Genomic DNA, 56105 nt, shown 5'->3' with positions numbered 1-56105 from the left:
AACCCACGCGCCTCGCGCTTGAACAGGGCATAGCCGAGGTGTTCTTCGAGGGCTGCAATCTGGCGGCTGACAGCGCCCTGGGTGATGTGCAACTGCTGCCCGGCGCGGGTGAAGTTGCAGTGCTGGGCGGTGACCAGAAACGTGTGCAGGGCAGGCAGGGGCGGGAGGCGTTTCATTGCAGTAAGCCATGATCACAGGACATGGCTAGTATGTGTTTTTTTACATTGTGGCGATAGCCGTGGCTTGGGTCCAATAAGGGCATACCCCAACACGATTCATGGTGACCCCTGATGGCAACCTGCGGCGAAGTACTGGTCAAACTCCTTGAAGGCTATGGCGTCGATCATGTCTTCGGCATCCCCGGTGTACATACCGTGGAGCTCTATCGTGGCCTGGCGGGCTCTTCCATTCGCCACATCACCCCGCGTCATGAGCAAGGTGCCGGGTTCATGGCTGACGGCTATGCGCGTACCCGCGGCAAACCCGGGGTGTGCTTCATTATCACCGGCCCGGGCATGACCAATATCACCACTGCCATGGGCCAGGCCTATGCCGACTCGATCCCGATGCTGGTGATTTCCAGCGTGCAGTCCCGTGATCAGCTGGGCGGTGGCCGTGGCAAGCTGCACGAACTGCCCAACCAAGCCGCGCTGGTATCGGGTGTGGCGGCGTTTTCCCACACCTTGATGAGTGCAGCCGACTTGCCGCAGGTGCTGGCCAGGGCATTTGCCGTGTTCGACAGTGCCCGGCCACGCCCGGTGCATATCGAAATCCCGCTCGATGTGCTGGTTGAACCGGCCGACTTCCTGCTGCCGGGCCGCCCTGTACGGGGCAGTCGGGCAGGGGCTGCACCGCAGGCCGTGGCGCAGATGGCTGAGCGACTGGCCAGTGCACGTCGGCCGCTGATTCTGGCCGGTGGCGGGGCGTTGGCTGCGGGCGCTGCGCTGGCACGCCTGGCCGAACACCTTCAGGCCCCGGTAGCGCTGACCATCAATGCCAAAGGCTTGCTGCCTGCCAGCCACCCATTGCAGATCGGCTCGACCCAGTCGTTACCCGCCACACGGGCGCTGGTGGCCGAGGCCGACGTGGTGCTGGCGATCGGTACCGAACTGGCTGAAACCGATTATGACGTGACCTTCAAGGGAGGCTTCGAGATCCCGGGCAGGCTGCTGCGCATTGACATCGACCCGGACCAGACCGTGCGCAATTATCTGCCGGAGCTGGCGCTGGTAGCCGATGCCGAGCTGGCAGCCGAAGCGCTGCTCGGTGCCCTGCAAGCCCAGCCGCAGCCAGTGCACGAAAGCACTTGGGGCGTGGCCCGCGTGGCCGACCTGCGCAAGGTCCTGGCGGCAGACTGGGACCAGCCCACCCTGAGCCAGACGCGTTTGCTGAGCGCCATACTGGAGCGCCTGCCTGATGCGATTCTGGTGGGCGACTCGACCCAACCTGTGTACACCGGCAACCTGACACTCGACATGGAGCAGCCACGCCGCTGGTTCAACGCCTCGACCGGTTACGGCACCTTGGGTTACGCGTTGCCAGCAGCCATGGGCGCCTGGTTGGGCAGTGCCGAGCAGGCCGTCGAACGCGCTCCGGCGGTGTGCCTGATTGGTGATGGTGGTTTGCAGTTCACCCTGCCGGAACTGGCCAGTGCAGTGGAGGCACAGGTACCGCTGATCGTGCTGCTGTGGAATAACCAGGGGTACGAGGAAATCAAGAAATACATGGTCAATCGGGCGATCGAGCCGGTCGGGGTGGATATCCATACCCCGGATTTCATCGGCGTGGCGCGAGCATTGGGCGCGGCAGCAGAGAACGTGGCCGATATCGCCCAATTGCAGGCGGCGCTCGGGCAAGCGGTGGAGCGCAAGGGGCCGACCTTGATTCAGGTGGACCAGAATCAGTGGCAGGCCGCGGTGTTGGGTTGAAGCATTGCGATTGCCTGTATCGGCCTCTCGTGCCTGCAGGCAGCGCGCAATTTTCGCATCTGTGCAAAAACCTGCAGGTGCGGGTTTACCCGCGAAAGCGCCGGGGCAGGCGAGTGTCGAGCTTCAGACCGCAGTAGCCCGCAACCGAGCCACATCGCGAATTGGCGGCGCGCCGTAAAGCCGGCTGTATTCACGGCTGAATTGCGACGGGCTTTCATAACCCACCCGATAAGCCGCCACCGCCGCTTCCAGCCCGTCGTTCAACATCAGCCGCCGCGCCTCTTGCAGGCGCAGTTGCTTCTGGTACTGAAGCGGGCTCATCGAGGTCACGGCCTTGAAGCGGTGGTGCAAGGTCGAGGTGCTGAGGTTGACCTCACGGGCCAGGTCCTCGATACGCAGCGGCTGTTGGAAGTTGTTGTTGAGCCAGGAGATGGCCTGGCAAACCCGGTGGGTCTGGCTGTTGGCCAAGGCAATTTCATACAGCCGGTAACCCTGCGGCCCACGCAGCAGGCGGTAGAGAATCTCGCGGCGGAACAGCGGCGCCAGCATTGCGATGTCGCGCGGGGTGTCCAGCAGCCGCAGCAACCGCAGCAGGGCATCGAGTAACGCAGCATCAGTCCTTTCCACATACAAACCACGGCCGGAAGGTCGATTAGGTACCAGCATCGGTCCGCTCTCGGCGATCAGCTGGCTGATCTCGGCCGGGTCCAGGTCCATGCGCAGGCCCAGGCTTGGGTTCTCGGGGCTGGCATCCAGCCTCACGGCACTGAGTGGCAAGGTCACCGAAACGACCATGTAATGCAGTGGGTCGTAGGCGTACTGCTCGTCACCCAGGAACAGGCTTTTGCTGCCTTGGGCAAGGATGCACAGGGCAGGCTGCGCCAGGGTGGGTACAGAACGCACATTTTCGGTGTAACGCACCAGGTACAGGTCATCGATGGCCGATGCTGGGCCATAGGGCTCGCCCGCGTGGCGGTTGATCAGCTCGGCCAGCTCCAGGCGCTGCAGTTCCAGGGTCGGTTCGGTGGACGTGGCGGTGGTCATGATGGCTTTCCTCTGCTGACCGACGCAGCATAGGTTTGGGCAAAGACGGGCGCTAGTCGAAAGCTGCATGTCGATTGCCTGATCCTGCCGTGCTGCAGGATCAGGCAATTGACATGCAGTAATGGCCTAACGCGCCGCGCGGGTGAGCGCCTAACCTTGGCAGCCTGGCTTTTCCGTCCGCCTGCTTCAAGGAGATTGTGCAATGACCCTTAAACAACCGGTCACCCACCTTGCTTTCATCCGTGCCAGCAGCGGGCGCTCGGCAGAGCTGGGCGCGCGCCTGCGTGACCTGCTCGAGCCCTCGCTGCGTACACCGGGATGCCTGAGTTTCACCGTGCAGCGTTCTCAGGCTGATGCTGACCTGTGGTTGCTCAGCGGAAGCTGGCAGGACCAGCAGGCGATGAGTGGTTACTTTGCTTCTCCGACACTGGAGGTGTTCGGTGAGCTGGTGCAGGCTCAGGTGGTCAGCAGCCTGGACTTGCATACCTTCGACTGAGCGTGGATGAGGTAAAGTGACGCCCTTGTTCAATCACGCGGACAGCAACATGGCACGTAGGGAATTCACTCATTTCGAAGCGGTATCGGCGATGGTGCCGGTGGATGGTGGCGGCTACCACGCGGCCATCGCAGTCAAAGCCTTGGGCATGGGCGGTGCGCCGCGTTTTCACAAGGTTCTCGACGGGCAGGTGTTCAAGGGCGCTGTGGCCGCCGACGAAGCGGCCACCGCCGAGCTGCAACGCCTGCAGGGCGTCAGCGAAGAAGGTGAGCTGGTCTGGTGATCAGGCCGGCGGCCGGGCCATCTTGAACAGGTTGCCCAGCTCGAAATAATCCGCCGGGCCACCCCCACGCAGGATCGGCTCGGCGGCAGCGGTATCGTAGATGCCGTTGTTCAACAGGTGCTCGGCAATGTGCACCGCCACCACTTCCCCAAGGATCAGCCAGCTGGGCACCTCTTGCTGGTCGGCGCGCTTGAGCTGGACGATCTGGCTGACCTTGCACTCGAAGGCTACCGGCGTTTCACCCACGCGCGGCACCTTGACGATGCTAGACGGTGCGGCAGTGAGGCCGCTCAATTCGAATTCGTTCACTTCGGCAGCAACCGGTGCGCAGCTCAGGTTCATTTGCTCGGCCAGTGGGCGGGTGGCCAGGTTCCAGACGAACTCACCGGTCTGCTCGATGTTGTTCAGGCTGTCTTTGCGCCCGACGCTGCAGAAACCGATGATCGGCGGGATGTAGTTGAACGCATTGAAGAAGCTGTAAGGCGCCAGATTCAGGCGGCCTTCGCGGTCCTGAGAGGAGATCCAGCCGATAGGGCGGGGACCGACGATGGCATTGAACGGGTCGTGCGGCAGGCCGTGGCCTTTGGCGGGTTCGTAGTAATACATCTGTGCTGGGCTTGTTGGCCCTACCTCCTGGTGGACAAGGTGCCTAGTGTGCCAAGCCTGAGCTCGTGTGCAAATGATCAAGCCCGGCCGAAGCCGGGCTGGGTGCTCGCAATCAGGTATCAGCTGATGCGGTGCGCGTTGGTGCGGTCGAAGCCGTCTTCAGCGAAGCGTTGGCCGCCGGTGCGGTCGAAGCCGTCTTCAGCGAAGCGTTGGCCACCGGTGCGGTCGAAGCCGTCTTCGGCGAAGCGCTGGCCACCGGTGCGGTCGAAGCCGTCTTCGGCGAAGCGCTGGCCACCGGTGCGGTCGAAGCCGTCTTCGGCGAAGCGTTGGCCGCCGGTGCGGTCGAAGCCGTCTTCAGCGTAGCTGGCTGACTGGGTTTGAACCGCGGCAAAGGTGTGAGCGTCGGTCCGGTCGAAGCCATCTTCGGCGAAGGCGCCAGCGGCGAAAACCGAGAGGGCCAAGGTGAGGATCAGTTTGTTTTTCATGGTCGTTGCTCCAGGGGTTTGTGAGTTGTTTGTTTCTATGGGTTTAATCCTACGCCGAATAATTTGATTAAAAAGCGCAAAAAACAGTGCTTAATAATCTATTTATTCGATGTGTTTGTGCGCGTATGCCGTGCTTCAGGCCGCAAGCCTGGCTTGGGAGCGTTCGCGCGGGCGCCAACGTTCTGCCAGCCATTGCAGCTTGAAAAGGTGGAATTAATAGGGCGTTAAGAAGGAAAGGTCTGAATGAAAAAGGGCGCTCCATGCAATGGAGCGCCCCTTTTAGTACTGCCAGGCCAGCGTTATTCAGTGGTGATTCGCGAGTGCTGCTTGGTGTCTTTCATGGTCGCGTAAACCAGCAGCGAGCAGGCGATACAGGCGGTGACATACCAGTAAAAGCCGCTCTCCATCCCAGCGCTTTTGAACCACAGGGCCACGTATTCGGCGGTGCCACCGAAGATCGACACGGTCAGGGCATACGGCAGGCCCACGCCCAGGGCGCGAATCTCGGTAGGGAACAGCTCGGCTTTGACCACGGCGTTGATCGAGGTATAGCCGCTTACGATGATCAGTGCGGCCATGATCAGGAAGAACGCACCCCACCAGGTCTGGATGGTGTGCAGGGTGCTGAGGATGGGAACGGTGAACAGGGTGCCGAGCACACCGAAGGCGATCAGGATCGGACGGCGACCGATCTTGTCGGACAGACCACCGATCACCGGCTGCAGGCACATGAACAGGAACAGCGTGGCGGCCGAGATGGTGGTCGAGTCACTGATGCTCATGCCCACGGTGTTGACCAGGTATTTCTGCATGTAGGTGGTGTAGGTGTAGAAGGCCAGGGTGCCGCCCATGGTCAGACCGACGACGGTCATCAGCTCCTTGGGGTGACGCAGCAGGGTGCGCATCAGGCTTTCCTTGGCCTTTTCCTTCTTGGTGAACGAGGCGGTTTCTTCCATGCCGCGACGCAGGTACAGGGCCACCACGGCGCACAGCGCACCGATCACGAACGGCACGCGCCAGCCCCAGGCGTACAACTGCTCGGTGGTCAGGGTCTGTTGCAGGACGATCAGGACCGCCAGGGCGATGAGCTGGCCAGAGATCAGGGTCACGTACTGGAAGCTGGAGAAGAAACCACGGCGCTCCTTGCTGGCCATCTCGCTGAGGTAGGTGGCCGAGGTGCCGTATTCACCACCCACCGACAGGCCCTGCAGCAGGCGCGCGATGACCAGCAGGACAGGTGCGGCGACGCCGATGGTTTCATAACCTGGGGTCAGGGCGATGACCAGCGAGCCTGCGCACATGAGCAGTACCGACGCCATCAGCGCGGCCTTGCGGCCCTTGCGGTCGGCGTACAGGCCCATCAGCCAGCCACCGATCGGGCGCATGAGGAAGCCCACGGCGAAGATCGCAGCGGTATTGAGCAGTTGTGCGGTGGAGTCGCCGGCGGGGAAGAAGGCCTTGGCGAAGTACAGCGAGAATGCGGCGTAGACGTACCAGTCGTACCATTCGACCATGTTGCCGATGGACCCGCTGAAGATCGACTTCAGGCGGCTGGCGGTGGTTTTTTCTGCGGCAGGCGCGGTGGCCGCCCCGGCGGGCAGGGAGGTGGCGTTATCCATCAGGGATACCTTCTCGTTGTTTTTGTGGAGCGCGCCGTGGCGCAGCTTGCCAAGGCAATTGCAGAAGGTGTGCCAAATGGGAGCGGGCTGATTCATTTCAGGGCATCCAATACCCCAAAACCGGCACAGTAGTGGGGCTTGCGCTGCCCTTTGCGGGAGCGGGCTTGCCTGCGAAGGGCTGCAAAGCAGCCCGGAATCTCAAGGTGATAAGCGGTTTTTTGCCGACCAGGTGCAGGTCATAAGCGGATTTCCGCTCATTCCTGCCCAACAAAATCCTCGCGCACCAGCCCATGCCGTTGCATCTTCTCGTTAAGGGTGCGCCGCGGCAGTTGCAATGCCTCCATCACCGACTTGATCTCGCCCCCATGCTGACGCAAGGCCGCGCGCAGGCATTGCGCCTCGAATGCTTCCATCTGCTCGCCCAGCGACTGCCCGGCAGGTGCCACCTCGATGTTTGGCGAACCCAGCCCCAGCGCATGCCGCTCCGCCGCATTGGCCAGCTCACGCACGTTGCCAGGCCAGTCATGTGACAGCAGCTGCGCCAGCTGTGCAGCCGATAGCGGCGGGGCGGTGCGACCCAGCTTTTCACCTGCAGCACGGGCAAAGTGTTCGAACAGCAGCGGTATGTCCTCCCGCCGCTCGCGCAGCGGTGCCAGGCGCAATTCGGCCACGTTCAGGCGGTAGGCCAGGTCTTCGCGGAAGCGCCCGGCACGCGCCTCCTCGAGCAGGTCGGGCTTGGTCGCAGCAATGATGCGCAGGTCCACGCTGATGCTCTGGTTGGCCCCCAGGCGCTCCAGCTTCTGCTCCTGTATCACCCGCAACAGCTTGGCCTGTTGGGCCAGTGGCATGCTCTCGATTTCGTCGAGGAACACGGTGCCACCGTTGGCATATTCCAGCTTGCCGATCCGTTTACCCTGGGCGCCCGTGAAGGCGCCGCTCTCATGGCCGAACAGTTCGGCCTCGAACAACGACTCGGGGATGGCTGCGCAGTTAAGGGCTACAAAGGGCTTGGCGGCACGGGGGCCAAAGTCGTGCAGGCAGCGGGCCACCCGCTCCTTGCCACTGCCGGTTTCACCGCGAATCAGCACGTTCACCGGCAGGCCGGCCAGGTCCAGCACTTGCCGGCGCAGCTGTTGCAGGCCCTGGGACATGCCCAGAAGCGTGACTTCCAGGCGTGACTTGAGGTCGGCCTGCTCGTGGAGCCGGCGGTTCTCAAGCACCAGCTGGCGCTTTTCCAGGGCGCGGCGCAGGCTGCCCAGCAAGTCTTGCGGCGTAAAGGGTTTTTCCAGGAAGTCATAGGCCCCCATGCGCATGGCTTCTACCGCCATCGGTACATCACCGTGACCGGTCAGCAGAATCACGGGCAGGTCGGGGTCGTTCGCCTGCAGGCGTTCGAGCAATTGCAGGCCATCCATGCCCGGCATGCGCACATCGCTGATGATCACCCCAGGGAAGTGCTGCGGCAGGTGTGCCAGGCACGCTTCGGCGTGAGCGAACAACTGCACGCTGAAGCCAGACAGACTCAGCCATTGCTCGACAGCAGTGCGGATACTGGCTTCATCATCGACGACGATCACCGAATTCAACATACAGGCTCCAGGTCACGGGGCAGGGTAAGGCTCAGGCGCGCGCCGCCAGGCAGGTTTTCGGCCCGCAGCTGGCCGCCGGCCTCGTGGACGATGCCGTAGGAAATGGCCAGGCCCAGCCCTAGCCCTTCCCCCACCGGTTTGGTGGTGAAGAACGGGTCGAAGACCTTGGCCAGGTCGGCTTCGGCAATGCCACCACCCGAGTCGAGCACACTCAGGCGCCATAGCTCCCCGTCGGGTTCGATGCGGATCTCCAGGCGTTTGTAACGCTTGTCGAGCATGGCGTCGAGTGCATTGTGCAGGAGGTTTATCAGCACCTGCTCCAGGCGAATGGCATCGCCGCGTACCCAGGCCGGGCGTGCCAGGTACAGCGCCACTTCCACGTCTTCGTTGCGAAGGCGCGCCTCCAGCAGGTGCAAGGCCTGGTCGACCACGGTTGCCAGGTCAAGGCGTTCGCGCAGGCCCATCGGGCTGTTGCGGGCAAAGGTTTTCAGGTGGCTGGTAAGTGCTGCCATGCGCGTGAGCATCTGTTCCAGTGGCTCCAGCGCTTGCCGCGCTTCGTCATGGCGACCATGGTCAAGCAGTAGGCGCAGGGTTTCCAGCTGCATACGCTGGGTGGTCAGCGGTTGGTTGATTTCGTGGGCCATGGCTGCCGACATCTGCCCGAGAGCGGCGAGCTTGGCTGATTGCACCAGGCCCTCCTGGGCAGTGCGCAGCTCACGGGTGCGTTCCTCGACCTGGCGTTCGAGTTCTTGCCGGCTGCGCTGGCGCAGGCGTGCCAGGCGCAGGCGTTGGCTGACGAAAAGGGCGGCGAACACCAGGCTCAGCCAGACGGCGGCGGCGCCAAGCGCGGCATTACGACCGTCGGCAGCGACCTGCGGTTTGCGCAGCAGGTGCAAGGTCCAGTTTTCGCCTTCCAGCGGCAGGCTTTCCCACAGGTACTCGGTACTACCCTCGGGGCCTTGCACGCGGCTAAGGGTGCTGTAGGGGGCAAACCGCGTCAGCACCTGATGGTGTAGCGGCACCAGCGGTTGCTTGTCGTACTGACGGGTTTCGGCCAGCTCGGCACGGTCGGCGCCACTGAGCGGCTGAAGTTCGCGGTAGCGCCAGCCATCCTGGTTTGCGATGAAAGTGATGCCGCGGGCGTCGCTGACCAACAGGATATCGTTGCCCTGTCGCCATTCGCGTTCCAGCTCGGGGAACTCCAGCTTGACCACCATGGCGCCAAGGAATCGGCCATGCTCGTCGTTCACCGCGCTGGCGAGGAAGTAGCCCGGCACGCCACTGGTCACGCCCACGGCATAGAAGCGGCCACTGCCCTGGTTGCGGGTTTGCTTGAAGTAGGGTCGGAAGCCGTAGTTGGAGCCGACGTAGCTGCTGGGCAGCCGCCAGTTGCTGGCGGCAATGGCCAGCCCGGTGCGGTCGAGCAGCTCGAGGGTGGAGGAATTGGCGGCGCCATTGATGCGTTCGAGCTTGAGGTTCAGGGCGTTCTGAACCTTTTCGTCGACCGGGCCGCGCAAGGCTGCGATCAGCTCCGGGTCCAGCGCCAGCACGGCGGGGAGGGCACGGTAGCGATCGATCAGGGTGTGCAGTGCGTTGGCGTACAGGCCCAGTTGCTGGCTGGCACGCTTGGCGTCGTCTTCCATGGCCTGGCGTTTGGCCTGGTGCATGGCCCAGCCGGCGCTGAGTGCGGTACCCAGCACGATCAGCAGGGTGATCAGCCCCAGACGCAGGGCGCGAACGGAAAAGGGCATCGGGGGGCGGATCCGGTGGTGGGATAACGGGGCCGGCCTCTTCGCGGGTTTACCCGAGAAGAGGCCGGAACAGGCGGCCTTTTTCAGTCAAAGCAATTCAAAACTCTGCTGCTGCACCGCCTGGGAATCCAGCCCTACCTGGACATTGAACTCCCCTGGTTCGGCAACCCGCTGCAACTGGCCATTGTAGAACTTCAGGTCGTCCTCGCTGATGCGGAAGGTCAACGTGCGGGTTTCACCCGGTTCAAGCATCAGCTTCTGGAAGTTTTTCAGCTCCTTCACTGGGCGGCTCATCGACGCCGACACATCCTGCAGGTACAGCTGCACCACCGTCTCGCCTGCAACCTTGCCGGTGTTCTTGACCGTTACCTTGGCTTCCAGCGTATCGCCGCGCTTGAGATCCTTGCTCGACAGGTTCAGGCCCGACAGCTCGAAGCTGCTGTAGCTCAAGCCATAGCCGAACGGGTAAAGCGGCCCGTTGGGTTCTTCGAAGTATTGCGAGGTGTAGTTGCCCGGCTTACCCGGCGTGAACGGCCGGCCGATGCGGGTGTGGTTGTAGTACATCGGGATCTGCCCCACCGACCGTGGGAAGGTAATGGCCAGCTTGCCGGAGGGGTTGTAGTCGCCAAACAGCACGTCGGCGATGGCATTGCCGCCTTCGGTGCCGGCGAACCAGGTTTCGAGGATGGCGTCGGCCTGCTCGCGCTCCCAGCTGATCGACAGCGGCCTGCCGTTCATCAACACCAGCACCAGCGGTTTGCCGGTGGCCTTGAGCGCCTTGATCAGCTCGCGCTGGCTGGCAGGGATCTCCAGGGTGGTGCGGCTCGACGACTCGTGGGACATGCCACGGGACTCGCCGACCACTGCGACCACGACGTCGGATTGCTTCGCCGCCTTGACTGCTTCATCGATCAGCACGGCAGGCGGGCGTGGGTCGTCGACGATTTCCGGGGCATCGAAGTTGAGGAAGTTCAGGTAATCGAAGATCGCCTTGTCGCCCGTGACGTTGGAGCCTTTGGCGTAGACCAGCTTGGCCTTGCCCTCCACGGCGCGGCGCAAGCCTTCGCGCACGGTCACCGAGTGAACGGGCTTACCGTCGGCGGCCCAACTGCCCATCATGTCGATCGGGGCATCGGCCAGCGGGCCGACCAAGGCAATGGTGCCGGTCTTTTTCAGCGGCAGGGTCTGGTTGCGGTTTTCCAGCAGCACCAGGCTGCGGCGTGCCACGTCACGCGCAGCTTCGCGGTGCAGGCGGTCGTTGCCGTAGTAGTCCTTCAGGTCGGTTTCGGCCTTGCCGATGCGCACGTACGGGTCCTTGAACAGGCCCATGTCGTACTTGGCACCCAGCACTTCACGCACCGCCTGGTCCAGCTCGCGCTGGGTCACCTCGCCGGACTTCAGCAGGCCCGGCAGCTCTTCGCCGTACAGGGTATCGTTCATGCTCATGTCGATGCCGGCCTTGATCGCCAGCTTGGCGGCTTCACGGCCATCACGAGCGACGCCGTGGCGAATCAGCTCCTGGATGGCACCGTGGTCGCTGATGGTCACGCCCTTGAAGCCCCACTCCTTGCGCAGCAGGTCGTTCATCAGCCAGGTGTTGGAGGTGGCCGGTACGCCGTTGATCGAGTTCAGCGCCACCATCACGCCACCGGCACCCGCATCGAGCGCGGCGCGATAGGGTGGCAGGTAGTCGTTGTACATTTTCGGCAGGCTCATATCGACCGTGTTGTAGTCGCGCCCGCCTTCCACGGCGCCATACAAGGCGAAATGCTTGACGATGGCCATGATGCTGTCGGGGTTGGCCGGGCTGCTGCCCTGGAACGAGCGCACCATTACCTGGCCGATTCTCGAGGTCAGGTAGGTGTCTTCGCCGAAACCTTCACTGGTGCGGCCCCAGCGCGGGTCACGGGCGATATCCACCATTGGCGCGAACGTCATGTCCAGGGCGTCGGCCGAGGCTTCGATCGCGGCGGTGCGGCCGACCTTGGCGACGGCCTCCATGTCCCAGGTAGCGGCCATGCCCAGGCCGATCGGGAAGATGGTGCGCTCGCCGTGGACGGTGTCGTAGGCGAAGAACATCGGGATCTTCAGGCGGCTGCGCATGGCCGCGTCCTGCATCGGCCGGTTTTCGGGGGCCGTGCGGGAGTTGAAGGTGCCACCGATACGGCCGGCGGCGATTTCCTCGCGGATCTTGTCGCGGGGCATTTCCGGGCCGATGCTGATCAGGCGCAACTGGCCGATTTTCTCGGCTTCGGTCATCTGGCTGATCAGATGCTCGATGAAGGCCTGCTTGTCCTGCAGGGGCGGGGCGGTGGGGGCGGCGAGGGCCGCCTGACTGGCAAGGCCCATGGCCAGGCCCAGCAAAGACAGTTTCATCATCAATTCCGTTTTGGGGCCTCTGCCGTATCCACGGTGATACGTGCGCGACCGAAGTTTTCAGGCGGCTATTGTTGTACGATTTGCAGGCAATTCTTCCAGCGGCGGATTATGCCTGAATATGTCGCCTGCGGATGAAGCCCCGAATGCCGGGATAACAACTATAAGAATGCTCAAGAGACCGACGGCATGACCCCCTTCGACGAATACCATCAACGGCAGATTGCCGAAGCCATTGCCCGTGCCGAACGGCGTACCGATGCCGAACTGGTGACGGTGCTTGCCCGTCGTGCCGACGATTATGCGTATTGGCCGTTGTTGTGGGCCGCCGTGCTGGCACTGACCGTGCCTGGTCTGTTGCACTGGCTGCTGGCTTGGCCCAGCGTGCGTGGCGTGCTGATGGGCAACGTGCTGCTGTTCGTCGTTTTGTGCCTGCTGCTGCGCAACCCGCGCCTGGCCGACTGGCTGATCCCCCGTGCCTTGCGCCGCTGGCGTGCCTCGCGCCTGGCCCGCCAGCAGTTTCGCGAGCAGAACCTGCAGCGCACAGCAGGCGCCACGGGCGTGCTGATTTTCGTCAGCGAGGCGGAGCGGCATGTGGAGATCCTGGTCGACCGGGGTATCGAACACTGCCTGGATGCCGAAGCCCGCGCGGCCATCGGTGCCCGCTTGGCCGAGCAGGTGCGCCAGGGCCGCACCTTGCAGGGCTTTGTCGAGTGCATCGAAGCGTGTGGCGAGCTGCTTAGCCAGCACGTGCCGCCAACCCATGCCCGCAACGAATTGCCCAACCGCTTGGTGATTCTCGACTGAACGAGCGCCCAGCCTTGCTGGATTCCCTGCAGGAGCGGGCTTGCCCGCGAATCAGGCGACACGGTGTCTGCCACCGGCTTTGCCGGTGTTGCGGGCAAGCCCGCTCCCACAGGGGGCTTGCGGCACGTTAGAATAGGCGTTCCGCGACCCAAGGCCCCCTTTTTCATGTCCGCCAGTACTTCTGCCTCTAGCGCGCCAGATGCGCGCGCTCAGTTTCTCGACCTGCTGAACGCCGCCCTGCACGGCGAAACCCTGGTCAAGCTGGTGCTGGCGCGCCATGTCGGTGCCGACCAGACCTTGCAACGGATCATTGCCAAGCCGTTGCAGGTCAAGGGCCAGCCGTGCCTGTCGCTGGTCTACCGCCACCAGACCCGCGACATCACCCGCAACCTGCCGCTGGACCAGGCCCAGGTGCTGGTTGCCGAACTGCTGCCAGACAGCTTCCGCAATGCTCACCTGTTCGATGCTGACGGCGAAGTGCAGTTGACCTTCAGCAAGAAGGGCAAACCGATGCTCCAGCGCCACGGTGCCCAGGCACCGCGCGTGGCCGATGCGGGCAGCGGGCATGACCGTGAGAAGAAGCGTTATCTGGAACTGTCGCGGCCGTTTCTGCGTGACCTCGGTGTGACCGACGCACAAGGCGCACTGATCCCGTCCATGTCACGCAAGTGGAAGCAGATCAACAAATTCATCGAGGTCTTCGATCACGCCCTGACCAATGCACCGGTGTCGACGGAACAGGCGCTGCGGGTGGCCGACTTCGGTTCGGGCAAGGGCTACCTGACCTTTGCCATGCATGACTACCTGCGCAACAGTCTGGGCCGTGACGCACAGGTGACCGGCGTGGAGCTGCGCCAGGACATGGTCGACCTGTGCAACGCCGCGGCCGCACGCCTCGACCACCCGGGCCTGGAGTTCCAGTGTGGTGATGTACGCAGCGTGGTGCCTGAGGCCATCGAGGTGATGATCGCCTTGCATGCCTGTGACATCGCCACTGACTACGCCATCCACACCGGCATCCGCTGCAACGCCGCGATCATCATGTGCTCGCCGTGCTGCCACAAGCAGATCCGCCCGCAATTGCACAGCCCAGGGTTGCTGCAACCCATGCTGCAGTATGGCCTGCACCTGGGCCAGCAGGCCGAAATGCTGACCGACAGCCTGCGCGCGCTGTACCTGGAAGCCTGTGGCTATGAAACCAAGGTGTTCGAGTTCATCTCGCTGGAACACACCAACAAGAACAAGATGATTCTTGCGGTGAAGCGGCGGCAGGCGGGGGATAACGGGGCGTTGCTGGAGAAGATTGCCCAGCTCAAGGCGTTCTATGGGGTGCAGGAGCATTGCCTGGAAACGTTGTTGCGCGCGGATGGGTTGCTCTGACGCCCCCACCGTTACGCCTGCCGGGCACCTTGTCAGCGCTGAGCAGAGGGCACTTCGATAGCCAATGCTGCCTGCCCCAACGGATGGGTGCTGGCATCGAAGAAATGCAGCACCGTCCCCGGCAAATCTCCGAAACGATCTGCAAAATGCTGCTTCTGATTGATCACCGACGCCTCGCCCAGCGGCCGAATGGCAATGGATAGCTGTTGCGGACGGGCTTGGCGCACAGCGTCGAGCAGGTGCCGGTCACTGCTGTCCAGATGCTGCCCGAACAGGCATATCCCTTGGTTTTCCTGCGCCAGCTGCCCCAGGCACCAGCTCAGATAGTCCGAGTTGCGGATAGCGCGCAGTTTCTCGTCGCTGCGGTCTTCGTTGACGAACAGCGGTACTTCACCCGGGATATTCACGGCAAACCCATCGAGCAGTTCGGCGCTTTCAGCGCTGCGCTGGCGGGTGGTGCCGTCGGGCAGCTTGAGCAGGTGCAGGCCGCCATGCAGGTGCAGCACCCGGGTACCTTCGCTGCCGGTGCGTCGCACGTCGAAATAGCCTTGTTCGTCGAACAGTTCGGCGAAGCCATTCGGGGCGTGCTGCACGGCCCATGGCAGCAGCAGGTCGTAGTTGCTGGTGTAGACGCTTCGATAGGCGCGCAGCGCCTGATTGAGGGTTGCCAGTGTGGCCTTCGGCATCAGCGGCCAGGGCAGATGCACCGTGCGCACGGCGTGAATCAACGCTTCCTTGATCGAGTAGTAGCGGTTCAGCGGCGCGGTGGAGTTGATGGCCAGTGCGGCATTGGTACGCACGGTGGTGTTGAGGGCGCTGAGCACCGGCTCGAACAGTTCCGTGCCCAAGGACTTGAACAGTGCCTGGTCACTGACCGCCAGGCCTTTCTTGCGGCCTGCGCGTTGCGCTTGCTCGAACAGCGAGAAGTAGCCGAACGGCTTCCATACTGCGCGGCTTGCGCCATTGCCCAGCAGCAGGGCGTCGCAGGGGTGGCGGGCGGCGAGTTCTGGCCAGGGGGTAAGGGTGGCATCAAGTGCGGGCATGCTGGGTCCGTTGGGTGGTGCGGGGAACGGGGCGACTTTAGCATGTCATGCGAGGTGTGCGAGGGTTGGTGTCAGGGCGATGGTTTTGTGTTGTCTGTGCTGGCCCTTTCGCGGGTAAAACCGCCCCTGCAAGTCCATACATAGGAGCGGGTTTATCCGCGAAAGGGCCAGCACAGGCGCAGCACGTTGAACAGGATGAAAGCCGCTCAACCCTGTTCGGTCACTTGCACACTGTGGTTTCGGTTGCGCCACACGCGGTACGCACGAATCCCCGCGCGTACCGAGCCGAATAGCAGTTTTTCTTCCATGTCCCGCGCCATCCCCGAGCGCACCAGCATGCGCAGGAAGGTGCCGCGGGCGCGGGCGATGGCGAAGAGGATGCCTTGAGCCGCCAGGGTGTCACGCACTTCGCGCAGGGCGGCGATGCCGCTGACATCAATGCTGGTTACCGCTTCGGCATCGAACAGCACGGCTTTAGGCTGCTCCTGGCTTTGCACGGCTTCAAGCAGGCGCATCTTGAAGTAGTCGGCATTGAAGAACAGGATGGCGTCGTCGAAGCGGTACACCACCAGGCCAGGCACGGTGCGGGCGTCTTTGAACTTGCGGATGTCCACCTGGCCTTCGGTGCCCGGCAACCAGCCCAGTACGGCATCGGTGGGCTGGTAGATGCTGTAAAGCAGGCGCAGGATTGCCAGGGTCACGGCAAACACGATGCCGGGCAGCACGCCCAGGCCCAGTACGCCCGCCGTGGTCAGCAGGCACAGCCAGAACTCGAAGCGGCTTAGACGCCGGATATGCCCCAGCGATTTGATGTCGATCAGCCCCCAGCCAGCCATCAGCAGCACGGCGCCCAGCGCAGCCTGCGGGATCCAGGCCATGGGTGCGGTGAAGAACAGCAGGATCAGGGCAATCACCAGTGCCGCGATGATGCCCACCAGCTGGCTTTTGCCACCGACCATGTCGTTGACTGCAGTGCGCGAGTCGGCACCGCTGATGGCAAAGCCCTGGGAAATCCCGGCCGCCAGGTTGCTCACGCCCAGGGCGACGAATTCGTGGTTGGCGTTGATCGCGTAGCCATGCCGGGCGGCAAAGCTGCGTGCGGTAAGCATGGCGCTGCAGAAGCTGACGGTGGCGATACCCAGGGCGTCGCGCAGCAGGCTCTTCATTTCCGCCAGGTTGCTGTGTGGCCAGGCCAGTTGCGGGATGCCTGCAGGTACCGGCCCAAGGACGGCAACGCCGAAGCGGTCGAGGCCGAACAGGCCAACCAGCAGCATGAACAGCGCCACTACCGTGAGGGCTGCGGGCAGGCGCGGGTAGCGCCGTGGCAGCCAGATGAGCAGGCCCAGGGCGGCCAGGCCGATGATCAATGTGACCCAGTGAATTTCCCCCAGGCGCTGGAAGAAGTTGATCAGGCTGAGGATGAAACCGTCGCCCTCGATCTGGAAGCCCACTACCTTGGACAGCTGCCCGGCGATCAGGCTCAGGCCGATACCATTGAGGTAGCCGATCAGGATCGGCCGCGAGAAGAAGCTGGCGATGAACCCGGCGCGCGCCAGGCCTGCGGCAATCAACATCACGCCGACCAGTACGGTGACGATCACCGACAGTTCGACGATGCGCTGCGGGTCACCCATGGCCAGCGGTGCCACGGCACCGGCGATCATCGCGCAGGTGGCGGCGTCGGGGCCGACCATCAGCTGGCGCGAGCTACCGATCAGCGCATAGACCATCATCGGTAGCACACAGGCGTACAGGCCATATTGCGGCGGCAGCCCGACGATCTGCGCATAGGCAATGGCAATGGGAATCTGGATTGCGGCTACCGACAGGCCCGCTTGCAGATCGGCGTGGAACCATTCACGGCGGTAGTGCAGCAGGTTGGCAAGGCCCGGTAACCAGCGGGAGAGAAACATGCGTTGTCCTTTCGAATGGTTTCACGAATCCATTGAGCCTACCCGCCACAAGCCGTTTCGCTTGCGCACGCAAAGGCCCGATGCGCATTGAAGCGGATCGGTGGGTAAATGGCCATGGGCCAGGTCAAGGCAGGGTGAAAAACGAAAAAAGGAGCCAAGGCTCCTTTTGACTGCGATGACGTTGCTGGAACGCCATGCGGGAATGCGATGTGGAGCGGGTAGAGGGAATCGAACCCTCAACTAAAGCTTGGGAAGCTTTCGTTTTGCCACTAAACTATACCCGCATCTGAGCTCGACTTTTTACCAGAACCTTCAGCGAATTAGAAGCCCAAGTTATAAAAAAGCTTGTCGGCGCCCCGTGGCCTGCGGGTATTGGCTACAAGGCGCCGAGCCGCTCAGATGGCAAATGCATGCTGCCCCTGTTGCACGGGTTGGTAACGTTGGCGGGGTTCACGCACGGTTGGCTTGAGGAACCCCAGCATGACACTGCGGGTGTTCTCGCAGGCGGTCTTGTTCTCCATGTCCAGGAAGTGGCCCGCATCGCGGATCACGCTGAACTGGCTTCTGCCCACATGCTTGCTGAACTGCCGCGCATCTTCCACTGTGGTGTACTCGTCGCGTTCGCCGTTGATGAACAGCACCGGGATGTTGATATTGCGCGCGCCTTGCAGCGCACGTTCCAGGTCGTGCTCCAGCACCTGGTTGATGTGGAAGTGCATCTGTGCGTACTCGTGGCTGTCCAGGCTGCTCACATGGCGGTAGTTGAAGCGTTTGAACAGCGACGGCAAGTGCTTGCCGATGGTGTCATTGACCAGGTTGCCGACCTGATAACGGTCGCAGGCGGCCAGGTACTGGCAGCCACGGTCCAGATAGTCGCGCATCGGCGCGTTGATCACTGGCGAGAACGAACTCACCACTGCCTTCTTCACGTACCGCGGCTGGTGCGCCAGCGCCAGCAGCGTGCTTGCGCCACCCCACGAAAAAGACATCACGTGGTCTGCCTGGAAGTGCTCGATCAGCTCAAGGAGGATATGCGCCTCGGTCTCCTTGCTGATCAGCCGTTCCTGACGGTTGTGCGGCTTGGACTTGCCTGAATACGGCTGGTCGAACAGAACCACGTTGAACTGTGGGTGCAGGTTACGTACCGTCTGGGCGAACGAGGCCGTGGTGGCCAGCGAGCCGTTGATCAGGATGATCGTATTTTCGGCCGCATCCGCGCGATAGAACTCCGTGTAAACCCGATACTGACCTTGGATATCAAGTACAGCGATTTCTGGCCTCATGTCATCGACTCCTGGCGCAAAAAGGGTATTCGCGTCACCTAGGGTGCACGTTCTTTATGACAGGTAGGCATTTGCCTGAAGATAAACCGGGGGCCCTGTGTCGATCCTTGGCACGTGCGTCGACGGTATTGTTTTTGGCGGGCAATTTGCCGTGCCCCAAGGCATCTAGGCTTTGGGTGGCCGGCAAAAAGTGTCATCGGCTGCAGGTGTGACTTGGTAGTCACATGCAGACTGACGATTTGGATTCAAGCAGTGGGTTGGGGATCGCGCAAGTGCCGTTCGGTAAGTAATGTGACTTTTGTCGCTGAGCGGTCGTGTGACGACACGGGCTGTCTGTCACGCCTGGACAGTGGCTATCTCATTGGCCGTCAGTTCACGATACTCCCCCGGCGCCAACCCCGGATCCAGCCGGATCGCTCCCATGCTCTCCCGATGCAGCCCCACCACCTTGTTGTTGAAGTGCCCGAACATGCGTTTGACCTGGTGGTACCGCCCCTCGACGATTGCCAACCGGGCTCGGTGGAGGCCGAGGATCTCCAGCTGGGCTGGTTGGGTGGTGAGGTCTTCGAAGGCAAAATAGAAACCCTCGCGAAACTTGGCCACATAGTGCTCGCCAATCTCGTCCTCGGTGTCCACCAGATAATGCTTGGGCAGCTTGGTAGCAGGCTGGGTCAGGCGCCGTGACCACTGGCCATCGTTGGTCAGGATCATCAGGCCGGTGGTGTTGAAATCCAGGCGCCCGGCTATGTGCAGGTCATCTCGCAACGCCGTGGGCAGCAGGTCGAGAACGGTACGGTGCTGCGGATCGTGGGTGGCGCTTACGCAGCCAGTGGGCTTGTACAGCATCAGGTAGCGGGCCGGACGGCCGGCCTGCAGCAGTTGCTCGTCCAGCTCTACGCGGCTGAATTCACGCACATCGGTCAGCGGGTCACTGGCGACCTTGCCGTCCACCCGCACGCGGCCTTGCGCCAGCATCAGGCGAACTTGCTGGCGGTTGTAGCTGGGCAGGTTGGCGAGGAAACGGTCAAGGCGCATGGCAACGATCAGTGGGCAGCGGATGGACGGAGCTGTTCTTCAACGGCGGCGCAGCGCGGGCACAGACAGGCCTTGTTACGCAGTTCATCGGGCAGGGCCTGAAGCACGGCCGGGTCGATGGTCACGCTGTAGCACCAACACGCCTGGGTGGCACGGCGTGGGTCGGCCAGGCTGCACTGGTTGAGGGCACCGCAAGCGGGGCAGTGTTGCTTGTCATTCATGGCGGGTTTCACTGCAGACGCGGTTGCGGCCAGCCTGCTTGGCACGATAAAGCGCGCGGTCGGCGCGGGTCAGCAGGGCGTGCAGGGTATCCCCCGGTTGCAGGCTGCTCAGGCCGATGCTGGTGGTCAGTCGCAGCGGCTGGTTGTCGTAACTGAAGGTCAGCTGTTCGGTGCGTCGCCGGATCTTTTCCGCCACCTCGATGGCCTGGACGCCTTCAGCTTCGCGCAGCAGCACGATGAATTCCTCACCGCCCCAGCGGCACAGTATATCTGACTGACGCAGGCTGCCTTGCAGCACATTGGCGAATTGGCGTAGCACTTCGTCACCTGCCAGGTGGCCGTGGTTGTCGTTCAGTGCCTTGAAGTGGTCCAGATCAATCAGCAAGGCCACCAGAGGGCTACTGTCGCGCCGGGCTTCTCGCAGCGCCTGGGCGGCGAGCAGGTCGAAGCTGCGCCGGTTGTGCAAGCCGGTGAGGCTGTCGAGCGTGGCCAAGGCTTCGGTGCTGGCCTGGTGGCGGCGGACCATGGCATGCACCAGTGCCAGCACCACCAGTGTGATCATCGTACAGATCGCCAGGTTCAGGTACAGCGCGTGGCGAATGCGGTCGAGGACGCCGGTTTCGCGTTTGTCCACCAACAGGTACCAGTCCAGTTCGGGCAGGTGACGAACGTTGAGAAAGTGGCTGTGGTTTTCGCTGTCATGGTACTCGTGGCTGCCTTCGCCCGGCACCCGTTGCTCGGCCAGCATGGCTTTCAGATCAGGGTTGTCGCTGAGTGGCTGGCCAACTTGCAAACCATGCGGACCACCCTCCGAGCCGGTCAACAGCACCTTGCCTTTGGCATCCGTGAAGAGCACCGCGCGCTGGTAGCGGCGTTGGTACTGATCGATCAGCTTGACCACCGACGATACGCTCAGCCCTACGCCTGCCGCGCCGATGAAGCGCTGCTGGTAGTCGTGCACCTGGTAGTTGATGAACACGGTCAGGCTGTCCTGGTTGGCCATGTCCAGATCGACGTTGATCTCATAAGGGGCCTTGAGTTCACGCAGACGGAAATACCAGGCATCACGCCAGGTGCCTGGTTCGACGTGCTTGAGCACGCCTTTGGCCTGGTAGTAGGTCCGCGTGCGATCGGACACGAAAAAGGACGTGAAGATGTCCTGCTTGCCCATGACCTCGCTCAGGTAGCGGGTCATGCGTTCGGTATCCTGCTCGCCGGACAGCACCCAGTCGCGCAGGAAGGTGTCCTGGGCCATCATCGAGGCGATCAGCACCGGGCGGATCAGGTCTTTCTGGATTTCCGAGTAGACAGTGTCGGAGGTCAGCGGCAATTCGGTATTGATGATGCCGTCGCGGATGGCGCTGCGCGAGGAGAAGTAGCTGAGCAGCGAGGTGGCCAGGAAGCCGCAGGCCAGTAACACGAGCAGGGTAACGATCAGCGAGCGTTGCGAGAACAGAGCGGAACGTAAGGGCATGATCTTCCCGTGATGTGTGCCGAGCCGCTTATTCTAGTGAGATGGCCGACAAATGACTGCAAGTTTTTCAGGGTTATTTCACCTGTATCAAGTTATTGCAGAAATGGCACTGCACCTGCGCGCCGCTGTCTTAGTCAGTGTCGATTGACGCATCTCGTCTCGACGCTCGCCAGCGCCGCTGTTCGGGCACTCCAGCGGTCCAGGAGGCCGCCATGTCCTATCGAATCCTGTTGATCACCCTGCTGGGGCTGATGACTTCGGCCTGCGCCCCGTACCATGAGCGCGGGGGCTACTACCGTTCGGACTACTACTCCTCCGACCGCTATGTGGCGCCGGGGTATTACCGCTATGACCGTTACTATGTGGCGCCTGCACCGCGCTACTACTATCAGCCTGCTCCCCGTTACTACAATCGGTCGGCCCCTGTGCCCCATTACCGGCCCTATTCACAGCCGCGGATGAACCAGTGGCATGGCAACCCGCGCTATGACTACGGCAATCGCCAGCGGCAAGATTACCGGCAGGACCGGGATCGCCATGACTATCGCAATGACAGCCAGCGTTACCGGCAGGGCGACCGGCACTCCAACCGGCAGGTTGACGACCGCGGGCGTTGGGACGGGCGGCGCGGGCAGGAGCGAGGAGGGAACTGGCAGCGCTAGCTGAGCGGAGGCGGGGGCTGAAAAGCAGCCCCCGGATCAGCAGGCTAACCCACATCCGCCAATGGGTGCCGCCCTTCCCACGCCTTGGCAAAATGCGCCTCGACTACCGCCGCCGGCACTTGCGCCACATCAGGCCAGTGCCAGCGCGGCTGGTTGTCTTTGTCCAGTAGGCGAGCGCGCACGCCTTCACTGAATTCAGGGTGGCGGCAACAGTTCAGGCTCATGCTGTATTCCATCTGGAACACTTGCGCCAACGACAGGTACCGCGCCCGGCGGATCTGCTCCCAGACCAGATGCGCCGTCAGCGGGCAACCCTCATGCAGACGGTGGCCGGCATCTGCTAGCAATGGGTCGTCATGCTGCTTGAGCCTTTCCAGCGCGCGCCAGGCTGAAGCCGCATCCGCCACGTCGAGTAACTGATCGATCTCATGCCGTCGTGGCAGCCACTGGGCATCAGGCAGCTCGGCGCAGGCACGATGCTGCTCGGCCTTGAGCAAGCTGTTCAGTTGTATGGCGGTCTGCTCCTGCCAGTTGAGTTGTACCAACTCCTCGATCAAGGCCTCTTGCTGGTGCTCGCCCAGAAAACGGTCAGCCAGGCCCAGGTCAAGGGCATCGCGGGCATTGATCGGCGCACCGGTCAGGCCGAAGAACAAACCCAGCTTGCCCGGCAGCCGGGCCAGGAACCAACTGGCGCCTACGTCAGGGTACAGGCCGATGCTGATTTCCGGCATGGCCAGCCGGCTGCTGGGTGTGACGATACGTACATTAGCGCCTTGCAGCAGCCCCATGCCGCCACCCAGCACATGCCCATGGCCCCAGCACAGCAACGGTTTGGGGTAGGTGTGCAGGGCAAAGTCCAGGCGGTATTCGGCGGCGAAGAAGGAGGCCGCCAGCGGTGGGACACTGCCGGGGTGGTCGCGGCAGGCTTGCGCCAGCGCACGGACATCGCCGCCTGCGCAAAAGGCTTTCGCCCCGTTGCCGCGCAGCAGCACGCAGACGATACCCGGGTCGCGGGCCCAGGCATGCAGTTGTTCGCCCAGCACCTCGATCATTGGCAGGTTCAGGGCGTTGAGCGCCTTGGGCGCATCCAGGGTGGCGATGCCGATGCGGGCGCCATCGACGCCGGTGAGTACCTCGCAGTGAATGGTCATGGACTACCTCTCGCAAGTCATCGCCCAAGTATGGCTTGCCTGGCCAATCATGCCGGTCGTCGGTCGGATCGTTTGACAAGCGCGAAGGGCTTACCTAGTGTCGCGCCATTGTTTATGGAAGGCCCCATGACTGACGACGATCGCATCAAACTCGAACCCAGCTGGAAGGCCGCATTGCGCGGTGAATTTGACCAGCCTTACATGCACCAGCTGCGCGAGTTCCTGCGTGGCGAGTACGCTGCCGGCAAGGAGATCTACCCGCCAGGGCCGCTGATCTTCAATGCGCTCAATTCGACACCGTTGGGCCAGGTGAAGGTGGTCATCCTCGGTCAGGACCCGTATCACGGGCCGGGGCAGGCCCATGGCCTGTGCTTTTCGGTGCAACCGGGCGTGGCCACGCCGCCGTCGCTGGTCAATATCTACAAGGAGCTGCAGCGCGACCTGAACATCCCGATCCCCAGCCACGGCTACCTCCAGAGCTGGGCAGAACAAGGCGTTCTGTTGCTCAACACGACCATGACCGTCGAGCGCGCCAATGCCGCGTCGCATGCCAAGAAAGGCTGGGAATTGTTTACCGACCGGATCATTCAAGTGGTCAGTGAGCAATGCCCGAACGTGGTATTCCTGCTATGGGGGGCGCATGCACAGAGCAAGCAGAAGCTGATCGACGGTACCAAGCACCTGGTACTGAAGTCGGTCCATCCTTCGCCGCTGTCGGCGTATCGCGGGTTCATCGGTTGCGGGCATTTCAGCCGTACCAACAGCTTCCTCGAGCAGCGGGGGCTCGGGCCCATCGACTGGGCACTGCCCCCGCTGTGAGAAACCGGGGTGGGGTACGCAATCGCTCAGGGCGTCATGCTGATGCGCGGCTCGCTGCGCTGGCCAATTGCAATACCCCGCTCATGGTTCTGGCGCACATACGCCACCAAGGCTTCCAGGTCGGAGATGCCGGTGTCCTGGCGTCGCCTTCCTTCTTTGAAAGTGGCCAAGCCACCGCCACCATCGGCCAGGAACAGGTTGCTGACGACGCGATAATGGGTCAACGGCTCAACGGGTTTGCCGTGAAGACGCACACTGCCCTCGACGACACGGCTGCCGACAGGCCGTGAACCATCCCATTCATAATGGAAACCCTTCGATACTTGCAGCGGATTGAAACTGCCCCTGTTCCATTGAAGGTTGAGCAGTTCGGTAATCTGCTTGCCTGTCAGTTCCTGAACCACCAGTGGGTTATTGAACGGTTGTACGGCAAATAATTGTTCGTAGGTCAGGTCGCTATCGGCAGGCTGGATAAGATCACTGCGCAGCCCACCCAGGTTGAGAAAGGCAACTTGTGTCTGAAACGCCTGGGTCATGGCCAATTGGGCATCCGTGACCAGGTTCCCCAAGGTTGTTTCACCGGCGGCATTTTCTTTGCGGTCAAGTTCTGCCGTCGAGATGCGTCCTATGGGTTCGAGCAATTTTTCCCCGGACCGCTGACGCACTTCCTCCAGCAAACTCGTCAACTTGGCATTCGGCAGGTAGTTCTGTGGGTCAGCAGGAATATTGCGGGCGGTGATGTTCGTGACGTGATGGGTGCCTGGCGTTACCTGCAACTTCAACTGAGTCAGGAAGTGGCCGTATTTGCCAGCCTGAGTGATGCTCAGGTCACCCACCTTGCATTGATAGCTGGCATGCGAGTGACCGCTGATGACAGCATCTACCGCGGGATCCAGCCGCTTCGCCACGTCGACGACCGCGCCACTCAGCTGGCTGCAATCCTGCGTGTCGAACGGCTCGACCGTATCCCCTCCCTGGTGCATGACCGCAATGATTGCATTGACGCCTTTGGCCTTGAGCTCCGGAATCACGTCATTGATGGCTTGCGCTTCATCTGTGGCTTTGAGCCCTGCGAATGCTCTGGCCGAGACCACTTTTTCCATGTTGCGTGGCACGGCACCGACGAACGCTATCTTGACCCCTTTCACCTCTTGAATGTGATAGGCCGGTAGCAAGCGCTCGCCCGTGGTGGTATCGATCAGGTTGGACGCTATGTAAGGGAAGCCACTTCCTGGATAATTGCCGCGAAACGTGCAGGCCTTTTCAGGGCGCGTTGACTCGCATCCTCCGTGGATCTGACGAAGAAACTCGGCCTTGCCTGCATCCAGTTCGTGGTTCCCGGATGCGCTGACAATCATGCCCATCGCGTTCAAGGCCTCAAGCACAGGCTCGTCAGCCCACAGCGCAGAAATGGCGGGGCTGCCCCCTATCAAGTCGCCAGCCCCGATGAACAGCAGATCGGGGTCCTGCGTTCGCAGTTCATCGAGCATGGCGCCGAGTGTGGCGATGCCGCCGTAGGTCAGGCGGGTAGCGCCTTGCGCGCCGGCGTAGTCCTGGGGGTTGGGTTCCAGGTAGCCGTGAAGATCATTGATAGCCACGACGTTGATCTGGACGGGGGCAGGTGACTCTGCGGCAAGGCTGCCTGCGCTGATGGCAAGGCATGCCCAGGCAATAGCCGAGCGATAGTTGCAAGAAAGACGGACTTTCATCATTACCTCTTGAATGCCGGGAAGTGTGGGTTGGCTGGCGATCAGGGCAGCAATCCGACTCTATTCACCCGGGCATTGGGCAAGTGGTAACTATCTATCTTCAGGGTACTTGCAGCTCGAATGCCTGTTGTCCCACAACCGGAAGAGCGGTTCTGCCAGAAACAACACCAGGATCAGGCGCATCACCTGCAGCGCCGTCACCAGCGGCACTGACAATTGCAACGTTTCGGCCGTGAGGCTCATTTCGGCGATCCCGCCAGGCATCATCCCCAGTGTCAGCGAACGCAAGTCCAGTGCAGTCATCATGCTCAGCACCCACGCGGCACTGCCGGCAATCGCCATGCACAACGCCGTGGCCATCAAGGTGCGCCCCAGGAACGACGGTGCGCGGCGGAAGAACGCGCGGTTGAAGTGGCAGGCCAGGCCGCTGCCGATGAGCCACTGGCCGATCTGGCTGGCGCCATTGGGCAGGGCGATCTGCAGGTTGCCGGCCAGGCTGACCGTAGCCGCGACCAGCAATGGCCCGAACAGCCAGGGGTTGGGCTGGCGCAAGCGCTGCCAGAGCAAGGCAACGGCAACACCCAAGGGCGCAATCAATGCCAGCCAGCCCCAGCTCACGCTACCGGTGTGGTTCAGTGGTACCCCGTCACCCAGCAGAAACTTGAACAGCGCCGGCACGCACAGCACCACTGCCAGCACACGCAAGCTCTGCGCTGCCGCCACCTGGCTGAGCACCGCGCCATTGCGCGCCCCAAGGTTGACCATCTCTCCCGAACCTCCAGGCATGCTGGCGAAGAACGCGGTGGCGCGGTCTTCGCCGGTTCGCCGCAGCAGCCATACGCCGATCACGCTGGACAGGGTGGTGAACAACGCACCGAAGAAGATCAGCGCGAAATGGCTGGCCACCTGCTCAATCACCGCAGGGGTGAAGTGCAGGCCAATACCGATGCCGATGATCCACTGCCCGCACTTGCGGCCGTTGGGGATTTCCGAAAGCTGCCAACGCGTCAGGCAGCGCACCAGGATGATCGCCAGCAATGAACCGACCATCCATGGCAAAGGCCAGCCGACCTTGCTGGCGGCAAAACCGCCAGCAAGGCCGACCAGCCCGGTCGCGACGAACAATGGCAACGACCGATCAGGCATCGGCCAGGGCCCGGCGCTGCAGGCTGCGTTTGCGCCAGATGCGCAGCAGCGGCAGGGCGAGCATCAGCACTACCAGCGCCCAGACGCCCATGCTGATCGGGCTGGACCAGAGGATGCCCAGTTCACCGTTGGAGATCGACAGCGCCCGACGCAGGTTTTGCTCCATCAGCCCGCCGAGGATGAAGCCCAGCAGAATCGGCGACAGAGGGAAGTCCAGCTTGCGCAGGATGTAGCCCATGATGCCGATACCGACCATGAGGAACAGGTCGAAGGTAGTGGCATGCACGGCGTAAACGCCGATCGCGGTGATGATGGCGATCACCGGCACCAGCGCCCAGTTTGGCACGGCGAGGATGCGGGTGAAGATGCGGATCATCGGGATGTTGAGGATCACCAGCATGATGTTGGCGACGAACAGCGAGGCGATCAGGCCCCAGACGATATCTGGCTGCTGTTCGAACAGCAGTGGGCCAGGGGTGATGTTGTACAGGGTCAGGGCGCCGATCATCACAGCCGTGGTGCCAGAGCCCGGTACGCCCAGGGTCAGCATCGGAACCAGGGCGCCACAGCAGGACGCACCAATGGCCGTTTCCGGCGCTGCCAGGCCGCGGGCATCGCCTTTGCCGAACTTGCCGCTTTCCCCGGCCATGCGTTTCTCGGTCATGTAGGCCACGGCGCTGGCCAGCGTTGCGCCGGCGCCGGGTAGAACACCCATGATGAAACCGAGCAGGCCGCAACGGATGTTGACCAGGAACACCGAGGCCGCTTCCTTGAAGTTGAACAGCATGCGGCCGGTAGCCTTGACCGCTTGGTGGCCATGGTGGGTCTTTTCCAGCAGCAGGAGGATTTCGCTGACGGAGAACAGGCCCAGCACGAGCACCACGAACTGAATACCGTCGGCCAGGTGCACGCTGTCACCGGTGAAGCGGTACACGCCGCTGTTGGCGTCGATGCCGACCGCCGACAGGAACAAGCCGATTAGAGCGGCAATGAAGGTTTTCAGTGGTTTGTCACCGGCCATGCCACCCAGCGCGACGATGGCGAACACCATCAGCACAAAATACTCCGCCGGGCCGAAGGCGATGGCCCATTTCGCCAGCAGTGGGGCGAACAACACCATGCCGCAGGTGGCGATCAAGGCGCCGATGAACGAGCTCCAGGCCGACAGCGACAGCGCGACGCCTGCCAGTCCTTGGCGAGCCATCGGGTAGCCGTCCAGGGTTGTCATCACGGTCGAGGCTTCGCCTGGGATGTTCAGCAGGATCGAGCTGATACGCCCGCCATATTCGCAGCCCAGGTACACCGCGGCCAGCAGGATCAGCGCCGATTCCGGCGGCAGGCCGAGGGCAAAGGCGATGGGGATCAGCAGGGCCACGCCGTTGATCGGGCCCAGGCCCGGCAGCAGGCCGACCACGGTGCCGATCAAGGTGCCGGAGAGGGCGGTGACCAGGTTGTAGGGGGACAGGGCAATGCCGAAGCCCTGGCCCAGGTAGCTCAAGGTATCCATGTCAGTTCTCCAGTACGCTCAGCAGGCCAAGGGGCAGTGGCACGTCCATCACACGGTCGAACAGCCAGTAGAGGAAAATGCTCATGCCGGCCACCACAATGGCGCTTTGCAGCCAGCGGCCACCGTACAGCCGAGCCATGGGCAGGCCGACCAGGATGGCGCTGAGGATGAAGCCGAGCGCTTCGAAAGTGGCGGCGAAGACGATCAGCAGGCCGACACAGGCGGTGATCTTGATCAGGGTCTCGCGGTCCAGCTCCGGTTCGTCATCCTTGCGCACGATGGGCGTTGGGCGGAACACCAGGTACAGCAGGCCCAGCCCCATCAGGCCGAGCACCAGCAGCGGGTAAGCGCGCGGGCCCACCGGTTCATAGGAGAATGCAGCCTGATAGGGCCAGGCCATCACGGCCAGGGCGGCACACACCGCCAGCAGGGCCAGGGCGAAAATGCGTTGAAGGATCATTGGGGAATCCTCGCTGGGATTGCTCAAGTGAAATGCACATCCTGTGGGCGCGGCCTTGTGTCGCGATCGGGCGCGAAGCGGCCGCTAAACCTGCCGATGCGATCAGTCCGAAGCATCGTATCGGCTTTGCCAGGGGCCGCTTCGCGCCCGATCGCGACACAAGGCCGCGCCCACAGGGGTGGTGGTGAGTCCGACAGGCTTACTGGATCAGGCCGAATTCCTTGGCCAGTGCCTTGTAGTCAGCCACTTGCTTCTTCACATAGCCGTCCAGCTCTTCGCCGGTCATGGCGAACGGGAACAGCTCGCGCTGGTCTCGCAGCTTGGCGAAGTCCTCGGAGGCCAGCATCTTGTCGAACGAGGCCTTCCACCAGGCGTAGTCCTCGTCGCTCACTTTTGGCCCCAGGTAGAAACCGCGCACCACCGGCCAGACGATGTCGTAGCCCTGCTCCTTGGCAGTAGGAATGTCTTTCATTTCCGGCTCGTCCAGGCGGTTTTCAGAGAACACCGCGAGGATGCGCATGTTGCCGCTCTGGATGTGCGGCATGGAGTCGGAAATGTCGGTAGAGCCGACCTGGATATGGCCGCCCAGCAATGCCGTGGCGATTTCGCCGCCGCCCTCCAGGGCCACGTAGCGCAGGTCGCGCGGGTTTATGCCTGCGGCCTTGGCGATCAACGCGGTCTGCATCCAGTCCTGGCTGCCGACGGTACCGCCGGAACCGATCACGACCTTGCTCGGGTCTTTCTTCAGCGCTGCGACCAGGTCATCAAGTGTCTTGTAGGGCGAGTCGCTTTTCACCGCGATGGCACCGTAGCTGGTGCCGACGGCAGCCAGCCATTTCACCGCGTTTTCGTCAAAACGGCCGAATTTGCCCTGGGCCAGGTTAAGCAGTGAGCCGCTGGACCAGGCCACCAGCGTGCCGGCGTCTGCCGGGCGCTGGGCGACCACGGCGTTGTACGCGACCGCGCCGACACCGCCGGGCATGTAGGTGACGCGCATCGGCTTGCTGAGGATTTTTTCTTGTACCAGTGCGCTTTGCACCAGCTTGCAGGTCAGGTCGAAGCCACCGCCAGGGGAGGCGGGTGCGATGCATTCGGGGCGTTTCGGTTCTGCAGCGAGGGCGTTGCCGGCCAACAGCAGGCAGCCGGTAGCGAGGACGAGGCGGCGCAGTGAAAAGGTCATCGTCGATCTCCGTGAGCGTTGTTGTTATTGGATTACCGCTATGGGGTTACCACAGCGCCACGCTGTAGCTGACCAACAGCCTCACTTCATCCGCGTCACGGGCGAAGTTGGAGCGGAAGGTGGCGTTGCGCAGGCGCACGGCGACGTTCTTCAACGGGCCGCTTTGTACCACGTACTTCAGTTCGGTGTTGCGTTCCCACTCTTTGCCTTCGCCACCGGCAGCACGGCTGACGTTGTCACCGCTGATATAACGGGTCATGAAGGTCAGGCCCGGTACGCCGAGCGCGGCGAAGTTGTAGTCGTAGCGCGCCTGCCAGGAGCGTTCGTCGGCACCGGCGAAGTCGTTGATCTGGACGAAGTTGACCAGGTACGGGTCGGCGCCATCTACATACGGGAAGGCACTTTCGCCAGACAGCTGCTGCCAGGCGGCGCTGACCTTGTGCCCGCCCAGGGCATAGCTGAGCATGCCGTTGACGGTGGTGTTGTCGATGTTGCCGGCCTTGGCTGCACCGGCGTCATCGCTGATGGCAAGGCGCAGGTCGGCACCCAAGGTGCCCGGGCCCCATGGCTGGGTGGCGACCATGCCGATGAAGTGCTGGCGGTAAATATCGTCGAGCTGGGCGAAGTGGTAGCTGCCGGTGATGCGGTCGGTGAACTGGTAGTCGAGCCCGCCCAGGGCCAGGTTGTCAGCGCTGAAGCTGCCACCGAAGCGGCCGTTCTTGTTGTTCAGCGCCAGGTCTTCCCAGTTGGTGTCGTTGCGGTCCTTGGCCTTGTCCAGGCGGCCACCGGTGAAGGTCAGGCCCTTGATCTCTTTGGAGGTGAGCAGGCCGCCCTCGAAGGTTTGCGGCAGGATACGCCCGTCGTTGGGCTGCAGGGTCGGCAATTCGGGGATCAGGGTGCCGATCTTGAGTTCAGTCTGGGAGATCTTCACCTTGCCGGTCAGGCCCAGCTTGGAGTATTCGTCGGCAGCCTTGCCGTCATCGTGGGTCGGCAGCAGGCCGCTGTCGGTACGGTCGGGGCTGGAGTCGAGCTTGATGCCGAGCATGCCCAATGCGTCCAGGCCAAAGCCTACGGTGCCATCGGTGTAGCCAGACTCGAAATTGAGGATGAAGCCCTGGGCCCATTCATCGCGCTTGGATTGCTGCGCGCTGGTGCCGTCGCGGAAGTCGCGGTTGAAGTACATGTTGCGGGTTTCAAAGGTGGCCGTGCTGTCTTCGAAGAAGGCGGCCTGGCTCATCGGGGCGACACCGGCAAGCGCGAGGGCGCTGGCGATGGCTGAGGGGCGTGCGGCAAAGGAACGGGTAGGCGCGAACGCCTGCGGCTGCAATGACAGCATCGTCGATGACTCCGTTTATTGTTCTTATTCGTTGCACCTTGCTGGTGCTTTTTTCGGTGCGAAGGGCGACCGTGGTGCGATGCTAGGCAACGAACCTTTCGCTAACCTTTCAGCGTGAAAGGTTTGTCACGAGGGGCTTCACAGGCGTGGTGACAGCGGTACACTCCGCGCCACCGCCCCACCCGAGCCGGGAGAATCCGATGCGTGTGCTACTGGTCGAAGACCACCTGCAACTGGCCGAAAGCGTGGCCCTGGCCTTGAAAAGCCATGGCCTGACCGTAGATGTGCTGCATGACGGCGTGGCTGCCGACTTGGCGCTGGCCAGTGAGGAATACGCCGTGGCCGTGCTGGATGTCGGCCTGCCGCGCATGGACGGCTTTGAGGTACTGGCGCGCTTGCGAGGCCGTGGCAAAACCTTGCCAGTGCTTATGCTGACTGCGCGCAGCGACGTCAAGGACCGGGTCCATGGCCTGAACCTGGGCGCTGACGATTATCTGGCCAAGCCGTTTGAGCTGACCGAGCTGGAAGCGCGGGTCAAGGCCTTGCTGCGCCGCAGTGTGCTCGGTGGCGAGCGACAGCAACGCTGTGGGCCGTTGGTGTATGACCTGGACACCCGGCGCTTCACCCTCGGTGATGACAACCTGACGCTGACCTCACGCGAGCAGAGTGTGCTGGAAGCGCTGATCGCCCGCCCGGGTCGGGTGATGAGCAAGGAGCAACTGGCTGCCCAGGTGTTTGGCCTGGACGAAGAAGCCAGCCCTGACGCCATCGAAATCTACATTCACCGGCTGCGCAAGAAGCTCGACGGGCACCCCGTAGCCATCGTCACTTTCCGTGGTCTGGGTTATTTGCTTGAGCACCGCGATGCGTGACAACGGCAGCCTGCGCGGGCGCTTGCTGGGTAATTTGGCGCTGTTGCTGGTGGTGCTGATGCTGGCCAGCGGCCTTAGCGCCTACTGGAATGGCCGCGAGGCCGCCGACACCGCCTACGACCGCACCCTGCTGGCTTCGGCGAGAACCATCGCCGCGGGCCTGTCGCAGCGCGATGGTTCGTTGAGCGCGGATGTGCCTTACGTGGCGCTGGACACGTTCGCCTATGACAGCGCGGGGCGCATTTACTATCAGGTGCTGGATATCCAGCAAAGGCTGATTTCTGGCTACGAGAATCTGCCGCCACCGCCGCCTGGCACGCCGCGCACCGATGACTATCCGGCATTGGCACGGTTCTACAACGCCACTTACCTGGGCCAGGACGTTCGTGTGGTCAGCCTGCTGAAGCCGGTCAGCGAGCCGAACATGAACGGCATGGCAGAAATCCGCGTAGCCGAAACCGAGGAAGCGCGGGTGCGTATGGCGCGAGGGTTGATGGCCGATACCCTGCTGCGCCTGGGCATGCTGGCACTGGGGGCGTTGGTGATGGTGTGGTTTGCCGTGAGTGCCGCGTTGCGGCCGTTGGAGCGCCTGCGCACAGCGGTGGAGGAACGTCAGCCGGACGACTTGCGAGCGTTGCCGGTGGTACAGGTACAGCGCGAGCTGGGCCCGCTGGTGCGCGCCTTGAACCACTTTACCGAGCGCTTGCGCGGCCAGTTCGAGCGCCAGGCGCAGTTCATTGCCGACGCGGCCCACGAACTGCGAACGCCGCTGGCGGCGTTGAAGGCACGTGTCGAGCTGGGCTTGCGCTCGGCCGAGCCACAGGAGTGGCGGCAGACCTTGGAGTCTGCAGCCCAGGGCACCGACAGGCTGACCCACCTGGCCAACCAGCTACTGTCGTTGGCGCGGGTCGAGAATGGCGCACGGGCCATTGCCGAGGGCGGTGCGCAGCGTCTGGATTTGAGCCAGCTGGCCCGCGAATTGGGCATGGCCATGGCGCCTTTGGCGCACAAGCGCGGGGTGGCGTTGGCGCTGGAGGCCGAGGCGCCGGTGTGGCTGAAGGGGGAGCCGACATTGCTCAACGAGTTGTTGAGCAACCTGGTGGACAATGCCTTGGCGCATACGCCAGCGGGTGGCAATGTGATTTTGCGGGTAATGGCGCCGGCGGTGCTGGAAGTGGAAGACGACGGGCCAGGTATTCCCGAGGCCGAGCGCGAACGGGTGTTCGAGCGTTTCTACCGGCGAAGTGCGCAGGGCAGTGGACTAGGGCTGGCGATCGTTGGCGAGATCTGTCGGGCGCACCTGGCGCAGGTGAGCCTGCATGATGGCGAGAAGGGCGGGTTGCGGGTGCGGGTGAGTTTTATTGCGGATTGAGGGTTTGCCTGTGTCGACCCTTTCGCGGGCTCACCTGCGAAAGGGCCCAGGCAGGCTGTTACAGCTCAGCGCAACATGCTCCGCGCCTCTAGCAGTTCATCGACCTCCAGCTCGGTGCCGAACGGCAGCCCCAGATGGCGGTAAGCCGGCAGCGCAGCCAATGGCCGATGGCGCCCGCGCTGACTGATGCAGCGGGCGATCTGCACGATGTCGATGTAATCAATCTTGTCAGTCTGGCGGTCCAGGTCATGAACCTGGCTCGGCAGGTTGACCAACTGCTCCGGAAACTCCCAGGCCTTGAGGATCTTGTCCCCCAGCACCGGCTGGAGTTGCTCGATCACGTAATGCAGGCAAACCGGGTCGGACAACAGTTCGTTGTGCTCTTCGGCATAGATGAGTACCGGCAGCGCGCCAATCTGGTTGACCAGCCCACCCAAGGTGGCCTGGTCAGGCTTCAGAGGTGTAAAGCGACGGCAGATTTCGTAGCTGATGCCCGCCACTTCCAGGCTACTGGCCCAGATATCGCGCAGTTTCTGTTCGACTGCCGGCGAGCGGGCATGGAAAATCTGCTCGATCACCAGGCCGATGGCCAGGTTGCAGCTGTAGTTGATGCCTAGCCGCGTGATGGCGGTATGCAGGTCGGTCACCTCGACCGCAGCACGCAGCAGTGGGCTGTTGACGACCTTGATCAGGCGCGCTGACAGGGCCGCGTCGCGGCCAATCACCTTGCTCAGGGCCGCTACGCTGATCTCGCTGTCTTCCGCTGCTTCGCGGATGCTCAAGGCAACCTCGGGCAGGGTTGGCAAGACCAGGTCATCCTTTTCGATGGCGTCGAGCAATTGTGCTTGAACCAACTCGGCCAGCTTGTTCATGGGCATGTCTACCGCAGTGGTGGTGCGGCCCCGCCACAGGGGTGGGGCAGGCTGGTCAGCGCTGGATTTCCCGGTCGCGGTCCAGTTCGTAAGGCAGGGTCAGCACCTGCAGGCGCGGGCCTTCGAGGCTGCCCAGGTGCAGGTTGCCGTCTTCCACCGCCTCGGCGCTGAGCACCGCGAGCAGTTCGCAGCCCGTGCCGTTGCCGGCAGCAATGACCACTTCACCGACCGACGACCCATGGGTGGGTGAGAAAATCTCGGCGCCCGGGGCCGGAATGGCCTGCTGGTCCAGGGCCAGGCGGTACTGGCGGCGCTTGAGTTTGCCCAGGTACTGCATGCGGGCGACGATTTCCTGGCCGGTGTAGCAGCCTTTCTTGAAGCTGACGCCGTCGACGGCCTGCAGGTTGATCATCTGCGGGATGAACAGCTCACGGGTCGGGCCCATGACCTGGCCGATACCTGCGCGAATCTGCCCCAGCAGCCAATCGTTGATACTGCCTTCGGGCAGCGCTGCGGCAAGGGCCTGGCGTACAGGCTCGGCGTCAGCCGCCGGCACCCACAGCTCAACCCGGCCGGCGGACACGGCGATCGCGATCAGCCCGTCATGGCGCACGGTGCTACCGGCGGCTGCGGGCACGACAAGCCCCAGCGCCTGCAGTGCAGCGTCGCCACCTTGCAGGCCGAAGCGTGCCCATGCGGTGCTTTCGTCGGTCAGCGTGGCCTTGGAGAACACGGCGTACTTTTTCAGGTCGGCCAGTTGCGCGTCGAGCAGTTCACTGGCCATGGCCAGCAAGTAGCCGTTGCCTTCGGGCACTATGCGGAAGCTCGACTGCATGCGCCCCTTGACCATGCAGCGGGCGCCGAGGCTGGCGTGTTCCTGGCTGAGGTAGTTGATGTTGCAGGTCAGCTGGCCTTGCAGGAACTTGCCTGCATCGGAGCCGCGGACGGCGAGGATGCCCTCGTGGGACAGGGGGCAGAAGAAAGCGGAATCGGCCATGGGTCATCGCGGTGGCTAAAGACTGGCGGCCATCATAGAACGCCGGTAACAAAATAGGTAGGTGACTAGACCAACGCCCGGTGTCGCTTCGCGCGCCTGGCTGTATACTGGCGGCCCATTCGAGGAGGGCCCCATGGTCGAACAAACTGAACTCAACCGGCTTTTCTGGCACAGCCGCCGCGGCATGCTGGAACTGGACGTACTGCTGGTGCCTTTCACCCAGGAAGTCTACCCCACCCTCAATGAGACCGACCGTGAACTGTACGTGCGTCTCTTGAGCTGCGAGGATCAGGACATGTTCGGCTGGTTCATGGAGCGCACCGAGTCCGAAGACCCGGAACTGCAGCGCATGGTCCGCATCATTCTGGACCGTGTCCAGCCCAAGTGAGGGCTTCGAGTGCCGCTGGCATGGCTCGCGCCTGCTGCTGGTGGCCTACCTGGCTTGTCAGGTACTGGCGTGGCTTGCCGTGTGGGCGAGCCCGCTGCCCGGGTGGCTGACCTTTTCGGTTGTCGCCGCCTGCACGGCCCACGCTGGCTGGGCCATCCCCCGACGTATCCTGTTGACCCATGAGCATGCGGTTGTCGGCCTGCGCCGTGATGCGCGGGGCTGGCAGGTGTTCAGCCGTGCCTGTGGGTGGCAGTCAGTGCGCTTGTGCCGGGACAGCGTGGCTTTGCCTGGGCTGGTGGTGTTGCGCTTTGAGCGGGCGGGGCGGTGGTTGGGGCAGAGCCAGTGCGTACCGGGGGATGCGCTGGAGCCGGATGAGCATCGGCGGTTGCGCGTGCGATTGAAGTTCAGCCGGCGGCGCTGGGCTGCGGTGAGCCGGGCATAGATCAGGATCGGGTCAGCTTCTTCTCGGGCTCGCCCGCACCCACAGGTAATGCGCAATGCTGCAAGGCAGTTAACCCCCTGTGGGAGCGGGCGAGCCCGCGAAGGTCGCGACGCCGTTTTCAGAGCGGGCTGAGGATGGTGTCCTTGGCCTCGTCCAGCATCCCTGGATAATCCAGTGTGTAATGCAACCCTCGGCTTTCCTTGCGCTGCATGGCGGACAGGATCATCAGTTCGGCCACTTGCGCCAGGTTGCGCAGCTCGATCAGGTCACGGCTGACCTTGTAGTTGCTGTAGAACTCGTCGATTTCATCCAGCAGCAGGCGAATGCGGTGCTGGGCCCGCTGCAGGCGCTTGCTGGTGCGCACGATGCCGACGTAGTCCCACATGAAGCGCCGCAGTTCGTCCCAGTTGTGCGCAATGATCACGTCCTCGTCCGAGTCGGTCACCTGGCTGGCGTCCCAGCCGGGCAGGGCCTTGGGCATGTCCACTTGCTCCAGGTGCGCCTGGATGTCGGCAGCGGCGGCGCGACCGTATACGAAACATTCCAGCAGCGAGTTGCTGGCCATACGGTTGGCGCCGTGCAGGCCGGTGAAACTGGTTTCGCCGATGGCATACAAGCCAGGCACATCGGTGTGGCCGCAGTCGTCGACCATCACCCCGCCGCAGGTGTAATGCGCCGCAGGCACCACCGGGATCGGCTGACGGGTGATATCGATGCCAAAGGCCAGGCAGCGCTCGTACACGGTGGGGAAGTGGCTCTTGATGAAATCTGCGGGCTTGTGAGTGATGTCCAGGTATACGCAGTCCACGCCCAGGCGCTTCATCTCGTGGTCGATGGCGCGGGCCACGATGTCCCGTGGGGCCAGCTCTTCGCGTGGGTCGAAGCGTGGCATGAAGCGTTCGCCGTTGGGCAGGCGCAGCAGGGCGCCCTCGCCGCGCAGGGCTTCGGTGATCAGGAAACTCTTGGCCTGTGGGTGATACAGGCAGGTCGGGTGGAACTGGTTGAATTCCAGGTTCGCCACTCGGCAGCCGGCCCGCCAAGCCATGGCGATACCGTCGCCGCAGGCACCATCGGGGTTGCTGGTATAGAGGTAGACCTTGGCCGCACCGCCCGTGGCCAGCACGGTGAAGCGCGCGCCGAAAGTGTCCACCTCGCCGGTGTTGCGGTCGAGCACGTAGGCGCCCAGGCAGCGTTCGCCGGGCAGGCCCAGGCGGCGTTCAGTGATCAGGTCGACCGCCACCCGCTGTTCCAGCAGCTGGATGTTCGGGCGCTGGCGAGCCTGTTCCAGCAGCGTGGTGAAAATTGCCGCGCCGGTAGCGTCGGCGGCATGGATGATGCGCCGGTGGCTATGGCCCCCTTCACGGGTGAGGTGGAACTCGAAACCGCCATCGTCGACGCTGTAGTGCTCATCGCGGGTGAAGGGCACGCCTTGCTCGATCAGCCACTGGATCGCTTCGCGGCTGTGCTCGACGGTAAAGCGCACGGCGTCTTCATGGCACAGCCCGCCGCCGGCATTGAGGGTGTCCTCGACATGCGACTGCACAGTATCGGTATTGTCCAGCACTGCAGCGACGCCACCCTGGGCCCAGAAGGTCGAGCCGTTGGACAGGTCGCCCTTGCTCAATACGGCAACGCGAAGGTGGCTGGGGAGGTTAAGTGCCAGGCTGAGACCGGCGGCACCGCTGCCGATCACCAGGACATCATGTTGGAATTGTTGGCTCATGTCGGGACACTAGTAATCTTTAGGAGGGGCACGGCACAATGGTCACGCGCGGATGGCATTGTGAAACTATCGTTAAACGTGTCGGGATGCCTTTATAGCAGCCCCGGGTGGCCAATTTCCATGCTACCTGCCAGGTTGCGACGACCTTTGTGGGAACTTTCCGACATGGCCGGAAATCCTATGAAGGCTGCCCGTACGCCACAATTTGCCGCGGCGACGCAGGGCGGCAGGCCTTTCCGGGCTTTACCCCTGCGTATTTGAAACCTGATTATCGACGTAGCCGGCCGTGACCGCGCCGCGTCTTCCGTGCAAGCCGACCAAGGGCTGCAGGAAACTTGCTTGGAGGGGAGAACTTTTGCGCAAAGCCCGAGTCTATGTTTGCAAGCCTGAGCGATGGCTGATGCAACGCTCCTTCGAGTTCACTGAGGAGTGTTCATGCTAACCCAGGAAGAGGATCAGCAGCTTGTCGAGCGCGTTCAGCGCGGCGACAGGCGAGCTTTCGATCTGTTGGTGCTGAAGTATCAGCACAAGATTCTCGGGTTGATCGTGCGGTTTGTCCACGATACCCACGAGGCCCAGGATGTAGCACAGGAAGCCTTCATCAAGGCCTACCGTGCGCTTGGCAACTTCCGCGGCGACAGTGCGTTTTATACGTGGCTGTACCGCATCGCCATCAACACGGCGAAGAATTACCTGGTGTCCCGTGGAAGACGGCCGCCAGACAGTGATGTGAGCTCCGAGGATGCGGAGTTTTACGACGGCGATCATGGTCTCAAGGATCTCGAGTCCCCAGAGCGCTCGTTGTTGCGGGATGAAATCGAAGGCACTGTCCATCGCACCATCCAGCAACTGCCTGAAGACCTGCGTACGGCATTGACGCTACGCGAGTTCGACGGGCTGAGTTACGAAGACATTGCCAGTGTCATGCAATGTCCGGTGGGTACCGTGCGCTCTCGAATCTTCCGCGCTCGGGAGGCCATAGATAAAGCCCTGCAGCCGTTGTTGCAGGAAACCTGAGACAGCGGCGACAGCGCCAAGAGAGGAACCGCCATGAGTCGTGAAGCTTTGCAGGAATCGCTGTCCGCGGTGATGGATAACGAAGCGGATGAACTGGAACTGCGTCGGGTGTTGAACGCCGTCGACGACGCCGAAACCCGTGCTACCTGGTCGCGTTACCAGGTTGCCCGTGCAGCCATGCACAAGGAGCTGCTGCTGCCTAACCTGGATATCGCCTCGGCAGTGTCCGCGGCGCTGGCCGACGAAGCCGTGCCAGCCAAGGTCAAGAAAGGCCCTTGGCGCAGCATTGGCCGTCTGGCGGTAGCCGCCTCGGTTACTGTCGCGGTACTGGCCGGTGTGCGTATGTACAACCAGGACGAGATCACGGGTGCAGAGCTTGCTGCCCAGCAGCCTGTCCAGCAGGGCCTGAGTGTGCCACAAGCGCAAGGCCCGGCCGTCTTGGCAGGCTATAGTGAGAGCAGTGAGCAACCGACCGGGCCGATGGCCAATGGCGTGCTGCAGAACCAGGCCGGCTGGGATCAGCGTCTGCCAGGCTACCTGCGCCAGCATGCCCAGGAATCTGCGCTCAAGGGCACTGAAACCGCATTGCCGTATGCCCGCGCCGCCAGCCTGGAAAACCGTTAAGTAAGGAGGATCATGCGCGCGCTACCTCTCCTGTCGCTGCTGATTGGCAGCTGCATGACGGTGCCAGCATTGGCGGCCAATTCTTCGCCTGAGGCGAGTGAGTGGTTGAACAAGCTGGCACAGGCCGAGCAAAAACAGAGCTATCAAGGGTCGTTCGTCTACGAACGCAACGGCAGTTTCTCCTCCCACGACATCTGGCACAGGGTCGACGACGGCAAGGTCAGCGAGCGGCTGTTGCAGCTTGATGGCGCCGCCCAGGAAATCGTGCGCGTGGATGGCAAGGTGGAGTGCGTCAGCGGGGCCTTGGCCAGCGGTGTCACGGCGCCGCCGGATACCGCACCGCGTGTGCTTGATCCGCTGAAACTGATGGGCTGGTACGATTTGAGTGTTGCAGGCAAGTCACGGGTCGCCGGGCGCGATGCCGTGATCATTACGCTCTCGCCACGCGACCAGCATCGCTATGCATTCGAATTGCATCTGGACCGTCACTCGGGTTTGCCGCTGCGTTCGTTGATGCTCAACGACAAGGGGCAGTTGCTGGAACGCTTCCAGATGACCCGTCTCGATACCGATGATGTCCCCAGCGACGCAGACCTGCGCCCAGGTGCTGGCTGCAAGCCGGTGCAACATGTGGCGGCCGGCAGCAATGATACCGTCGCGGGTTGGCGTTCGGACTGGCTGCCACCCGGTTTCGAGCTGGTCAACAGCTCGGTACGCCGTGATTCCAAGCGCAACAGTTCGGTCAGCAGCTTGATGTATGACGACGGCCTGGCGCGTTTTTCGGTGTTCATCGAGCAAGTGAGCGATGATGGCGGCACCGACATGCGCACCCAGTTAGGCCCGACCTCGGCAGTCTCGCGTCGCCTGAATACACCCAAGGGCAAGGTGATGGTGACCGTGGTTGGCGAAATTCCGCTGGGTACGGCAGAACGCGTCGCCCTGTCGATGCGCCCCCAGGATGCCCAGGCGCGCCAGTAATGGCGCGCTTTTGCGTGCCGAGCCAAGGCGGGTGGGTATACGGCTGAAATGAAATTAAAGCATTGTCATTTGCAATCCATCGGCAAATTTTCTATAGGTCAGGCTTTGAAGAGCCTGGCCTTTTCTGCGTTGTGCAGGGGTCTTTCCAAACTACCGCTCGTTGTGACGGGAGTCGTATGTCAATACCACGCTTGAAATCCTACCTAATGATGTTCGCTGCTGTGCTGATGCTCGGCCAAGTCCTCACCGCCCAGGCCGAGGAAGCCCTGCCGGACTTCACCACCCTGGTGGAGCAGGCTTCGCCGGCGGTGGTCAACATCAGTACCAAGCAGAAGCTGCCTGACCGCCGAATCGCCGCAAACCAGATGCCGGATCTGGAAGGCCTGCCGCCGATGTTCCGCGAGTTCTTCGAGCGCAACATGCCCCAGCAGCCCCGTTCGCCGCGCGGCGACCGCCAGCGCGAGGCGCAGTCGCTGGGCTCGGGTTTCATCATTTCCAGTGATGGCTACGTGCTCACCAATAACCATGTGGTGGCCGATGCCGACGAGATCATCGTCCGCCTGTCGGACCGTAGCGAGCTGCAGGCCAAGCTGGTGGGTACCGACCCGCGTACTGACGTGGCGCTGCTGAAGGTCGATGGCAAGAATTTGCCAACGGTGAAACTGGGTGACTCCGAGAAGCTCAAGGTGGGCGAGTGGGTACTGGCCATCGGTTCGCCGTTCGGCTTCGACCATTCGGTGACCAAAGGTATCGTCAGCGCCAAGGGCCGGACCCTGCCCAATGACACCTACGTACCGTTCATCCAGACCGACGTGGCCATCAACCCGGGTAACTCCGGCGGCCCCCTGTTCAACATGAAAGGCGAAGTGGTGGGTATCAACTCGCAGATCTTCACCCGTTCTGGCGGTTTCATGGGGCTGTCGTTCGCCATTCCGATTGACGTGGCGCTTGATGTCTCCAACCAGCTGAAGAAAGACGGCAAGGTCAGCCGCGGCTGGCTGGGCGTAGTGATTCAGGAGGTCAACAAGGACCTGGCTGAATCGTTCGGCCTGGACAAGCCGGCGGGCGCCCTGGTGGCTCAGGTGCTGGAAAACGGCCCGGCAGCCAAAGGCGGCCTGCAGGTGGGCGACGTGATCCTCAGCATGAACGGCCAGCCAATCGTCATGTCGGCCGATCTGCCGCACCTGGTTGGCAGCCTCAAGGATGGCGAGAAAGCCAGGCTGGAAATCATCCGCAACGGCAAGCGCCAGAACCTGGACATCAGCGTCGGCGCACTGCCGGACGACGATGTCGACATCGGCACCGGTGCCGAAGGCGGCGCCGAGCGCAGCAGCAACCGCCTGGGTGTATCGGTCGCCGACCTGACCGCCGAGCAGAAAAAATCCCTGGAGCTCAAAGGTGGCGTGGTCATCAAGGAAGTGCAGGATGGCCCCGCAGCCATGATCGGCCTGCGCCCGGGTGATGTCATCAGCCATCTGAACAACCAGGCGATCGGTTCGGCGAAGGAATTCACCGAAATCGCCAAGGAGTTGCCGAAGAACCGTTCTGTGTCGATGCGCGTGCTGCGTCAGGGCCGCGCCAGCTTCATCACCTTCAAGCTTGCTGAATAAGCGGTTTCGCAAGGCGAAAGGGCAGCTTCGGCTGCCCTTTTTCATGAATCTTCACAATTGCCGGAATGATTGCTGTGTACAGTCGGACAGAGGAATCTCCCATAACCCAGCAGCTTAAGGTACAATTCCCGGCTATTTTTCGGCGGGCGTCCGGCTCGCAGCCTTTTCGAGTGTTGACCCGTGAGTGATTTGAGTCATATCCGCAATTTCTCCATCATCGCCCACATCGACCATGGCAAGTCGACGCTGGCTGACCGTTTCATCCAGATGTGCGGTGGCCTGTCGGCGCGCGAGATGGAAGCCCAGGTGCTCGATTCCATGGACCTGGAGCGTGAGCGCGGTATCACCATCAAGGCCCACAGCGTCACCCTTCACTACAAGGCGCAGGACGGCAAGACCTATCAGCTGAACTTCATCGATACCCCCGGCCACGTCGACTTCACCTACGAAGTTTCGCGCTCGCTGGCGGCCTGTGAAGGGGCACTGCTGGTGGTTGACGCTGGTCAGGGCGTGGAGGCCCAGTCCGTAGCCAACTGCTACACCGCCATCGAGCAGGGCCTGGAGGTCATGCCGGTCCTGAACAAGATGGACCTGCCCCAGGCCGACCCGGACCGTGTCAAGGACGAGATCGAGAAGATCATCGGTATCGATGCCACCGACGCCGTGGCCTGCAGCGCCAAGAGCGGTATGGGCGTTGACGAGGTGCTCGAGCGCCTGGTGCACACCATCCCCGCGCCAGAAGGTGAGATCGATGCACCGCTGCAAGCGCTGATCATCGACTCCTGGTTCGACAATTACCTGGGTGTGGTCTCGCTGGTGCGTGTGCGCCAGGGCCGCGTCAAGAAAGGCGACAAGATCCTGGTCAAGTCCACCGGCAAGGTGCACCTGGTCGACAGCGTCGGTGTCTTCACCCCGAAACACACCCAGACCGCTGATCTGAAAGCCGGCGAAGTAGGCTTCATCATCGCCAGCATCAAGGACATCCACGGTGCCCCGGTTGGCGACACCCTGACCCTGTCCTCGACCCCTGAAGTCGAAGTGTTGCCAGGCTTCAAGAAGATTCAGCCACAGGTCTACGCCGGCCTGTTCCCGGTCAGCTCCGACGACTTCGAGGATTTCCGCGATGCTCTGCAGAAGCTGACCCTGAACGACTCCTCGCTGCAGTACATGCCGGAAAGCTCCGACGCGCTGGGCTTTGGCTTCCGTTGCGGTTTCCTGGGCATGTTGCACATGGAGATCATCCAGGAGCGCCTGGAGCGCGAATACGACCTGGACCTGATCACCACCGCACCCAGCGTGATCTATGAGCTGGAGTTGAAAACCGGCGAAACCATCGTCGTCGACAACCCGTCCAAGCTGCCGGACGTCTCGGCTGTAGCCGACTTCCGCGAGCCGATCGTCACCGCGACCATCCTGGTTCCGCAGGAACACCTGGGTAACGTCATCACCCTGTGCATCGAGAAGCGTGGCGTACAGCGCGACATGCAGTTCCTCGGCAGCCAGGTGCAGGTGCGTTACGACATGCCGATGAACGAAGTGGTGCTCGATTTCTTCGACCGCCTCAAATCCACCAGCCGCGGCTATGCTTCGCTGGATTATCATTTCGATCGCTACCAGTCGGCCAACCTGGTCAAGCTGGACGTACTGATCAATGGCGACAAGGTCGATGCCCTGGCATTGATCGTGCACCGCGACAACGCGGCCTACAAAGGCCGTGCGTTGACCGAGAAGATGAAGGAACTGATCCCTCGGCAGATGTTCGACGTAGCGATCCAGGCAGCCATTGGCGGCCAGATCATTGCGCGGACAACCGTCAAGGCGCTCAGAAAGAACGTACTGGCCAAGTGCTACGGCGGTGACGTCAGCCGTAAGAAGAAGCTGCTGGAGAAGCAGAAGGCCGGTAAGAAACGCATGAAACAGGTGGGCAATGTGGAAATTCCACAAGAAGCCTTCCTCGCCGTGCTCAGGTTGGATAGCTAGGTCCTATGTCGCTAAATTTCCCGCTGTTGCTGGTCATCGCCGTCTTCATCTGCGGTCTGCTGGGCTTGATCGACCTGCTGTTCCTGGCCCCGCGCCGGCGTGCGGCAATCGCCAACTATCAGGGCAGCGTCAGCCAGCCTGAGATGGCGGTGGTCGAACGGCTGAACAAGGAGCCGTTGCTGGTTGAGTACGGCAAGTCGTTCTTCCCGGTGCTGTTCATCGTGCTGGTGCTGCGTTCGTTCCTGGTCGAGCCGTTCCAGATCCCTTCGGGATCGATGAAACCGACCCTGGAAGTGGGCGACTTCATCCTGGTGAACAAATTCTCGTACGGCATTCGCCTGCCGGTGATCGACAAGAAGGTCATCGAGGTCGGTGACCCGCAACGCGGGGATGTGATGGTGTTCCGCTACCCGAGCGACCCGAATGTCAACTACATCAAGCGTGTGGTTGGCCTGCCGGGCGACGTAGTCCGCTACACCAACGACAAGCGGCTGTTCGTCAACGGCCAGCCCGTTGCCGAACAACTGGTGGGCAGTGAGCCGGGAACCCTGGGCAGTGCTCAGCTGTACAAGGAAAAGCTCGGCGCCGCCGAACACCTGATCCGCAAGGAAATGAGCCGTTATCGCATGCCGCCGGACCAGCAGTGGACCGTGCCTGCGGGCCATTACTTCATGATGGGCGACAACCGCGACAACTCCAACGATAGCCGTTTCTGGGATGACCCGAACATTCCCAAGGAACTGCACGGCATGGTTCCGGACCGGAACATTGTCGGCAAGGCCTTCGCGGTGTGGATGAGCTGGCCAGAGCCCAAACTCAGCCACTTGCCCAACCTGTCGCGGGTTGGCCTGATCCATTGATACCCATCGGCGCTGTCCAGCAGACAGCGCCGAATGCATTTCTGACATAGGCTGTGTTCTCAGGGATCGGGAGATTCGCCACACACCAATCGGCGGACCACAGCCAAACAGTCTTTCAGGATGTTGATTTGAACAACGCGTTGAACAACGATCGGGTGGCCGCATGAGTGCTTCCCTTGCCGGTCTGGAGCGAAAGCTCGGTTACACCTTCAAGAACCAGGACCAGATGCTCCTGGCACTGACCCATCGCAGTTACGCCGGGCGCAACAATGAGCGCCTGGAGTTCCTCGGTGACGCCATTCTCAACTTCGTTGCCGGCGAAGCGCTGTTCGAGCGTTTTCCGCAGGCCCGCGAAGGCCAGTTGTCGCGGCTGCGTGCGCGGTTGGTCAAGGGCGAGACCCTGGCCCGTCTTGCCCGTGGTTTTGATCTGGGCGATTACCTGCGCCTGGGTTCCGGAGAACTCAAGAGCGGCGGCTTTCGCCGCGAGTCGATCCTGGCCGACGCCCTGGAGGCACTGATTGGTGCCATCTACCTGGACGCTGACATGGACACCGCCCGGGAGCGCATCCTGGCCTGGCTGGCCGATGAGTTTGAAGGCCTGACACTGGTCGACACCAATAAAGATCCGAAAACCCGCCTGCAAGAGTTCCTGCAGTCGCGCAGCTGTGAGCTGCCGCGTTACGAAGTCGTGGATATCCAGGGTGAACCACACTGCCGGACCTTCTTCGTCGAATGCGAAGTGGTACTGCTGAACAACAAGAGCCGTGGTCAAGGCGTTAGCCGGCGTATTGCCGAGCAAGTCGCCGCCGCGTCTGCACTGATCGCCCTGGGCGTGGAGAATGGCAATGACTGATAGCAACCCGACCCGCTGCGGCTACGTAGCCATTGTTGGCCGTCCCAACGTCGGCAAGTCGACCCTGCTCAACCACATCCTGGGCCAGAAGCTGGCGATTACTTCGCGAAAGCCGCAGACCACCCGCCACAACATGCTCGGCATCAAGACCGAAGGTGATGTGCAGGCCATCTACGTCGATACCCCCGGTATGCACAAGGCCAACGACAAGGCCCTGAACCGTTACATGAACCGCAATGCCTCGGCGGCCCTCAAGGACGTCGACGTGGTGATCTTCGTGGTCGACCGTACCAAGTGGACCGACGAGGACCAACTGGTTCTGGAGCGCGTGCAATATGTGACCGGCCCGCTGATCATCGCGGTCAACAAGACCGACCGTATGGAAGAGAAAGCCGAGCTGATCCCGCACCTGCAGTGGCTCCAAGAGCAACTGCCGAACGCCGAAGTGATGCCGATTTCCGCGCAGCAGGGGCACAATCTCGAGGCGCTGGAAGCACAGATCGCCAAGCACCTGCCCGAGAACGATCATTTCTTCCCCGAAGACCAGATCACCGACCGTAGCAGCCGCTTCCTGGCCGCCGAACTGGTGCGCGAGAAGATCATGCGCCAGTTGGGTGCGGAGTTGCCGTACCAGATCACCGTGGAGATCGAGGAATTCAAGCAGCAGGGCCATGTGCTGCACATTCACGCGTTGATCCTGGTTGAACGCGATGGCCAGAAGAAAATCATCATTGGTGACAAGGGTGAGCGCATCAAGCGCATCGGTTCCGAGGCGCGCAAGGACATGGAAGTGCTATTCGATTCCAAGGTCATGCTCAACCTGTGGGTCAAGGTAAAGGGCGGCTGGTCCGACGACGAGCGCGCCCTGCGTTCGCTGGGCTACGGCGACCTGTAAGCCGCGCGCTGGTCCCTGTAGGGGCGGCCTTGTGTCGCGATAGGGCCGTGCAGCAGCCCCGGCGATTTATGCTGCGAAGCTAAAAATCGGGGGCCGCTTTGCGGCCCTTTTCGCGACACAAGGCCGCTCCCACAAGGGCCAGTGCAACCCTCGGCGCGAGTGATTTTTAATGGAACAACCTGTCGGCCAGCCAGCCTACGTGCTGCACAGCCGTGCCTATAAGGAAACCAGCGCGCTGGTGGACTTTTTCACCCCGCAGGGCCGTATGCGCGCCGTGCTGCGTCGTGCGCGGGGGAAGGGCGGTAGCCTGGTGCGGCCGTTCGTCCTCCTGGAGCTAGAGCTGCGGGGGCGCGGCGAGCTGAAGAATGTCGGCCGCATGGACAGCAACGGCATCGCCGCCTGGTTGCATGGCGATGCGCTGTTCAGCGGGTTGTACCTGAATGAGTTGCTGATGCGGCTGCTGCCCGCCGAAGCACCGTTTCCGGCCATTTTCGAACACTACACCCTGACCTTGCAGGCCCTGGCTGAAGGCCGCCCGTTGGAGCCTCTGCTGCGTTCGTTCGAATGGCGGCTGCTTGATGAGCTCGGGTATGCGTTTTCATTGAGCCAAGACGTCAACGACCAGCCAATCGCCGCCGACGGCCTGTATCGCCTGCGCGTGGATGCCGGCCTGGAGCGGGTCGAGCTGTTGCAGCCCGGCCTGTTTCGCGGGATCGAGTTGCTGGCCCTGGCTGAAGCCGATTGGGACGCACCTGGCGCCTTGCTCGCTGCAAAGCGGCTGATGCGCCAGGCACTGGCAGTTCATCTCGGGGCAAAACCGCTGGTCAGCCGGGAACTGTTTCGCAAGCGCTGATCAGGACGTATGCTGTTGGGCTCAATCTTCAGGAGAGCCTTTCGTGACTCACAGTAACCGCATGCTTCTTGGCGTAAACATCGACCACGTGGCGACCCTGCGCCAGGCCCGTGGCACGCGCTACCCTGACCCGGTCAAGGCTGCCCTGGACGCCGAGGAAGCAGGCGCCGATGGCATCACCGTGCACCTGCGTGAAGACCGCCGGCACATCCAGGAGCGTGACGTTGTGCTGCTCAAGGATGTGCTGCAGACCCGCATGAACTTCGAGATGGGCGTCACCGAAGAGATGATGGCCTTTGCCGAGAAGATTCGCCCGGCGCACATCTGCCTGGTACCCGAAACCCGTCAGGAGCTGACCACTGAAGGTGGCCTGGATGTGGCAGGGCAGGAAGCGCGGATCAAGGCTGCAGTCGAACGGCTGGCGCGTACCGGTGCCGAGGTGTCGCTGTTCATCGACGCCGATGAACGGCAGATAGAGGCCTCGCATCGGGTTGGCGCACCGGCCATTGAGCTTCACACCGGCCGTTATGCCGATGCCGAAACCCCCACCGAAGTGGCTGAAGAGCTCCAACGTATCGTCGAGGGTGTGGCGGTTGGCGTGGGGCATGGGCTGATCGTCAATGCGGGTCACGGGCTGCACTACCACAACGTCGAGGCGGTGGCGGCGATCAAGGGAATCAATGAGCTGAACATTGGCCATGCGCTGGTGGCGCATGCCTTGTTTGTCGGCTTCAAGGCTGCTGTGGCCGAGATGAAGGCGCTGATCGTGGCGGCTTCGCGCTGATTGTTGGTCGCCTGTAGCGGCCTCTTCGCGGGCAAGCCCGCTCCCACAGGTACCCACAGGCCTTGAGGCTGTGCAGCCCCTGTGGGAGCGGGCATGCCCGCGAAGAGGCCAGCACAGGCGGCCGATCACTCGGCAGGAAACACCAGGGTAAACCGGGTAGGCCCCAGGGGGCAGCTGCTGACCTCGACCCGCCCGCCATGCAACTGCATGATCGACTTCACGATCGCCAACCCCAACCCGGTCCCGCCCTCCAGCCGCGAACGCCCCGAACCTACCCGGTAAAACCGCTCGAACAAGCGCGACTGGTGCTCAGCAGGCACACCCGGCCCCTGGTTCTCCACGGATAGCCTGACTTCGCTGCCCGAGCGTTCGATGCGCAGAGCCACGGTTTTACCCTCAGGACTGTGCCGTATGGCGTTGCTCAACAGGTTCGACAGTGCCCGCTGAAACATCAGCCGGTCTCCCAGCGCTGTCCCCCAACCCTGAACACGTAGCTCAATTTCTTTCAGCTCGGCACTGTAGGCAAACAGCTCGACAACCCGCGCTGCCTCGTCGGACAGCGCCAAGGGTTTCAACGCAACCTGCGTATGCGGCTGGCTGACCTGGGCAAGAAACAGCATGTCGTTGATGATGCGGTTGAGCCGGGTCAGCTCTTCGATGCTGTCTTCAAGCACTTCCCGATAGTTGGCGTTGTCCCGTTCACGGGCCAGTGTCACCTGCGCCTTGCCCATGAGGTTGCTCAACGGTGTGCGCAGTTCATGGGCCAGGTCGTCAGAGAACTGCGACAGCTGCCTGACACCTTGGTCGAGTCGATCGAGCATCACGTTGATACTGCCGGCCAGGTCTGCCAGTTCCTGCGGCAGGGAGGTAGCGGGCAGGCGATGCTGCAGGTCCTGGGCCGACACCTGCCCGGCAATGCGCCGGAAGTGCCGCAATGGTTTCAGGCCGCGCTGCATCAGCCACCATGCCCCCGCACCAATCAAAACCAGTAGCAGTGGCAAGGCGAGCAACGTCGAGTGCAGGTAGGCTTGCAGCAGGGCGTTGTCGTCGGCGCGGTTGAGCGACATCATCACCTTGACAGGGGTGTTGTCGCGCAGGCGCATCAGCCGGGTAACGGTGAGGATCTGGTTACCGCCGCTGTCACGCCAGGCGTGAAAGGCCAGGCGCGCATCGGTGTGCAGTTCACCGACCCGCGATTCCAGGGCCGGGCCGAGGCTGAGCAGGTGGGGGTGGCGGCCGTCGAGAGCCAGCACACTGAGGCTTAGGTTGTCATGCCCCATCACCAGGTCCAGCAGTGGATGGGCGCGGCTGCCCAGGTCCTCGCTGCGCAGGTCGACACGCAGGTTGTGCTCGACCTGAAGCATCTTGCGCGCCAAATCCTTGCGCGCGCGGCTGTCCAGTTCGTGATCCAGGGCAAACACGGCCAGGCAGGCCAGCAGCAGCACCAGTGCGGCGCCCATCAATGTCACGCTCAGACCCAGGCGTAACGACAGGCTGGCGTTTTTCAAAGGCGAGCCTCAAGTACGTAGCCCACACCACGCAGGGTATGGATCAGCTTGTTGTCGAACGGGTCGTCGATCTTCGCCCGCAGGCGCCGGATCGAGACCTCGACCACGTTGGTATCGCAGTCGAAGTTCATGTCCCACACCAGCGAGATGATCTGCGTGCGCGACAACACTTCGCCAGTCTGGCGCATTAGCAGGTGCAGCAGGGCGAACTCCTTGGCGGTCAGGTCGATGCGCTGCCCGGCGCGGTAGGCGCGGTGGCGGCCGGGGTCCAGTTCCAGGTCAGCGACGCGCAGGGTGCTGGGCTGCAGTTGCTGGTCGTTGCGGCGTAGCAGGCTGCGGATGCGCGCCAGTAGCTCAGGGAACTCAAAGGGCTTGAGCAGGTAGTCATCCGCGCCCAGGTCCAGGCCTTTTACCCGGTCGGCCAAGCGACCGTGGGCGGTCAGCATCATGATGCGCGTGGCCGATTCGGCACGTAGCCGCTGCAGCACGGTCCAGCCATCGATTTCGGGCAGGTTGACGTCGAGGATGACCAGGTCATAGGCCTGTTGGCGTGCCAGGTGCAGGCCGTCGGTGCCTGTGTGGGCGCAGTCGACCACGTAACCGTTCTCGCGAAGGCCCTGTTGCAGGTAGTCGGCGGTACGCAGCTCGTCCTCGATGATCAGTAGGCGCATGGGGGGCTCGGTGTGTTGAAAGGGGGCGATTCTTGACCCTGTAGTGACATCAGGGTCAAGCGCTCCAATGTTACGGCATGAAAAAAGGCCTGCGGTGCAGATAACGGATTTGTAATTCTGCTGTTATCTGGCTGTCTGTTCGGGCCTCTTCGCGGGTAAACCCGCGCCTGTAGGAACGGGTTTAACCGCGAAGAGGTTCGAACAGTCCACACAAGGCCACATTGCAGGACTGTAATCCCCGCCTCACCTTGCCGTTAGCCAGCCCTCGCTAGGATGGCCGTGTCTGATCGGTTATTACGAGGCAAACACGATGAACCTGACCAAATACCTGCTGTTGGCCACCCTTGCCCTGGGCAGCGCCAGTGTTTATGCCGAGGGCGGTGCGGAGCGCTCGAAGCAGTTCTGGCAAGCCTTCCGCGAAGACCAGCAGCGACTGCACGGCGACAAGCAACAGGCTGTTGCCGAGCGCGAGCGCGAGCGCAAGGCGCAAGAGAAGGCGCGTGAGGTGGCCAAGGATTGAGGTAACGACACCTGCGCCGCGACGGCTCCTCGCCGCAGGTGTATTCAGGCGCCCCTGCGGGCGCCTTTTTTATTTGCGCGCCAGCAGGGTGGCGCGGCGTGGGGCAGGCAGGCCTTCGACGGTCCTGCTGTGGTCGTTCGGGTCGAGGAAGTCGCTCAGCGACTGGTAGCGCATCCAATCGGTACTGCGCTGCTCCTCGACGCTGGTCACGCTCACGTCGACGCAGCGCACATCGCTGAAGCCGGCACGGCGCAACCAGCGGGCCAATGCCGGTACCGACGGCAGGTACCAGACGTTGCGCATCTGTGCGTAGCGGTCCTCAGGCACCAGCACCTGGTTTTCGTCGCCCTCGATAACCAGCGTTTCCAGCACCAGCTCGCCACCTTTGACCAGGCAGTCCTTGAGCGCCAGCAGGTGCTCGATGGGCGAGCGGCGGTGATAGAACACGCCCATGGAAAACACGGTATCGAAACCTTCAAGGTTGGCGGGCAGGTCTTCCAGGGCGAACGGCAGGTGCCAGGCCGGTAACTCCGGCAGGTATTGCTGCACGGCCTGGAACTGGCAGAAGAACAGCCAGTTGGGGTCGACCCCGACCACCATGTCTGCACCGGCGCCGAGCATGCGCCATTGGTAGTAGCCATTGCCACAGCCCACGTCGAGTACGCGTTTGCCTTTGAGGTCCAGGTGCGGGCCGACCCGCGACCACTTCCAGTCCGAACGCCATTCGGTGTCAACGTGCACGCCAAACAGGTCGAATGGCCCCTTGCGCCAGGGCGACAGGCCCATCAGTGCCTGGCGCATCTGCGCGCGGGTGGCGTCGTCGCAGTCGCAATCCAGACGCAACCCGTTGACCAGGTCGACTTCACTGGGTTGCAGCGCGGGCAGGGCTTCCAGCGCCCCGCGCCAGCGGTCGAGGTCACCGTGACCCTTTTCCAGCTTGGCGTCCAGTTGCGCTTGCAGGCCTTGCGACCAGGAAGCCAGGGGCGTGCCCGCCAGGCGGCGGACGAGGGGAGACAGATCGATCATGGCAGGGCTATCAACGAGGCGAAGTTAAGGCATTGGAACCAAGGCACCACTTTCGAGAAGCCGGCTGCGCGCAGGCGTTCCTGGTGGGTTTCGAGTGTATCGGGCTTCATCACGTTTTCGATGGCGCTGCGCTTCTGGGCGATCTCCAGTTCGCTGTAGCCATTGGCCCGTTTGAAATCCAGGTGCAGTTCATTGAGCAGGTCCTGCGCTTGCTCATCGGCGAAGCGCAGCTTTTCCGACAGAATCAGCGCGCCGCCGGGCAGCAGCGCCTGGCGGATTCGCCCGAGCAGTTCAAGGCGCTGGTCAGGTGCGATGAACTGCAGGGTGAAGTTCATCGCCACTACCGAGGCCGGCTCGAAGGGCAGGGCAAGGATATCGGCTTCCAGCACGTGCACCGGCAGCAACTCCTGGAACATCGAATCCTGCGCAGTGAGGTACTGGCGGCAGCGCTCGACCATGGCGGCGGAGTTATCCACCGCGATTACCCTGCAGCCGTCGCTGCGCACATGGCGACGCAGCGACTGGGTAACGGCGCCCAGCGATGCGCCCAGATCGTACAGTGCGGTGCCTGGCTGGGCGAACCGGGCGGCCAGAACCCCGAGGTTCTCGACAATGGTTGGGTAACCGGGCACCGAGCGCTTGATCATATCCGGGAACACACGTACGACGTCTTCGTTGAAGACGAAGTCGGGCACCTGCTCCAGGGGTTGGGAGAAAAGGCGGTCGGGTTGTTTGCTCACGGCGAATCCAGGCGGCTGGTGATAGGCAGGGGGCGCATTCTAGCCAAACCGCAGCCGGGATGCATGGTTGGCTGACCAGCGCTGTGCGTTCAATTGACCCGAATGGCGCAATCGAAGGTCTGCACCGGGCGCACTTCCGGGGCCCAGGGTTGCTGGTAGACCAATACCAGGTTCCCTTCGCCGGCAGCGCGGGCCTGGAAGCGCCAGGTCGACATGCCCGAGCTGCCGACGATACCGGTGTCTTCAGGCGCGCTGTAAACCTCGGGGCCAAGGCTTTGCAATACGTTGGGCGCCGGGTTCTGTACCAGCCAGCGGTAGCCGGTGGTGGGGTTGCTGGGCAGGGTAAGCGTGAGGATCTGGCCGACCTGCAGGCGCTTGGGGCATTCGCTTTCGGCGTCCAGGTCAACAGGCTGCGAGGGTTGCTGCGCGCAGGCAGAAAGCAGGGCGAAGCTCAGGGGAACGAGCAGACGAGGAGAGGTCATGGTGGCTCCGAAGGCGGGCGATGGCCTGAGGATACCCGATGATCGAGGAAATTTGTGCTGCCTGTGCCGGCCCTTTCGCGAGTAAGCCCGCGCCTGCAGGGATAGCGTACCCGTGCAGGCGCGGGCTTGCCCGCGAAGAGGCCGGTGCAGGCTAGAACAGCACTTTCGCCACGTCGGCAAAGCGCTTGGCGAAGTGCACTGTCAGGCCTTCGCGCAGGTAGTCCGGCAGTTCTTCGAAGTCGCCGCGGTTGGGCTCCGGCAGGATCAGTTCGAAAATCTTCTGCCGCCGCGCTGCAATCACCTTCTCGCGCACGCCGCCAATCGGCAGTACCTGACCGGTGAGGGTCAGCTCGCCCGTCATGGCGACACCCTTTTTGGCAGGCTGGTCGCGGGCCAGTGAAAGCAAAGCGCTGGCCATTGTGATGCCGGCACTGGGGCCGTCTTTGGGCGTGGCGCCTTCGGGTACGTGCAGGTGGATGAACGCTTCATTGAAGAAACCTGGATCCCCGCCAAATTGCTTGAGGTTGGAACTGATGTAGCTGTAGGCAATTTCGGCAGACTCCTTCATCACGTCACCCAGTTTGCCGGTCAGCTTGAAGCCGCGGTTGTGGGTGTGGATGCGGGTCGCCTCGATCGGCAGCGTGGCACCGCCCATGCTGGTCCAGGCCAGGCCGGTGATCACGCCTTTGCCAGCCAGTACCTGCTCGCTGCGGAACACCGGTATGCCGAGTGCGGTCTCCAGGTCTTTGGTGCCGATCTTAAGCTTGGCGTCGGGATTTTCCAGCAGCTTGACCACGGCCTTGCGCACCAGTTTGCCCAGTTGCTTCTCCAGCTGGCGCACGCCGGCCTCGCGGGCATAACCGTCGATCACCAGGCGCAGTGCACTGTCGCTGATGCTGAGGCTGGTCTTGGAAACGCCGGCCTTTTCCAGCTGCTTGGGCCACAGGTGGCGCTTGGCGATGGTCATTTTTTCTTCGGTGATATAGCCGGACAGGCGGATCACTTCCATGCGGTCGAGCAACGGCCCGGGTATTGAATCGAGGGTGTTGGCAGTGCACACGAACAGTACCTTGGACAAGTCCAGGCGCAGGTCGAGGTAGTGGTCGAGGAAGTCGACGTTCTGCTCGGGGTCGAGGGTTTCCAGCAACGCTGATGCCGGGTCACCTTGGTAGCTCTGGCCCATCTTGTCGATTTCGTCGAGCATGATCACCGGGTTCATCACTTCGACGTCTTTCAGGGCCTGCACCAGCTTGCCGGGCTGGGCACCGATGTAGGTGCGGCGGTGGCCCTTGATCTCGGCTTCGTCACGCATGCCGCCGACGCTGAAGCGATAGAATGGCCGGCCGAGCGATTCGGCGATGGACTTGCCGATGCTGGTCTTACCCACCCCAGGCGGGCCCACCAACAGCACGATCGAGCCGCTGATCTCGCCTTTCCAGGCGCCCACGGCGAGGAACTCGAGGATGCGCTCCTTGATGTCGTCGAGGCCGGCGTGGTACTGGTCGAGGACTTTGCGCGCATGTTTGAGGTCGAGCTTGTCTTTGCCGTACACGCCCCACGGCAGGGCGGTGGCCCATTCCAGATAGTTGCGGGTGACGGCGTATTCGGGCGAGCCGGTTTCCAGGATGGCCAGTTTGCCCATCTCTTCATCGATGCGCTTGCGTGCCTGGGGCGGCAGAGTCTTGCCTTCCAGGCGCTGTTCGAACTGTTCGAGGTCGGCGCTGCGGTCGTCCTTGGTCAGCCCCAGCTCCTGCTGGATGACCTTGAGTTGTTCCTTGAGGAAGAACTCGCGCTGGTGCTCACCGATCTGCCGGTTGACCTCGGCCGAAATCTCGTTCTGCAAGCGTGCGACTTCCACCTCTTTGCGCAGCATTGGCAGTACCTTTTCCATGCGTTTGAGCATGGGCACGCAGTCGAGCACTTCCTGCAACTGGTTGCCGGTGGCCGAGGTGAGCGCGGCGGCGAAGTCGGTGAGCGGCGAGGGGTCGTTGGGGCTGAAGCGGTTGAGGTAGTTCTTCAGCTCTTCGCTGTACAGCGGGTTGAGCGGCAGCAGCTCCTTGATCGCGTTGATCAGTGCCATGCCGTAGGCTTTGACCTCGTCGGTCGGCTCGGCGGGCTGGCGCGGGTATTCGACTTCGACCAGGTAGGGCGGGCGGTGGTGCTTGAGCCAGTTGCGGATACGCACCCGGGACAGGCCTTGGGCGACGAACTGCAATTTGCCGTTTTCGCGGCTGGCATGGTGCACCTTGACCAGCGTGCCGTACTGCGGCAGTGCCGAGGTGTCGAAGTGGCGGTGGTCTTCTGGCGGGGTGTCCATGAAGAACAGCGCCAGGCAGTGGTCCGGTGACTTGGCCACCAGGTCGAGCGTTTCGGCCCAGGGTTCTTCATTGACGATGACCGGCAGTACCTGGGCCGGGAAGAACGGGCGATTGTGGATCGGGATGACGTAGACCTTGTCCGGCAACTGCTGGCCGGGCAGGGCGAGGGCGTGGCCGGTTTCGGCCTGGAGGGTGTGTTCGACTTCGCTGTGTTCGTCCGGGTGTTCCGGGAAATCCTGCTGGTCGCTCATGGGGCACCTGCGTGAATGACTATGGTGCTTAGATGGGGCGGGAGGGGATGGGTTTCAATGGTGTGGGAGCGGCCTTGTGTCGCGATTGGGCTGCGCAGCAGCCCCAGCATCCATCCAGCATTCTAGAGCGTTGGGGCCACTGCGCGAGCCAATCGCGACACAAGGC

Annotated in this window: 52 protein-coding genes and 1 tRNA gene (1 of these 53 running past the window's edge); 22 read left to right on the top strand and 31 right to left on the bottom strand. The window is 62.5% G+C overall.

Annotated features, from left to right (window positions below):
* Positions 1-176 carry the 5' portion of a LysR substrate-binding domain-containing protein gene (locus ACF8Q6_RS15945; protein ID WP_012053627.1) on the bottom strand. Its footprint begins 700 nt before the window's first position, so the window shows 176 of its 876 coding nt (coding positions 1-176); its start codon is at positions 174-176; its stop codon lies off the left edge, out of view.
* A gap of 114 nt (positions 177-290) precedes the next feature.
* On the opposite strand from ACF8Q6_RS15945, the gene ACF8Q6_RS15940 reads away from it, so the two are divergent.
* Positions 291-1928, top strand: coding sequence for a 5-guanidino-2-oxopentanoate decarboxylase (locus ACF8Q6_RS15940; RefSeq protein ID WP_019752469.1), 1638 nt, complete (start codon positions 291-293; stop codon positions 1926-1928).
* A 123-nt stretch (positions 1929-2051) separates the two neighbouring features.
* On the opposite strand, the gene ACF8Q6_RS15935 is transcribed toward ACF8Q6_RS15940, so the two are convergent.
* Positions 2052-2972 carry an AraC family transcriptional regulator gene (locus ACF8Q6_RS15935; RefSeq protein WP_341782909.1) on the bottom strand — a complete coding sequence of 307 codons (921 nt, stop codon included), beginning with the start codon at positions 2970-2972 and terminating at the stop codon, positions 2052-2054.
* A gap of 202 nt (positions 2973-3174) precedes the next feature.
* Between ACF8Q6_RS15935 and ACF8Q6_RS15930 the strand changes: the two genes are divergently transcribed.
* Together ACF8Q6_RS15930 and ACF8Q6_RS15925 are read left to right on the top strand one after the other, a co-directional pair.
* The gene (locus tag ACF8Q6_RS15930) at positions 3175-3468 is read left to right on the top strand and encodes a putative quinol monooxygenase (protein ID WP_010952504.1); all 294 of its coding nucleotides are present in this window, start codon (positions 3175-3177) and stop codon (positions 3466-3468) included.
* Between the two features lie 16 nt (positions 3469-3484).
* Complete coding sequence (locus ACF8Q6_RS15925; protein ID WP_392491135.1) at positions 3485-3751, top strand: hypothetical protein; 267 nt, start codon at positions 3485-3487, stop codon at positions 3749-3751.
* Here the strand turns inward: ACF8Q6_RS15925 and ACF8Q6_RS15920 are convergent, their stop codons facing one another.
* From ACF8Q6_RS15920 to bglX, 6 genes are all read right to left on the bottom strand, one after another.
* Entirely contained in the window at positions 3752-4357 is a 606-nt protein-coding gene (locus tag ACF8Q6_RS15920) for a flavin reductase family protein (RefSeq protein ID WP_004575149.1), read from the bottom strand.
* A gap of 119 nt (positions 4358-4476) precedes the next feature.
* The gene (locus ACF8Q6_RS15915; protein WP_012053623.1) at positions 4477-4842 is read right to left on the bottom strand and encodes a hypothetical protein; all 366 of its coding nucleotides are present in this window, start codon (positions 4840-4842) and stop codon (positions 4477-4479) included.
* A 299-nt stretch (positions 4843-5141) separates the two neighbouring features.
* A complete protein-coding gene (locus ACF8Q6_RS15910) occupies positions 5142-6461 on the bottom strand; it encodes an MFS transporter (protein WP_003251986.1) in 1320 nt (439 codons plus the stop codon).
* 254 nt (positions 6462-6715) lie between these two features.
* Entirely contained in the window at positions 6716-8050 is a 1335-nt protein-coding gene (locus ACF8Q6_RS15905; protein WP_003251989.1) for a sigma-54 dependent transcriptional regulator, read from the bottom strand.
* Complete coding sequence (locus tag ACF8Q6_RS15900) at positions 8044-9801, bottom strand: ATP-binding protein (protein ID WP_012053622.1); 1758 nt, start codon at positions 9799-9801, stop codon at positions 8044-8046. Before ACF8Q6_RS15900 ends, ACF8Q6_RS15905 begins: the two co-directional genes overlap by 7 nt.
* A gap of 87 nt (positions 9802-9888) precedes the next feature.
* Entirely contained in the window at positions 9889-12180 is a 2292-nt protein-coding gene (gene bglX, locus ACF8Q6_RS15895) for a beta-glucosidase BglX (protein WP_392494237.1), read from the bottom strand.
* Positions 12181-12366: 186 nt separating this feature from the next.
* Between bglX and ACF8Q6_RS15890 the strand changes: the two genes are divergently transcribed.
* Both ACF8Q6_RS15890 and ACF8Q6_RS15885 read left to right on the top strand, forming a co-directional pair.
* Positions 12367-12984: a TPM domain-containing protein gene (locus ACF8Q6_RS15890; protein WP_014754347.1), complete on the top strand. Its 618-nt coding sequence runs from the start codon at positions 12367-12369 to the stop codon at positions 12982-12984.
* 165 nt (positions 12985-13149) lie between these two features.
* Positions 13150-14364: a class I SAM-dependent methyltransferase gene (locus tag ACF8Q6_RS15885; protein WP_392494239.1), complete on the top strand. Its 1215-nt coding sequence runs from the start codon at positions 13150-13152 to the stop codon at positions 14362-14364.
* A 32-nt stretch (positions 14365-14396) separates the two neighbouring features.
* Here ACF8Q6_RS15885 and ACF8Q6_RS15880 read toward each other — a convergent pair whose 3' ends face one another.
* The 7 genes from ACF8Q6_RS15880 to ACF8Q6_RS15850 all read right to left on the bottom strand — a co-directional run bounded on the left by ACF8Q6_RS15880 (position 14397) and on the right by ACF8Q6_RS15850 (position 21333).
* Positions 14397-15407 carry a DUF4917 family protein gene (locus tag ACF8Q6_RS15880; protein WP_392494241.1) on the bottom strand — a complete coding sequence of 337 codons (1011 nt, stop codon included), beginning with the start codon at positions 15405-15407 and terminating at the stop codon, positions 14397-14399.
* Positions 15408-15613: 206 nt separating this feature from the next.
* Positions 15614-17320: a SulP family inorganic anion transporter gene (locus ACF8Q6_RS15875; protein ID WP_121784027.1), complete on the bottom strand. Its 1707-nt coding sequence runs from the start codon at positions 17318-17320 to the stop codon at positions 15614-15616.
* A gap of 210 nt (positions 17321-17530) precedes the next feature.
* A tRNA-Gly gene (locus ACF8Q6_RS15870) sits at positions 17531-17604 on the bottom strand.
* A 111-nt stretch (positions 17605-17715) separates the two neighbouring features.
* Positions 17716-18603, bottom strand: a complete 888-nt coding sequence (phaG, locus tag ACF8Q6_RS15865; protein ID WP_012053618.1) for a (R)-3-hydroxydecanoyl-ACP:CoA transacylase — start codon at positions 18601-18603, stop codon at positions 17716-17718.
* A 336-nt stretch (positions 18604-18939) separates the two neighbouring features.
* Complete coding sequence (locus tag ACF8Q6_RS15860; protein ID WP_392494243.1) at positions 18940-19638, bottom strand: pseudouridine synthase; 699 nt, start codon at positions 19636-19638, stop codon at positions 18940-18942.
* 8 nt (positions 19639-19646) lie between these two features.
* A complete protein-coding gene (locus ACF8Q6_RS15855) occupies positions 19647-19859 on the bottom strand; it encodes a cysteine-rich CWC family protein (protein WP_003252007.1) in 213 nt (70 codons plus the stop codon).
* Positions 19852-21333, bottom strand: coding sequence for a diguanylate cyclase (locus ACF8Q6_RS15850; RefSeq protein ID WP_392494245.1), 1482 nt, complete (start codon positions 21331-21333; stop codon positions 19852-19854). Before ACF8Q6_RS15850 ends, ACF8Q6_RS15855 begins: the two co-directional genes overlap by 8 nt.
* Before the next feature lie 212 nt (positions 21334-21545).
* Between ACF8Q6_RS15850 and ACF8Q6_RS15845 the strand changes: the two genes are divergently transcribed.
* Positions 21546-21995 carry a hypothetical protein gene (locus ACF8Q6_RS15845; RefSeq protein ID WP_392494247.1) on the top strand — a complete coding sequence of 150 codons (450 nt, stop codon included), beginning with the start codon at positions 21546-21548 and terminating at the stop codon, positions 21993-21995.
* A 44-nt stretch (positions 21996-22039) separates the two neighbouring features.
* Here the strand turns inward: ACF8Q6_RS15845 and ACF8Q6_RS15840 are convergent, their stop codons facing one another.
* Complete coding sequence (locus ACF8Q6_RS15840; protein ID WP_014592228.1) at positions 22040-23146, bottom strand: enoyl-CoA hydratase/isomerase family protein; 1107 nt, start codon at positions 23144-23146, stop codon at positions 22040-22042.
* Between the two features lie 126 nt (positions 23147-23272).
* Here ACF8Q6_RS15840 and ung point away from each other — a divergent pair, with 126 nt between their 5' ends.
* Complete coding sequence (gene ung, locus ACF8Q6_RS15835; RefSeq protein ID WP_012053614.1) at positions 23273-23965, top strand: uracil-DNA glycosylase; 693 nt, start codon at positions 23273-23275, stop codon at positions 23963-23965.
* A 26-nt stretch (positions 23966-23991) separates the two neighbouring features.
* Here ung and ACF8Q6_RS15830 read toward each other — a convergent pair whose 3' ends face one another.
* From ACF8Q6_RS15830 to ACF8Q6_RS15805, 6 genes are all read right to left on the bottom strand, one after another.
* The gene (locus ACF8Q6_RS15830; protein WP_392494249.1) at positions 23992-25674 is read right to left on the bottom strand and encodes a bifunctional metallophosphatase/5'-nucleotidase; all 1683 of its coding nucleotides are present in this window, start codon (positions 25672-25674) and stop codon (positions 23992-23994) included.
* Positions 25675-25764: 90 nt separating this feature from the next.
* Positions 25765-26820, bottom strand: a complete 1056-nt coding sequence (locus ACF8Q6_RS15825; RefSeq protein WP_392494250.1) for an AbrB family transcriptional regulator — start codon at positions 26818-26820, stop codon at positions 25765-25767.
* The gene (locus ACF8Q6_RS15820; protein WP_119713329.1) at positions 26813-28327 is read right to left on the bottom strand and encodes a tripartite tricarboxylate transporter permease; all 1515 of its coding nucleotides are present in this window, start codon (positions 28325-28327) and stop codon (positions 26813-26815) included. The genes ACF8Q6_RS15825 and ACF8Q6_RS15820 overlap by 8 nt, the downstream gene beginning before the upstream one ends.
* Before the next feature lies 1 nt (position 28328).
* Positions 28329-28787, bottom strand: coding sequence for a tripartite tricarboxylate transporter TctB family protein (locus ACF8Q6_RS15815; protein ID WP_017147937.1), 459 nt, complete (start codon positions 28785-28787; stop codon positions 28329-28331).
* Between the two features lie 199 nt (positions 28788-28986).
* The gene (locus ACF8Q6_RS15810; RefSeq protein WP_003252023.1) at positions 28987-29967 is read right to left on the bottom strand and encodes a tripartite tricarboxylate transporter substrate binding protein; all 981 of its coding nucleotides are present in this window, start codon (positions 29965-29967) and stop codon (positions 28987-28989) included.
* Positions 29968-30013: 46 nt separating this feature from the next.
* Entirely contained in the window at positions 30014-31303 is a 1290-nt protein-coding gene (locus ACF8Q6_RS15805; RefSeq protein WP_003252026.1) for an OprD family porin, read from the bottom strand.
* 200 nt (positions 31304-31503) lie between these two features.
* On the opposite strand from ACF8Q6_RS15805, the gene ACF8Q6_RS15800 reads away from it, so the two are divergent.
* Complete coding sequence (locus ACF8Q6_RS15800) at positions 31504-32175, top strand: response regulator (protein WP_010952527.1); 672 nt, start codon at positions 31504-31506, stop codon at positions 32173-32175.
* Complete coding sequence (locus ACF8Q6_RS15795) at positions 32168-33547, top strand: sensor histidine kinase (protein ID WP_012053609.1); 1380 nt, start codon at positions 32168-32170, stop codon at positions 33545-33547. Before ACF8Q6_RS15800 ends, ACF8Q6_RS15795 begins: the two co-directional genes overlap by 8 nt.
* Positions 33548-33612: 65 nt before the next feature.
* Here the strand turns inward: ACF8Q6_RS15795 and ACF8Q6_RS15790 are convergent, their stop codons facing one another.
* Both ACF8Q6_RS15790 and ACF8Q6_RS15785 read right to left on the bottom strand, forming a co-directional pair.
* Positions 33613-34419: an HDOD domain-containing protein gene (locus ACF8Q6_RS15790; RefSeq protein WP_161774364.1), complete on the bottom strand. Its 807-nt coding sequence runs from the start codon at positions 34417-34419 to the stop codon at positions 33613-33615.
* Positions 34420-34474: 55 nt separating this feature from the next.
* A complete protein-coding gene (locus tag ACF8Q6_RS15785; RefSeq protein ID WP_392489833.1) occupies positions 34475-35416 on the bottom strand; it encodes a YgfZ/GcvT domain-containing protein in 942 nt (313 codons plus the stop codon).
* 133 nt (positions 35417-35549) lie between these two features.
* On the opposite strand from ACF8Q6_RS15785, the gene ACF8Q6_RS15780 reads away from it, so the two are divergent.
* Positions 35550-35804, top strand: a complete 255-nt coding sequence (locus tag ACF8Q6_RS15780; protein ID WP_003252043.1) for a succinate dehydrogenase assembly factor 2 — start codon at positions 35550-35552, stop codon at positions 35802-35804.
* Entirely contained in the window at positions 35788-36246 is a 459-nt protein-coding gene (locus tag ACF8Q6_RS15775) for a protein YgfX (protein WP_392489832.1), read from the top strand. The genes ACF8Q6_RS15780 and ACF8Q6_RS15775 overlap by 17 nt, the downstream gene beginning before the upstream one ends.
* Positions 36247-36364: 118 nt before the next feature.
* Here ACF8Q6_RS15775 and nadB read toward each other — a convergent pair whose 3' ends face one another.
* Positions 36365-37969, bottom strand: coding sequence for an L-aspartate oxidase (nadB, locus tag ACF8Q6_RS15770; protein ID WP_003252045.1), 1605 nt, complete (start codon positions 37967-37969; stop codon positions 36365-36367).
* 435 nt (positions 37970-38404) lie between these two features.
* Here nadB and rpoE point away from each other — a divergent pair, with 435 nt between their 5' ends.
* The 10 genes from rpoE (at position 38405) to pdxJ (ending at position 48423) form a co-directional block, all read left to right on the top strand.
* Complete coding sequence (gene rpoE / locus ACF8Q6_RS15765; protein ID WP_003252049.1) at positions 38405-38986, top strand: RNA polymerase sigma factor RpoE; 582 nt, start codon at positions 38405-38407, stop codon at positions 38984-38986.
* Positions 38987-39019: 33 nt separating this feature from the next.
* On the top strand, positions 39020-39610 hold the full coding sequence (locus ACF8Q6_RS15760; RefSeq protein WP_003252050.1) for a sigma-E factor negative regulatory protein: 591 nt from the start codon (positions 39020-39022) through the stop codon (positions 39608-39610).
* A 12-nt stretch (positions 39611-39622) separates the two neighbouring features.
* The gene (locus tag ACF8Q6_RS15755) at positions 39623-40588 is read left to right on the top strand and encodes a MucB/RseB C-terminal domain-containing protein (protein ID WP_392491392.1); all 966 of its coding nucleotides are present in this window, start codon (positions 39623-39625) and stop codon (positions 40586-40588) included.
* A gap of 206 nt (positions 40589-40794) precedes the next feature.
* Positions 40795-42198 carry a DegQ family serine endoprotease gene (locus tag ACF8Q6_RS15750; protein ID WP_392499087.1) on the top strand — a complete coding sequence of 468 codons (1404 nt, stop codon included), beginning with the start codon at positions 40795-40797 and terminating at the stop codon, positions 42196-42198.
* Between the two features lie 180 nt (positions 42199-42378).
* Entirely contained in the window at positions 42379-44178 is a 1800-nt protein-coding gene (gene lepA / locus ACF8Q6_RS15745) for a translation elongation factor 4 (RefSeq protein ID WP_010952535.1), read from the top strand.
* A 5-nt stretch (positions 44179-44183) separates the two neighbouring features.
* Complete coding sequence (lepB, locus tag ACF8Q6_RS15740; RefSeq protein WP_003252057.1) at positions 44184-45038, top strand: signal peptidase I; 855 nt, start codon at positions 44184-44186, stop codon at positions 45036-45038.
* A 163-nt stretch (positions 45039-45201) separates the two neighbouring features.
* Positions 45202-45891, top strand: a complete 690-nt coding sequence (gene rnc / locus ACF8Q6_RS15735) for a ribonuclease III (RefSeq protein WP_003252059.1) — start codon at positions 45202-45204, stop codon at positions 45889-45891.
* Positions 45884-46786, top strand: a complete 903-nt coding sequence (gene era / locus ACF8Q6_RS15730) for a GTPase Era (RefSeq protein WP_003252061.1) — start codon at positions 45884-45886, stop codon at positions 46784-46786. Before rnc ends, era begins: the two co-directional genes overlap by 8 nt.
* A 169-nt stretch (positions 46787-46955) precedes the next feature.
* Entirely contained in the window at positions 46956-47639 is a 684-nt protein-coding gene (gene recO, locus ACF8Q6_RS15725) for a DNA repair protein RecO (RefSeq protein ID WP_003252064.1), read from the top strand.
* Between the two features lie 61 nt (positions 47640-47700).
* Positions 47701-48423, top strand: coding sequence for a pyridoxine 5'-phosphate synthase (pdxJ, locus tag ACF8Q6_RS15720; protein WP_014754330.1), 723 nt, complete (start codon positions 47701-47703; stop codon positions 48421-48423).
* Between the two features lie 125 nt (positions 48424-48548).
* On the opposite strand, the gene ACF8Q6_RS15715 is transcribed toward pdxJ, so the two are convergent.
* Positions 48549-49931 carry a heavy metal sensor histidine kinase gene (locus ACF8Q6_RS15715; RefSeq protein ID WP_392490531.1) on the bottom strand — a complete coding sequence of 461 codons (1383 nt, stop codon included), beginning with the start codon at positions 49929-49931 and terminating at the stop codon, positions 48549-48551.
* On the bottom strand, positions 49928-50602 hold the full coding sequence (locus ACF8Q6_RS15710; RefSeq protein ID WP_003252070.1) for a heavy metal response regulator transcription factor: 675 nt from the start codon (positions 50600-50602) through the stop codon (positions 49928-49930). The genes ACF8Q6_RS15715 and ACF8Q6_RS15710 overlap by 4 nt, the downstream gene beginning before the upstream one ends.
* Before the next feature lie 310 nt (positions 50603-50912).
* On the opposite strand from ACF8Q6_RS15710, the gene ACF8Q6_RS15705 reads away from it, so the two are divergent.
* Complete coding sequence (locus tag ACF8Q6_RS15705) at positions 50913-51122, top strand: hypothetical protein (protein WP_392490530.1); 210 nt, start codon at positions 50913-50915, stop codon at positions 51120-51122.
* Between the two features lie 69 nt (positions 51123-51191).
* On the opposite strand, the gene cmoB is transcribed toward ACF8Q6_RS15705, so the two are convergent.
* The 4 genes from cmoB to lon form a co-directional block, all read right to left on the bottom strand.
* Positions 51192-52148, bottom strand: a complete 957-nt coding sequence (cmoB, locus tag ACF8Q6_RS15700; RefSeq protein ID WP_392490529.1) for a tRNA 5-methoxyuridine(34)/uridine 5-oxyacetic acid(34) synthase CmoB — start codon at positions 52146-52148, stop codon at positions 51192-51194.
* Positions 52145-52888 carry a carboxy-S-adenosyl-L-methionine synthase CmoA gene (gene cmoA, locus ACF8Q6_RS15695; protein WP_004575434.1) on the bottom strand — a complete coding sequence of 248 codons (744 nt, stop codon included), beginning with the start codon at positions 52886-52888 and terminating at the stop codon, positions 52145-52147. Before cmoA ends, cmoB begins: the two co-directional genes overlap by 4 nt.
* Before the next feature lie 89 nt (positions 52889-52977).
* Positions 52978-53370 (bottom strand): protease inhibitor I42 family protein, encoded by a 393-nt coding sequence (locus ACF8Q6_RS15690; protein WP_161774355.1) that lies wholly within the window; start codon positions 53368-53370, stop codon positions 52978-52980.
* A 151-nt stretch (positions 53371-53521) separates the two neighbouring features.
* The gene (gene lon, locus ACF8Q6_RS15685; protein WP_012053599.1) at positions 53522-55939 is read right to left on the bottom strand and encodes an endopeptidase La; all 2418 of its coding nucleotides are present in this window, start codon (positions 55937-55939) and stop codon (positions 53522-53524) included.
* Between the last annotated feature and the right edge of the window lie 166 nt (positions 55940-56105).

Origin of the sequence: Pseudomonas sp. GLN_2 (assembly GCF_043106005.1) — a bacterium.
GTDB lineage: Bacteria > Pseudomonadota > Gammaproteobacteria > Pseudomonadales > Pseudomonadaceae > Aquipseudomonas > Aquipseudomonas alloputida.
This window is presented reverse-complemented; position numbering and strand designations above follow the sequence as displayed.

Coding starts and splice junctions, on each gene's coding strand:
- ACF8Q6_RS15940 (WP_019752469.1), top strand. CDS start 291: ATGGCAACCTGCGGCGAAGTACTGGTCAAACTCCTTGAAGGCTATGGC.
- ACF8Q6_RS15935 (WP_341782909.1), bottom strand. CDS start 2,972: ATGACCACCGCCACGTCCACCGAACCGACCCTGGAACTGCAGCGCCTG.
- ACF8Q6_RS15930 (WP_010952504.1), top strand. CDS start 3,175: ATGACCCTTAAACAACCGGTCACCCACCTTGCTTTCATCCGTGCCAGC.
- ACF8Q6_RS15920 (WP_004575149.1), bottom strand. CDS start 4,357: ATGTATTACTACGAACCCGCCAAAGGCCACGGCCTGCCGCACGACCCG.
- ACF8Q6_RS15915 (WP_012053623.1), bottom strand. CDS start 4,842: ATGAAAAACAAACTGATCCTCACCTTGGCCCTCTCGGTTTTCGCCGCT.
- ACF8Q6_RS15910 (WP_003251986.1), bottom strand. CDS start 6,461: ATGGATAACGCCACCTCCCTGCCCGCCGGGGCGGCCACCGCGCCTGCC.
- ACF8Q6_RS15905 (WP_003251989.1), bottom strand. CDS start 8,050: ATGTTGAATTCGGTGATCGTCGTCGATGATGAAGCCAGTATCCGCACT.
- ACF8Q6_RS15900 (WP_012053622.1), bottom strand. CDS start 9,801: ATGCCCTTTTCCGTTCGCGCCCTGCGTCTGGGGCTGATCACCCTGCTG.
- bglX (WP_392494237.1), bottom strand. CDS start 12,180: ATGATGAAACTGTCTTTGCTGGGCCTGGCCATGGGCCTTGCCAGTCAG.
- ACF8Q6_RS15890 (WP_014754347.1), top strand. CDS start 12,367: ATGACCCCCTTCGACGAATACCATCAACGGCAGATTGCCGAAGCCATT.
- ACF8Q6_RS15885 (WP_392494239.1), top strand. CDS start 13,150: ATGTCCGCCAGTACTTCTGCCTCTAGCGCGCCAGATGCGCGCGCTCAG.
- ACF8Q6_RS15880 (WP_392494241.1), bottom strand. CDS start 15,407: ATGCCCGCACTTGATGCCACCCTTACCCCCTGGCCAGAACTCGCCGCC.
- ACF8Q6_RS15875 (WP_121784027.1), bottom strand. CDS start 17,320: ATGTTTCTCTCCCGCTGGTTACCGGGCCTTGCCAACCTGCTGCACTAC.
- phaG (WP_012053618.1), bottom strand. CDS start 18,603: ATGAGGCCAGAAATCGCTGTACTTGATATCCAAGGTCAGTATCGGGTT.
- ACF8Q6_RS15860 (WP_392494243.1), bottom strand. CDS start 19,638: ATGCGCCTTGACCGTTTCCTCGCCAACCTGCCCAGCTACAACCGCCAG.
- ACF8Q6_RS15855 (WP_003252007.1), bottom strand. CDS start 19,859: ATGAATGACAAGCAACACTGCCCCGCTTGCGGTGCCCTCAACCAGTGC.
- ACF8Q6_RS15850 (WP_392494245.1), bottom strand. CDS start 21,333: ATGCCCTTACGTTCCGCTCTGTTCTCGCAACGCTCGCTGATCGTTACC.
- ACF8Q6_RS15845 (WP_392494247.1), top strand. CDS start 21,546: ATGTCCTATCGAATCCTGTTGATCACCCTGCTGGGGCTGATGACTTCG.
- ACF8Q6_RS15840 (WP_014592228.1), bottom strand. CDS start 23,146: ATGACCATTCACTGCGAGGTACTCACCGGCGTCGATGGCGCCCGCATC.
- ung (WP_012053614.1), top strand. CDS start 23,273: ATGACTGACGACGATCGCATCAAACTCGAACCCAGCTGGAAGGCCGCA.
- ACF8Q6_RS15830 (WP_392494249.1), bottom strand. CDS start 25,674: ATGAAAGTCCGTCTTTCTTGCAACTATCGCTCGGCTATTGCCTGGGCA.
- ACF8Q6_RS15825 (WP_392494250.1), bottom strand. CDS start 26,820: ATGCCTGATCGGTCGTTGCCATTGTTCGTCGCGACCGGGCTGGTCGGC.
- ACF8Q6_RS15820 (WP_119713329.1), bottom strand. CDS start 28,327: ATGGATACCTTGAGCTACCTGGGCCAGGGCTTCGGCATTGCCCTGTCC.
- ACF8Q6_RS15815 (WP_017147937.1), bottom strand. CDS start 28,787: ATGATCCTTCAACGCATTTTCGCCCTGGCCCTGCTGGCGGTGTGTGCC.
- ACF8Q6_RS15810 (WP_003252023.1), bottom strand. CDS start 29,967: ATGACCTTTTCACTGCGCCGCCTCGTCCTCGCTACCGGCTGCCTGCTG.
- ACF8Q6_RS15805 (WP_003252026.1), bottom strand. CDS start 31,303: ATGCTGTCATTGCAGCCGCAGGCGTTCGCGCCTACCCGTTCCTTTGCC.
- ACF8Q6_RS15800 (WP_010952527.1), top strand. CDS start 31,504: ATGCGTGTGCTACTGGTCGAAGACCACCTGCAACTGGCCGAAAGCGTG.
- ACF8Q6_RS15795 (WP_012053609.1), top strand. CDS start 32,168: ATGCGTGACAACGGCAGCCTGCGCGGGCGCTTGCTGGGTAATTTGGCG.
- ACF8Q6_RS15790 (WP_161774364.1), bottom strand. CDS start 34,419: ATGAACAAGCTGGCCGAGTTGGTTCAAGCACAATTGCTCGACGCCATC.
- ACF8Q6_RS15785 (WP_392489833.1), bottom strand. CDS start 35,416: ATGGCCGATTCCGCTTTCTTCTGCCCCCTGTCCCACGAGGGCATCCTC.
- ACF8Q6_RS15780 (WP_003252043.1), top strand. CDS start 35,550: ATGGTCGAACAAACTGAACTCAACCGGCTTTTCTGGCACAGCCGCCGC.
- nadB (WP_003252045.1), bottom strand. CDS start 37,969: ATGAGCCAACAATTCCAACATGATGTCCTGGTGATCGGCAGCGGTGCC.
- rpoE (WP_003252049.1), top strand. CDS start 38,405: ATGCTAACCCAGGAAGAGGATCAGCAGCTTGTCGAGCGCGTTCAGCGC.
- ACF8Q6_RS15760 (WP_003252050.1), top strand. CDS start 39,020: ATGAGTCGTGAAGCTTTGCAGGAATCGCTGTCCGCGGTGATGGATAAC.
- ACF8Q6_RS15755 (WP_392491392.1), top strand. CDS start 39,623: ATGCGCGCGCTACCTCTCCTGTCGCTGCTGATTGGCAGCTGCATGACG.
- ACF8Q6_RS15750 (WP_392499087.1), top strand. CDS start 40,795: ATGATGTTCGCTGCTGTGCTGATGCTCGGCCAAGTCCTCACCGCCCAG.
- lepB (WP_003252057.1), top strand. CDS start 44,184: ATGTCGCTAAATTTCCCGCTGTTGCTGGTCATCGCCGTCTTCATCTGC.
- rnc (WP_003252059.1), top strand. CDS start 45,202: ATGAGTGCTTCCCTTGCCGGTCTGGAGCGAAAGCTCGGTTACACCTTC.
- era (WP_003252061.1), top strand. CDS start 45,884: ATGACTGATAGCAACCCGACCCGCTGCGGCTACGTAGCCATTGTTGGC.
- recO (WP_003252064.1), top strand. CDS start 46,956: ATGGAACAACCTGTCGGCCAGCCAGCCTACGTGCTGCACAGCCGTGCC.
- pdxJ (WP_014754330.1), top strand. CDS start 47,701: ATGCTTCTTGGCGTAAACATCGACCACGTGGCGACCCTGCGCCAGGCC.
- ACF8Q6_RS15710 (WP_003252070.1), bottom strand. CDS start 50,602: ATGCGCCTACTGATCATCGAGGACGAGCTGCGTACCGCCGACTACCTG.
- ACF8Q6_RS15705 (WP_392490530.1), top strand. CDS start 50,913: ATGAACCTGACCAAATACCTGCTGTTGGCCACCCTTGCCCTGGGCAGC.
- cmoB (WP_392490529.1), bottom strand. CDS start 52,148: ATGATCGATCTGTCTCCCCTCGTCCGCCGCCTGGCGGGCACGCCCCTG.
- ACF8Q6_RS15690 (WP_161774355.1), bottom strand. CDS start 53,370: ATGACCTCTCCTCGTCTGCTCGTTCCCCTGAGCTTCGCCCTGCTTTCT.
- lon (WP_012053599.1), bottom strand. CDS start 55,939: ATGAGCGACCAGCAGGATTTCCCGGAACACCCGGACGAACACAGCGAA.